Consider the following 57671-nt stretch of genomic DNA (forward strand, 5'->3'; position numbering starts at 1 on the left):
CCGGTCAATGAATGCCATCATATCCTGCTGCAGCTGGATGCTGTGATCGCTGTGCTCCGTATGAAAGAGACGGGTCAGCTTTTCATACAACCGCTTGGTCTCAGCCTGCATTTCATCGCTTGTGGCACAACCGAATATATGCTTTACAGGGTCAAAGTTCGGGCCCAGCAGGCTTTCATGATCCGTGTTCGTCAAATTCAGTATTTTCAGAAATGTGCTTATGATATTGAAGAACAGGCATCTGCCCAGTTCAGGGGTCATGCCCGCCGAATTAAAATTCATCGTATAAATATTGTCCAGCAGCTTAGCGACGTTTTCCTTATCTCCGCCTCTCACATGATTGACAAGCTGCGTCTCGAATTCGATCGGATAGTAATAATGATGCTTAATGTCCCGCACATGACCGAAGTGAATGATGGAATTTCTTCCGCTGAACATGCGGTAATCCAGAGCGGCCATGGCTTCGAGATAAGCACTGCCGATGGTTCCGTTTCCTGTGTGTATGCTGCTAACGGCAATGGTCACGGAAATGTGGAAACGGTCCTCCAGTATACGGAGCAATCGCTCTGCAATCTCATGAAGGAAGAGCTCGGCATCCGCCTCCTCAACCGGATGGAAATTGACCAGGAACGCTACCCGGTCGCGTTCCATATCGACGGCGAATCCCTGGTGACCCGAATTCGCAATGTCCGTGCCGATATTGGAGACAATAAAGCGGATTTGCGTCCAATCTTGCTCCGATGGTTCCGGCGACAGCCTTGTAATATCCACTGCCTGAACGATGATGACTGCAAACATATCGGACCTGAAGTGGATGCCCATGCCCACTAATGACGGCCCTCCTTGATTCTCCGCATGATCCGGATCGATGTACCCCCGAATGAGCCTTGACAGAAAATCAGCGCGGATGACGGGCGTTTGCCTGAACAGTCGCTCTCTCAGATGCCGCTGCTCAACAAGCGAGCCTTCGATCGTTTGCAAAATGAAATCATATTCGTTCGCGGCCGGCTTATCCTGAATCGGCTTTCCTTGAAGAATGGCATCAACCACCCGTTTGACGGGACTGTATTGTCGGTATGCAAACCAACAAGCAACGGCTGCTCCTGCGACAAGCGAAACGACAAACACCGTCAGCGCCATTCTCTTCAGTTGTGCTACTCGTTCCATGACACTGTCCATCGGCATGACGGATACATACTGCCAGCCGGACTCCTTGGATTCCGTAAAAGTGATCATGCTGTCCGTGCCATTTAATGCTGTCTTGAACAATCCCGATGGTCCGGCTAGTCTTTCCGTCACCTGCACGGACAGCTCCGAGTCCGAGGAACTTGCGATCACGCCCCGTTCCTTATCGAGGATATAAATCTCGCTGTCGTTGGCGTACTCGATTTGCCGGAACATTTCTTGAAGCTGCTGCCCATCGATCATGATAACCAGCGTTCCGCGGATATTAGACACTTCATGAAGCGGAAGGGATTGCGCATAAGTGATCACATTCGCCGGGTTGCCATTTCCTTGGTTCGGGTCCTGAAGCAGCACATCGGAGGGCAGAAATGCCTTGTTATGATAGCTGCCAAGCAACGTCCGCTTCCATGTATCAAAGTCCATATGCCCAAACCGGTAATACTTGTCGTAAAAGGTTCTTGCATCCGTCCGCAATCCAGGCTTCAAAATGACGTCTCCGGCCTGCAGATGAACATAGTAGTCCTTCACGAATCCGCTTACAAAAGATTGATAACGATTTAAGTAATCGCGGACGAATTCTACCTGGCGGTACGCCCCCCCTTGATCATGCCGATCAAGATTCAGCAAATAAGCCAGTTTGGGGTTAAACATAATTTGCTTGGCCAAAATATCCACTTCTTTAAGCTTGCTGTCCATGGAAAGCCGCAGCTGCTCCAGCATCGCCGAATTTGAACGCTCCGCATTGTTTTCCATCACGTTTTCCACCCGTCCATATAGAAAAAGCCCTACGGTCATAGGCAATAAAAGGATGAGCAAATACGAAACGATCATGGTTTTCAAGACGCGTCCCCGACTGCTCTTTCGCTTGCCGGGAAGAAGGCCGGGTATCGAGATCATGACGCATTCCTCCAAGAAAATGTATGGAAAAACCTATTTCTTGAATCCTTCGCCAAACGGACTAGCAAACCCTTTAATAATTTCGGTCACCCCAAGAGAGACGCCACCCCCCGTTAAAAGGGATGCTTAAATTTTGGGTACGGGGTATTAAAACACCTGAACTAATCGTACCGAACGAAGCTTCACGGCAGCCGCCTGCCAAATTTCCGGTCCGAAAGGTTTCGGCTTCGCAAGCTTGGTCGATAAGGTCAATGCATACGTACCTGGATTGTCAATGACGATTCGCCCGATCGATGACAGAACCTCGGTATACGGATGCTGGCAGGATATGGAGTCGCTGACGACCTTATCCTCTTGAGGAACACACGCAATCGTCTGCTCTGCTGCCTGTACGGTGACTTCATGATCATATTCCTTTTCCCAAACGGCATCGGATCTTTTAAAGTTGACGAGTTTGACTTCATATATGCCGGACGACGACGCCTTAAAGGTCCACCGGGCCTCGTTCATCCCGTTGCCTGTCGTTATGTCCGACAGTACAAGATCCAAATGAATGGCGCCCTCCGCCTGTTGGATAAAACTCCGATCTACATCGATCCTGCCCTCGACTTCCAATGCAATAACTGATACGTGATCTTCCGGAGGAAGCTCCGGCAATCGGATCCGCATCGCGTGATGGTCCGTTTCGGGCCGATAGCTCTGTTGCACGGGAAGACTGCCTGTACTCGGGTCTGTGAGCAGATAAGCTTTTTTAACTGTATTTCTCACCCCGTTCAATAACAGTTCTTCCGTTGGCCAATAGCGATTGTACACATGGAGGAAGAGCGTATTTCCTTTCACCGTAATCGCCCCCCATTCCAGCTCGTAAGGGAACGGGCTTGCGCTTGTGCCGTAGACCGCCTCTCCATTTCGCGCCAGCCAACCGCCAACTTCCTCCAGGCGTAGAGCGGATTTTTCCGGAATTATTCCTGTTTCCGTAGGGCCGACATTGAGCAGCAGATTTCCGCCCTTACTTACGATGTGCACCAATTTTCGGACCAAAGCATCCGTCGATTTCCATACTTGATCCTTCGTGCTGTACCCCCACGATTGATTTAGGGTCATCGGCGTCTCCCATTCCCTTGTTTCCTCGCCATGCATCGGGATTTCGTTATCACCCTTGGATTGGTAGTCTCCGAAATCAGGCCAATGGCTTACCCTGCTGTTAATCAGGCATTCGGGCTGAAGCTCTCGGATCATGTTCACCATCGTTTCGCTCTCCTTCTTCGACAATCCGCCGGATGTGTCGAACCAGAGCAGGCCGACCGGACCGTATTCCGTCAGCAGCTCGCGTACTTGTCCCTTCGCTTTATGGTTCCAGTAACTGAAGAACGCCTTCTTCTCCAGCTCGTAGTCCCACAGATTGTTAAACGTATCATGGAGCGCATGCGGATGGTGCCAATCAATGACATGCGAATAGTAAAAGCAGAGGCGGATTCCTTCCTCCCTGCAGGCCTCGGACAATTCCTTCAACGCATCCCGGCCAAATGGAGAAGCATCCACGATATTGAACGGGTCCGTCCGTGAATGGTACATGGCGAAGCCATCGTGATGTTTGGCTGTAATGACGATATATTTCATGCCTGCCCTTTTGGCGCAATTCACCCAAGCTTTGGCATCAAACTGTGTCGGATTGAATTCCTCGGCAAGTTTCTCATATTCCTTTACCGGTATTTTGTTGGCATACATGACCCACTCCCCTTTGCCGAGCAGCGAATATACCCCCCAGTGGATGAACATGCCGAATTTGGCATCCTTCCACCACTGCATCCGGTTCTTCCTTTCCGTTACGATCTCTAATGAGTCAGCCATCGTTCTCCTCCTATTCCTTAATGGCGCCGATCAAAACGCCTTTGACGAAATATTTTTGCAAAAACGGATACAGAAGCAGGATCGGCAATGTGGATACGATAATCGTTGCATATTTAATGGTGTCCGCGATCGCCATCCGGTCTCCCGAGGCTTCCGTCATCATGCTGTCCGTTGTATTGGTTATGAGAATTTCCCGTAGCACGAGTTGGAGCGGGAATAGCTCCCGGTCCCTCAGATAGATGAGCGCCCCGAAGTATGAATTCCAGTGCCCCACGGCATACCATAGAATCATGACAGCGATAACGGGCATGGACAGCGGAATAATGATCCGGAACAGAATGATCAGATCGTTCGCACCGTCGATTTTCGCCGACTCCTCAAGACTAATCGGGACGGACTGAAAGGCGGTCCGCATAATGATCATATTGAACGTGCCAATCATCCCGGGGATCAGCATCGCCCAGATCGTGTTCAGCATCCCCAGGTTATTGATCAGCAGATAAGTCGGAATCAGGCCGCCGCCGAAAAACATGGTGATGACGATCAGCATCATCAAGAGATTTTTGAAGTACAGGTTTCTGCGGGACAGCACGTAAGCACCGATCGCCGTGGCCACCAGATTGATGGCTGTACCCGCCGCGACGTAGATCAGCGTGTTCCGATATCCCGTCGTAATCATCGGATTGTTAAACACCGCCTTATAGGCTTCGAAGTTAATGTCAAGCGGAGCGAACAGCAGCCCCCGGTGTTGGGCCAATGAAGCGGGATCGCTGAACGAAGCGAAGGCAACATACACGAACGGATATAAGGTGACGAAGCAGAGGCCCGTCAGGATCAACGCGTTCAAACAGACGAAGGTTAACTCTCCTGCGGATCGTTTGTTAGCCATGAACGCCCTCCTCTCTACCACAGTTTATGTTCGCTGACCCGCTTGCTGATCGAGTTCGCGAGTACAAGCAGGATGAAGCTGACGACCGAATTAAATAATCCAACGGCGGTCGTGAAACCGTAATCCGTCTCCAGAACCCCTCTACGGTAGACAAAGGTCGAGATCACGTCTGCCGTTTCATAAGTAAGCGGGCTGTACATCAGCAATACTTTTTCGCTGCCAACACTAAGCATGGAGCCCATATTGAGAATAAAAATGATGATGATCGTTGGCAGCATGCCCGGCAGCGTGATGTGCAGCATTTGTTTCCACCGGCCTGCCCCGTCCATCTTGGCAGCTTCGTAAAGGGTCGGGTCAATGGTGGCGATGGCGGCAAGATAAATGATCGAACCCCAGCCTACGCCTTGCCAAATGCCGGAGCCGACATATATCGTACGGAACCAGCTGGCCTCGCTCATGAACGGAATCGATTCGATACCGAAAAAGCCCAGAATCTGATTCACCAAGCCATCTCTTGCAAGAAAATCGAACATGATCCCTGTCACCACGACGATGGATACGAAATGCGGCAAATATGATATCGTCTGAACCGTACGCTTAAAAAGCCGGCTGCGGATTTCGTTCAGCAGCAGGGCAAGAATAATCGGTGCCGGAAACGCGAAGATAAGCTCATAGACATTGATCAGCATCGTATTGCGCAGAAGGCGTTCGAAATAATAGCTGTTAAAGAAATTGCGGAAATGCTCAAATCCGATCCACTCGCTTCCCCAGATGCCATCGGCAATGCTGAAATCTTTGAAAGCCATCAAGAGACCGTACATGGGTCCGTAGTGGAAGACGGCATAGTATAGAATAACGGGAAGCGCCAGTATATAAACGAATTTATTCCTTCTCAAATCGTTCGCAATCGTTGTCCATTTCCCTTTGTGCTCGAAGGGATTATCCTGGGTTGCAGACAAACGAATCCCTCCCTCCAAATCAATTTATATTGCAGCGCCAAGAGCGGCGGAGACTGCAGATTTCCGCCGCTTCAGGACGTTTAACCGTTTACCGTTTACCGTAACGCTCCAAGGCTTTTTGCTGTATTTCCAGAGCTTCGGCAAGCCCCATGGATTCAATGGTTTTCACATACTTGTCAAACTGATCCAAAGGCTCGGCGCCCATGACGAACTTCAAGTACATCTCGTCCTTGTATGTGTTGATGTCCGTCATGATTGAAGCATAGCGGCTGCTCTCGGATTGGGTCGGCGTTGTGCGCGGCATTTTCTTTTCCATGGTCGGCTCTGCCCAGATGATCTTGGACTCCAACTGATCCGGCTCGGTCGTGTATTGTTGATCGAATCGTATATCAAGCATGAACGGTCCGCTGAAGGTTGCGCGGTTATGCTTGGACATGGACTGGATCAATGGCAGTCCGGAAGGATCTTTCAATACTTCGGGCTTAAATATCGGCTTGCCGTCCTCCATCGCGTAGCTGACGCCCTCTTTTCCGAAATTAAACAACAGGGCGCCTTCCTCGGAATAGCCGTAATCCAGCCACTTAACCGTTTCAATCGGATTTTTGTTGCTGGTGGTAACGGCTGCCCCGATTCCGTTAAATGCATAGTCCTTATATCCCCAAATCTGCTTATCGCCTTGGTTCATTACAGGATAGGGGGCTGCCACCAATCTGAAGTTCGGATCTTTATCCTTCATCAACGTTCCATACTTGCCAATCCCGCTGCCGGTGTATAGAATCGCTGATCCGATTTGCCCGCCCGTAATCTTGGCCTCCAGCATTTTCTCATCGGTCGTCGCAAAGTCCTGATCAAGTAAGCCTTCTTTGTACCACTGGTTCATGAGCGTCAGGAATTCCTTGAACCTCGGGTCCGTCGGGCCGTATTTAACCTGTCCTTCCTCTTGGTAAAATCCGGCATTAATTCCCCATGCCCCGAGAAAAGCGGTCGTTGTATCGACATCTCCTTTCGTCAGATACAAGGGAATCTCATCCGCCTTGCCATTGCCATTCGGATCTTGTTCCTTAAAAGCCTTCAACACGTTGTACCATTCATCAATCGTTGTCGGCATCGAAAGCCCCAGCTTATCTAACCAATCCTGCCGGACCGTCGGTCCGAGAAATACCTTAAGCTTGTCGTCGGTGCGCAGGAACGGGAACACATATATGCTGCCGTCATCGGTCGTAATTTCCTTCTTCCACTCCGGATGCTCCTCAAGCACCTTTTTAAAGTTCGGGGCGTATTGGTCGATCAAATCATTGAGTTTGATGATTTTGCCGTCCTTGATCGCCTTCTCCGGTCCCCCCGGGTAACCGGCCCATGAATACTCGATCACGTCCGGGAGCTTATCCGAGGTCATCATGAGGTTGAACTGCTCCGTAGCCTGCTGGCCCTGCGGAGGATGCTGAAAATCCACTTTCACCCCGGTTATCCTCTCCAGTTCCTTATAAGCCTCGATTTCGTTATAACTCTTCATCGTAGCGGACACTTGGCTAACGATTTGCACCCAATACGTCAGTTCCGATAGAACCGGAGGGGATTCCGGGTCCAACGCTGCCTCCGGTTGTTCCTTGGCAGAGCCGCCGCAGCCTGCTGTTATGGCGATGGTGGCGGCAAGCAAAACCATCCAGAATACTTTAAACCTGTTGACCTTCATTATCATTTGCCTCCCTTTTCATTAGCATGTTGTATGAACTTCTGGTTTGTTAAGCACCACCTTACTGAACATTCTGGCGATTGAACACTGCCGTGTTTTCTAATTGTGCAGTATATTTTTAAGGCAGTACATTGTCTATATTTAATCTTGGACTGATTTATTTAACGATAGATGGTCATTAAAGAGTTCAAGGGCGGCCGAAACGGCCGCCCTTTTCATCAATATAAGCTGCTAGGAAGCCGAGCTGCGGCTTCGGATGTAGTCTATGTCTCCAAGAAGAAGCTCCGCGAAGCCGGAATCGATATGCTTGCCTTGCTGCGCTTTGATGGCGTGCTCCAGCGAAGTCAACGCATCTTCGGCGGCTTCGCTTCCGGCCGGGTACTGCTGGAGATCCGCGATTTTGGCCAATAAGCTTTGGGAGATGCCATGATTATCGATCCAGCCCTTCTCTTCCCCTGCTCTCACGATATCGTCGAGCTGTTCCTGATCGACAACGACTTCGAATGGGTATTCGCGAGCCGTGATATTCCCGGCTGCATCTTCGGCCGTAATCCGAAGGGTGTGCGGTCCGGCCGTTAGCGTTAACGCTTCTACAACCAGCGTATCAGGAGCTTCCTTACCATCCAGCTCCAAGGCGATATTGGATACACCGCTTAATGTGTCCGAGATTTGAGGCGAAATGGTGATATGCTCGGTTTGGTATACGGACTGGGTCACGTTTGCCGTGATTTCCGGCCCGGTCCGGTCGATCTTCACCGTCTTGGAAGCCTCGTCGCTGGTCACGCCCGACATAGCGGCCGCTCGGGCATGTATCGTTGTCTGGCCTTCCGCTTCGACAAGTATGGGAGCCGTGTAATCCGTCCATTTGCCTTCGGATCCGATCTTGTACTGGCTTCGCATACCCGCCGCTTCAGCTTCCGCTGTCATGGCAACGGTGACCTTCACCGATCCACGGTTCCATTCGCCGTCCGTGTCGGCCTTGATCTCGGGAGGAGCGTTCAGCGTATGCGTCTCCCGCAGCCGCCACACCTCCTGCGAAGGCATCGGCAGATTGAGGGCGTCAAGGCGGGAACGAACTTCTTCTTTGGAATACGGCAGCGCCCATTTGTCAAAGAACTCCGTCAGATTCTCGCCTGCGATTGTGGATGCCATGACCACAAACGTATCGATTTCCTCTTGGTTCGTCGCAGGCAGCTGCGATGCTGGCAGCTCCCGGTACGCCTTATGAAGCTCAGCGTAGAAATCCCATCCGTAAGCTAGCGACAGCTGACGGAACATCACAAGATAACCGAAGAGATCCAGCTGGCCCGAACTGCCGAACGACTTGTTTGGTATGTCGCTTTCGATATAATCAAATGCGCGGTCGTAGAAGTCCTTTCCTTCCGCGTTCCGAATCAATAAGTTGCTGCTGTTGCCGAATTTTTCTTGGACATATAAAGAATAAATATTAACGGTAATTTCGCCCGTTACGTTCCAGTTCCAAGCTCCTTGCTGATATTCGTGGCCGGTCTCGTGCCAGAAGCCCCATCCTCCCTGAGTAACTCGGGATATGTCCACGGCATGGCCCGCTGAAGGATCGATGTGGAACATGATGGGATAGCCGGCATGCATATAACCCGCGCTAATCTGTCGATCCGCAACATAACGGTACGGAAGGTCTATACTCTTATGCGGCAGCGGTTGATTCGGGGAAAGCCCTGCGACTTCCTCTGTGTAATCCACGATCGCGTCCCACTTCTCCAATAATTGCTGCGGATCTCCAAGCTGCCTGATATACTCGGACGGAAGCGTCAAGATCACTCTGCGTCCTTGAAGTTCTGACCATGGGGAAGGATAATATCGAATCGCGTCTTCCCATTCGTCAGAAGAGGTCTCACCAAGGATATAATACGGAGCACGAACTCCCCCGCTGATTTCAATATTCTTCTCAACGCCAGGCTGCGGCTTGGTCGGAATCAGGTAAATCAGGCCGCCATACGGGCTGCGAATCCGATTTTCACCCGGAAGAAGCGGCTTTCGCTGCGTTATGACCGGAGGTCTTTCCCATTCCGTTTTACTTGTCAAATTGTCCGTGTGTGCCCCAACCTGCACATCCAGATGCTGCGTGCCTTCAGGGACCTGTACCGTCACCCATTCCCCGGCCGGCGCGTATATCCCCGTGCTGATCCAATTCTTTGGAACCGTCCCTTGACGTAAATAGTCAAAGGTTGAATAATCAAAATCCACGTGAACGGATTGTCCCGTCACTCGCGGGGCGTCCGCCGGAACGGCTCCAGGAAATTGATCGGCATAAGGGGATTTGGGGGCCGTCAGATCATTGCCGATCCGCCCTAATTGAAAAGCTAACAAAGCACTGGTATAGGGCGCCTTGGAACGGTCCAGCGGAAACGTAAGCTGGGACTCCAAATCGCTGGCATCCTGCTCGATCACGGCATACAGCGGACTTTGAGGGGTGATGCTGCTGACGGTTCCACCAGTCACTGAAGCGATGACCTGCAGCTTCTTATCCGCGCCGGCACCAGGCCGCCCGACGTTCACCTGATCCGGTGACAGCGTTCCTGCCTCAATCGCTTCGGCCTGCTCCAGCAGCTTTAGCGAGTGGTAATTGGCGGATTGCTCCGTCGTCAGTTTAGGCAGGGTTTCCGTTCGAGTCGATGCCGTATTGTTCATTAAGCCGAGGCCCATCCGGTTCAAAAGACGCTGTACCGGGAAGTCCTCACTGAGCCTACCCGACCGGCCTTCATATGCATTCCCGAGAAAGACATGCGGATACTGCTCCATCACCCAGCCCTTTAAGGGAACAACGACATGACCGCCTTGCGCGACGTAGTCCTCGAGGACGTCGACCTCACTATCCTTCAAGGTGCCGTCAACATAAGCTACGGGGTAGCGGGACGGATCCAAGTGCTCAGGCGTGAATTGCTCCAACCGGACCAGATCGATCGGCACATCGGTTTCGATGGTATAATTCTTCCACGTTGCCGACAACATGGGCAATCGGCCCTTGCCTTCCAATGCCTCCTGATAGGTCAACGTCTCGGAATCCTCGGTCAGCCACAGGAGGATGTTACGGGCCACCGTCTTCCGCTCATCGGTAATATCGGAGGTAAACTTGAAATAGGAATCGTCACCTGCAACAACGACTTTGCCTTTTCCGTAACGGGCAGCCGCGAGAATCGGCGTCGTATCGGGGTTCACCGCCAGGACGAAGGCTTGATCTCCGATGGCAGCTACTCCCCCGTTATACGTGGCCGACACCGTCGGATAACCGGACAAACCCTTGTAAATAACATCAAGATCCTGTTGAGTCGCCATATTCGCGGCGGTGTTCGAGTCTAATAAATGAACATCAGCCTGCTCTGTCATACCATCGGCCGCCATCAGTGTCTTTCCTGCTGGCGGAACGGCCACAAGCGCGCACGTAACTGCCAATAACAGCTTCAACCACTTTTTGGTGTGGAAACCCATAGTCAACCGTTCAACTCCTTTGTCGATGATTTCGTAATTAGCAATGAGAAACGAATAACTTCGATTCCACCTCCCCTGCGATCCCTTTCTCCCCACGTCCTAAATATAAAACGGCCGCCCGGAACACCATACAGTCGATTTTTAAGATCGGACTGTATTTTTTCCGGACGGCTCTGCCTTTTTTTAATATTCGGTTGACGGTAATCAAGCGGTGTGCCTGTTTCTGATAATCAGCCCCTGGCTGCGGCATCCGCATAGAAGATAATCGTGTAAAATTTCGTTGTTTCATTACCAGGATTCACGTACCGATGGGGCCGGTTAGCCGAGAAATGCACGGAGCTTCCGGCAGGTACGGTGTAGCTTTCGTCTTCGCGCCAAAGCTCCAGCTCCCCCTGATGCACAAAAATATACTCCTCCACGCCATCATTATGAGCTTCAGATCCGTGATCGCAGCCCGGATCCATCATAACCATGTAGGACTCAAATTTGGTGCGCAGGTTGTAGGAGAACAAAGGGTATACCCGGTACGCGCCTTCAGCCTCGTGAAAAGGCTCCACGTCCTCCGGTGATACCACGGTTACTTCGGTTTCCGCCTCTTCGATGAGCGTGGTGAATGAAATGCCGAGGCCGCTAACGATGCGCCACAATACGGAGATCGTCGGATTGGAATCCCCCCGCTCGATCTGTCCCAGCATGGCTTTGCTTACACCGGTCAACTCGGCTACGTTATCGAGGCTGAGGCCCCGTGATTTGCGGATGGCTTGCAGATTTCTCCCTACCTTTTTATGAATGGGTTCCAAGTGTAACCATATCCTCCTTCTGAAACTAAGCCGTTAACTGATCTTGCTCTGATCCGCTTGCGGCTTCTCCATAAGCTTTGACACCATATCATCGGTCATATGGTTCAAATCATATTGTACATCAAATCCCCATTCTTCGCGTGCTGCAGTTGCATCGATGGAATCCGGCCATTCGTTCGCAATCGCCTGACGGACAGGATCCACGTCATAGTCGAGGCTGAAATCCGGTATATGCCGGCGGATGCTAGCCGCAATCCCCTCAGGATCGACACTCATCGCCGTGACATTAAAGGCGTTACGGTGCTTCAGCTTGGACGGATCAGCTTCCATCAATGTCATGATGGCGGAAATCGCATCCGGCATGTACATCATGTCAAGGTAGGTCCCTTTATCAATATAGGAAGTGTAGCTTCCATTGCGGATGGCCTCTACATACATCTCAACCGCATAATCCGTCGTTCCCCCGCCCGGAGGAGCGGAGTGGGAGATCAGCCCTGGAAAGCGCAATCCGCGGGTATCCACTCCGAATTTATGGTAATAGTAGTCACATAACAGCTCGCCCGAGACCTTGCTGACTCCATACATCGTTAACGGGCGCTGCACCGTGTCTTGCGGCGTTGCTTTTTTCGGGGTATCCGCCCCGAATGCCGCGATGGAGCTCGGCGTAAAGAACTGGCAGGATAATGCCCGTGCCGTCTCGAGGGCACTTAACAAACCGCCCATGTTCAGGTTCCACGCCAGTGCCGGATTGGATTCTGCCTTGGCGGACAACAGGGCTGCAAGGTGGATAATCGCATCCGCCCGGTGTTCTTTAGCCGCTTCGTGGAATGCGTGGTGGTCGGTTACATCCAGTATTCTGAATGGTCCTGATTGGACCGTTTCATGATGAATTTGGCGAATGTCCGTTGCGAGAACAGCTTCTTCACCGTATATTTGCCGCAATTTCGCCACCAGGTCTGAGCCAATCTGACCGAGCGCACCGGTTACCATAATTCGTTTCATCACTTGTGCCCCCTTATTAGATCAGACCCAACTCGCGTCCGATGGTTTCATATGCGGAAAGTGCGCGATCCAGCATCTCCTTCGTATGAATGGCGGTTGGCATATTCCGAACTCTTCCCGTGCCTTTTGGTACCGTCGGGAACACGATCGATTTGACATACACGCCTTCTTCGTACAATCTGGTGCTGAATTTCTGGGTGGTTGTTTCATCTCCAATAATGCACGGCGTAATCGGAGTTTCGGTACGACCGACAGAATAGCCAAGACGCTTAAGTCCTTCCTGCAGATAACGGGTGTTCTCCCACAGCTTCATTTGCAGATCTTTGCTGTTCTGCAGGATATCGATAGCGGTAATACAAGCGGCTACGGTGCCTGGAGGCAGCGCCGTGGAGAACAGGAACGGCCGGCTGCGGACCTTGAGCCAATCCACCAGATCCCGTGATCCAGCAACATACCCGCCGACAACGCCAACCGCCTTGGACAGCGTGCCGATCTGAATATCTACCCGCTCCGACAACCCGAAATGCTTCACCGTACCTGCACCGCCGCCAAGAACGCCAGATCCATGAGCGTCATCCACATAAGTAATCAGATCATAGGTTTCGGCGATCTCCACGATTTCGGGGAGCTTCGCAATATCGCCATCCATCGAGAACACGCCATCGGTAATGACCATAATTTTGTTATATAAACCGGATTCTCTCGCTTCTTGTGCTTTGGAACGCAAATCGTCCATGTCCGAATGGTTAAAACGAATAACCTTCGCCTTGGTCAATCGGCAGCCATCAATAATGGACGCATGGTTGAGCTCATCCGACAAAATCGCATCCCCGGCACCCATCACCGCCGAGATTGCCGCCATATTGCAATTGAAACCGGATTGATACGTCAGCACCGCCTCGGTTCCCTTGAACTGGGCAAGCTTCTCCTCAAGCTCTACATGAAGTGCAAGCGTTCCGTTAATGGAGCGAACAGCGCCGCTTCCAGTCCCGAAATCGGTCGTAGCCCGGATTGCCGCTTGTTTCAATCGCTCATCATTCGCCAGTCCGAGATAGTTGTTGGAAGATAAATTCACGAATTCACGACCCTGAATGGTAATGAGCGGACCATTCGGACTTTCAAGAGGCTGGATCGTATTATAGAGTCCTTGCTCCTTGAGTTCTGTTAGATTATCCTGTAAGAAAGCGCTTAACGATTGACTGGACATTTGAAATTCCTCCCGTGGATCCGAAGTATCTTAACGTACATATCATTTACCATTCCATTGTATGCAAAAAGTCACACGCATGCAATATCCTGTACAAAAATATGTTATATTGCATAATAGATATAAAGAAGCCCTGCTTCCTCAACTGGGACAGCCCCGAACCTTATCCAATAATATTAAAGAGCCATGATTTTCGCGGCGATAAATGAATTAAGGCTCTTGTCACCCGACAGAAGCTGATGATGATGATGTCGGATGACGGACACTCAGCCGATTCCTTCCTCTTCATTTCCTTCTTTAATCTCATTATTCTTCAATTCTAAAATCCCATCATAGGATGATGGGATTTTAGAATTGAATTTTGATACGCATTTATTATTTACGAACGTTTTCCGCGTTTTGGTGGCGAGATCCCTAATTCTGTCAGTGAACTGCTGAACAGTTTGAATATTTTTTCTTCTGTTCGTTTGCAAATTTCCCGAACTGTGATGATGATATCACAGTGATCGCTACCAGGCCCGATAGTTAATTACTCGTTGATTAGATAACCTGCATTGAGCGATGGCCTTCTCTGCAGTGTTTAGGTCATTTCCCCAATAAACCGAATATCGAAACTCATAAAAACCTCCCAACGTCGCTTTGAAATTCGTCTCCCAGAAATTGTTCAATATCCATGAGTAAATCGCTCTAACTTCGTTACGGTTCTGTTGACCTTGTAGCAACCGGTCCCCAAAAACAAGCGGGCCGAGCTGGACTAAAGGGGTATCCGGCATAGCGATAGCCAAGCCTTGCTCTTGGCCGATCCATCCCAATCCGTTTTGAATGCAATAGAAGTCAAGTCCTGTACCGGGAATTTGGTCAATCCCCGGCCGCATGAGCGCACCCGCTTTCTCTAGCCAAAGCTGGGCGTGTGGAAGGGAGAACGGCAGCGGAATATACACATTCTCCGGTTCCCAAACACTGTCTTTATGCAAGCGTATCGCCACATCCACTCTTGGCTCATGGGCATACACCGTCAGCCGCACCACGTAATGGCTCATCCCGACCGATTCGTACTCCTGCTCTATTGTGATCCACAGCGGACCGCGTTCCACTTCAAGTGCATGAACAAGACGGCCTACGTGCCTCTGCACGTTCATTCCTTTCCGGTTCCGTCCCATTCTCGTACGTGTCTTGCGGATCAGACCATGGTCTTTCACCGGCGTCACTTCGTAGACAGGAGCAAAAGCTGAGTGCGGAGCCGTGATATCGATTAGATTGATCCCTGACCGTTTGTCAATCCATGAGACGATGCCTTTCCCCGCTTCCCAGGAGATCAAGACATGTGCGCTCTCAACGGAGTTTTGGGTCACGCAGAAAGATTCATCTTCTGAGCGAAAATCGCGAATATCCTTCACTCGATCCGAGCCGGTTAAGGCAAAGCTTGAGGTCGTCTTCCCATTCTCGGCGGAATGGGGAACCAATCGGAACGTTCTTTCTTCCGCTGCCATCAGCGTGATCAGAATGGACACCTCTGTTCCCCGGCTGACCTGGCTTACTTGATGGACTATGACGACGTCAGTCCGACCTTCCTCCCTAACCTCAAAGCCGTTCCGAATCAACGGAAGCTCCCAATAATCCAAGTACATCCTTGCGATGACCCGGATATCGTGCTGGAACGGATTGATTACCTTGTAGCGCATTGACCGCCCGGGTGCGAGCATGGCTTCGCCCTTGGATTCCAATACGGCGTCAATAGCGGTATGGACAAGCCGGCTGGCATTGGCCGCATAGGCCTCCTTGCGGGCACCGAGCGATTGCACCATAGGATTCCAAGGCTCGGTAATAGAATGAGAATATCCCCAAGTATGCTCTGCATACAGAGTAAGCTGTTCCTCCATCTCCCTAACAGCTGCTTCGGGAATGATGCTGTTCACCGGATCAAGTTGAACGAGAAGTTGGAAATTGCGCTGTGCATCCCGGAATAGTTGAGTGTGTGCGGCAGTCGACGCAACACCGTCCGACCACCAATCTGGCCAGTCGCCGCGGTAGACGGGAATTTCAATATCCGTCTGCTGCCTAAGCTTTGCAAACAGGTCCGACAGAGTCGTCATTTGAATCGTAACCACATCACCGTGGACCTCATTCCATTGATGGAACAAATCCATAATGGAGCCGTTAGGGGGAGCGTTGTCTACAATGATTCCGGAAAGTGCAACCGGAGCGAAATCGAAAGGATACCCTTCTTTCTCCAACTGGCTCAAATAGCGCATGATTCGAGCCTCCATCACCTCCCAGTGATTGTTCACGATAGGCGGAGTATGAAACTCGTCACGAATGATATAGGAATGAAGCGCATTCAGGGCTAACCCCAGGTCATTGCCAAGGTTATAATGGTCGCCGTTCCACACAAGCAGCCGCTGGCCAGAAGGGGCTTCCCACCAAAACGGCGTCTGCTTTTGTCCAAGCGGAAACATGCCATGATGCGTATGGATGCAGGACAGTAGGTTATGTATGCCTGCATCTAATAAGCATTGCACAAACCCCCAACTGTATCCATTAATATCGGCCGTCATAGCTGAGTCCAGCGTAACGCCGATAGAATTGGCGTAATTCGTGGAGCGCTTGATCATTCTGGCAAGCAGGTCTGCATCAATAAGTTCGGTCATATTCAAGTAAGTGCCGGACAATGAAATGTCCCCGGACCGGACGTAAGCTTGAAACACCTGCGCCTCATCGTCGGTTGCCTGCGCCAAAAACCGTTCCACGGGCCAAAACGTTTCACAAGTCCATTTAAAGCCTTTCCAATTGCTCTTCTCGCCTGACTTGATGCTGCTTAGGATTTGTAGGGCTTGCTTAATAAAATGAACGTGAAACCGTTCGATCTTCTCTTGACGTTCGGTGTAACCGATATCCGTATGGGAATGATGGATAATGTCTAATGTCCACTTTCGGGTTGGCTTCTTCATATGCGGTTTCGAGCTCCCTCCCTATTCCTTCACGCTTCCCATTACCAGGCCGGTCATGAAATATTTTTGCAAAAACGGATAGACAGCCATGATCGGCAATGCGCCTATAAAGATTTGCGCCGCACGTGTAGTCCGATCCGAAATCTCCGACAAGGTTTTAACATCCTCTGCGCGCATGTTAGCGAAATCCTGTTGAATGATAGCAGTCTGCAAATACGTGGCGAGTGGGTAATCACTTGGCGAGTTCACGAGCATAAGACCATCGAACCAGGAATTCCAGTGCCCGACGATTGTAAACAGCGAGACCGTCGCAATGGCGGGCATGGACAGCGGGAGATATATTTTCCACAGCGTTATCCAATGACTTCCTCCATCCATGAAGCTCGATTCCTCTAGCTCCTTGGGCAGTCCCCGAAAAAAATTGAGCAGCAGAATGACGTTAAACACGGTCACCGCCCCCGGAATGACTAGTGCCCAAATTGTATCCATTAAATGGGTGTATTTGATCGTCAAGTACCATGGAATTAAACCGCCGCTGAATAAGATCGTTATTACAAAATACCAGGCATAAAAGGTCCTCATCCGAAAATCCTTCGCTTCTTTGGAAAGCGCGTAACCCAGCGTTACGGTTAAAAACATACTAATACCAGTACCCAATATTACCCGCTGAATGGAAATCAGGAATGACCCCAGAAAATCTTTCTTCTTCAAAATAAATTCATAAGATTTCAGTGAGAATTCGACCGGCCATAGCTTGACTAGCCCTGCCGCTGCAGCGCTGCTGGAGCTGAATGAGACGGCAATGACCTGGATGACTGGAAGGATGCAGAGCAATGAGAGCGCGATCAAAAATATAAGATTGCAAATATTGAATAGGCTCCGCGTTACGGAGGCGTGTTGAATCATTGTGTTCCCCCCCTATTCCAGTTAAAAAATTCGGTAATTCGCAAACCGGTACGCCAGCCAATAAGACACCGAGATCAGCAAAAAAGAAACGAACGATTTCAGTAATCCAATAGCAGTTGCCGGACCATATTGGGCATCTGAGACACCGATGCGGTAAATCAATGTATCCAGAATATCTCCGCTTTCGTAGACTTGAGGACTGTATAAGTTAAACACTTGGTCGAAGCCTGCATTCAACACGTTGCCTAGGCTTAGCGTGGCCATTAGCACAACAATCGGGATCATCCCCGGCAGCGTAATATAGAGGGTTTGCTTCCAGCGGTTTGCGCCATCTATAGTGGCCGCTTCATAAAGAGATGGATTAATGCTTGTCAGCGCGGCCAGGTATACGATTGTGTTGAAACCGAATTCCTTCCACGTATCCGTCAGCACGAGCGTGATGGGAAACCATCGGTTATCACCGAGGAAGTATATAGGTTGGATGCCGAACCATCCAAGAACTTGATTGACGATGCCGTGCTGTAGAGAGAGGACATCGATGAGGATGCCGGCAAGAATGACCCACGATAGGAAATAAGGAAAATAGATTAAAGTTTGAATGCTGCGCTTCACAATCGTCTTACGGATTTCATTCAAAAGCAGAGCGATGATGATCGGTACGATATTGCCCATTATAATTTTCATCGTAGCAATGTAGACGGTATTCCAGATAATGCGGTATGTGTTCGGCATTTCCAGGACGTATTCCAGATTAGAGAGCCCTGTCCACTCCGAGCCCATAAATCCTTTGATCGGTTTGAAATCCTGAAATGCAATAACGTTGCCAAACATAGGAATATAGCAATAGATCAATACAATAACTAAGCTGGGAAATACCAGTATATGCAAAGGTAACTCGCGGCGCCATTTGCCCGTTTTCATCTGTCATCCCACCGTCCGGTTGTATAATAAAGATAAGGGAAGAGAAGTTGAAGATCATCTTTTCCCTTTCTTTTTTGGTCCTTTAATTATTTGGAGGTTGAAGCCCACTCGTTTACTTCTTTCGTAATTTGGTCGCCGCCGGATTTTTTCCAGTTTTCCACGAATTTATCGAATTCGTCCAACGGTGCGCCAACGATAATCTTGGTGATCATTTCTTTCTCCAGATTTAAGAGCGTCAACCATTTCAGCGTCATCGTCTGCGTCTGTAGGCTAGAGCGATATTCATTGGTATACAACAGATCTTTCTCTTTGTAATAATTCAGAACGGCGAATGAAGAGTCTGTCGGACCTGCTTGCCGAACCGTCGACCACTTCGTCTGATCTCCGTTCTTGAACGCTTGATAAGCTTCGTAGTCCGCTTTTTGCTCACCGTTTAGTGCTGACGGATCATTGGATGCTACTGCTTTTTTTAATGCCTCGTAACGTCCGGGAACATCCTTATCGGGTGGGAAGCCATAGACGAACGGCCACTTGAACGCTTCCAGCCGTTCCTTCGTCACCGGGTCCTTCGTCACGCTCCATTTGTCCCAATCGCCCGTTTTTCCGTAAAACTTCTCGAAGTTCGCGTTAAACATCTTGACTATAACTTCAGGATGCTTGAAATTTTTCTTCACAACATAGTAGGTACCGATAGGGAAGCCTACGGTTGGCCGAGCCGGTTTATTATCGATAGAAGGGATCGGATACGCTTTCCAGTCCATATTCGGATTCAGCTTGCGCGCATCATCGAATGGATAAAAAGGATTGGAGTTCGCCCCGAACGTAATGCCTAATTTATTCTGTCCGAGCAGTTCCGCCTCCTTGGCCGCGTCCTTCGCTCCGAATTCCTTATCGATTAATCCGGATTCGTACAGCTCCTGCAGCTTCGCAAGGGCCGGCTTCATCTCTTTCTGGATGCCCCCGTATGTCAGTTGGCCGGCAGCGTCCTTGATCCACATACCGTTCGGATAAGCGTGATACCCGTTAAAGAAGCTCAGCAGATCGGCGAAGCTGTCATAGATGTTTTTGTTCGCGGCCAATCCGACTACGCCTTCGCCGCCATCGCCATTCGGATCCTTGGTAGCAAAGGCTTCCATGATGGCGAACAAATCCTGCATCGTTTTGGGCTCAGGCAGATTGAGCTTCTTCATCCAGTCCGAACGAATCCATAGTACATTGGCGTTGGTAATGTTTCCGTTAAACCCGGGAATCGCCAGAAGTTTTCCATTGATCGTAGCCGAATTCATCGCCATACCGCCATCCTGCTTGGCCACATCCTTCAAGTAGGGGGATGCGTAATTCTCGAACACTTCTGTAAGATCGGCTAACTGTCCGTCCTCCGCCAGCTGCTTAAACTGCTTGGAGTTCACGGCCACAATATCCGGCAGCTCTCCGGAAGCGATCATGAGGTTCAACTTCTTGTTGTATGCGCTTTCATTTCCGCCAGAGCTGTCTGCAACCCAATCATAGATCAGGTTGATGCCGAACTCGTCCTTGTAAGTCCTTGTCCAGAGGTTATTACCGATATCCTCTCCCTGCGGGAATTTATAACTTCCATTAATCCCACGTACCGCATGGACATCAATAGGTGTCTCGTATTTCCCCAATGGACCACCAGCATCTACCGTCGTCTGTGTGTTCTTGCCGCCGGCAGGGGACGGACTGTTTGCTCCTTGATTGCCTGAATTGCTGCATCCCGTAGTTAGCAGGGCGGCACTCATGAAGCAAGCCATAGCCGTAGATACAACCTTTCGTCTGTTCAAACCAACTTCCCCCTCATCGTATAGTGTTGTATTACTCCCTTCCTCTGTATTATAGAAGGATGGTTTGTGCGCTATCTACTGACGCATCTATACTTGTTGTGACCAAAATTTACTTCTGCAGTTCGCGATATTCCTGCGGAGTCAGGTTAGTGATCGATTTAAAGAACCGGTAAAAGGATCGTTCGGACAAGAACCCGACACGTTCCGAAATATCGCTCATCCGAATGCCGGGATTTCTAAGGAGCTCCTTTGACTTCTGCAGCCTGACTTGTTTGATCGTCTCTGTAAGCGACTCCCCTGTATGATGCTTGTATAATCTTGATAAGTACGATGGGTTGAGCGATACAATATCGCTTAAACGAGTTAAGGAAAGGTCTCCGTTCAAATACTCGTGTATATATTTCTTAATCTTCGTGATGACGTCGTTCTCGGAGTTCGTATGTCCCTCAGATCGATGATTAATAATCAATTCCGCTAATTCTCGTAAATAATCAAACGCCGAGCGCCATGTCTTATGGGCTTGCATCTTCGTCAGCTTATCCAGGTCCATCTGTTCGGCTGCCAGGCGGAGGACAGAGCTGTAATTCAAAATGGACATGTAGATCACGACTAACGTATAGTACCACTCCGTTCTGGCTTTCTCGGTCTGCTCATCCTCTGCAGCAAGCAGCGCGGTTATCCCATCAAATGCAGCCAAGTAGGCTTCACGCCGTCCGGCTTCCAAATCATTTTTTAAATCGATCCACAAATGGGTCTGTAAGGGACTTTTTACTGATTCGAGTCGGCCGTGATCCGTACCATAGGCTTGGTCGGTCAATAATAGCTCTTGACCCAAGCCAAGCCCATATCCGAATAAGCGTTTAATCGCTATAAAGCGGAGAGGCAGTTCCTCCCACTCGCAAGGCTTGCTGGCTACTATAATGGAGAGTTTGATCTTGAGTAATTGCCTGCTCGTATGTTGGATTTGCTCCAATGTACCTTGGACTAACCTAAGGACTTGATCCCACGAATCTTCAGCATCCGATTTCAGTTGAATGAACCAAACCATGCGGAAGCGTTCGTAATCTGTGAAAGCGACACGCGCCGAAACACCTAGCAATTCTTCTGAAATATTTTGCACCGCATATAGGATCAAGGCCCGGTCGAATGTGCTTAGGCCCTCCTGCCATTCATCTACGCGGCCTACAACTAAAAGAACGGGTTTGGTAGAGTGGAGTGAAATGGACAGCTGAGTAAACTGATTGTGAAGGTTGCCGAGCGCATAAGATTCTCCTTGAAGGATATCGCGGAGGTATTCTTTCTGAATATAAGGCAGCGCCCGCTGCAGCAAAAGCGTTGTTTTCTGAAGCGTGCTATGCATGTCCATCTCTTCGTCCAGCTTCGCGATTGCTTTCTTGATGGATCTGATAATGGTTTCGTCGGTCTCCGTTTTAAGCACGTAATCGAACGATCCGTTTCGCATCGCTTCGTGGATATAGGTAAATTCGTTATAGCCTGTCAGGAAAATGATCTTGCAACGTGGCCAAAGCTCTATAATTTGCTGCTGCAGTTGGAGTCCGGTTAATCCAGGCATCTGAATATCAGACAGCACAATGTCAATCTTCCTTCGCTCGAGCCAATCGATCGCCTCTAACACATTGTAGGCACAATACACCTCCAGCTCCATGTCTGTTTGCTCTTGAAACAGATCGGCCATCCCGTCCACAATCACATCTTCGTCGTCAATGATCAACAATCGATACATTCGGCACCTCCCTGATCGGAATGCATATCTCGGTTCGCAACCCGCCAAGGGAGCTGCGCTTAACAAGGACGCCGGCATCGGTCCCGAACTTCAATTGCAGACGCCGGTGCACATTGATTAATCCCGTCGTTTCCATATGTTCATTATGAGAATTCAGTTTGGCTTCAAGCATACTCAATTGCTCGTCAGTCAATTCTTCTCCGTTGTCCTCAACGGCAATACAAATCAGTTCCATCTTTACTTCAAAAGAAACTCGGATGATTCCGTCCGTAATCTTGTTCTGCAGTCCGTACTGGTAGGCGTTCTCCAGAAGGGGCTGAATGATAAGCCTTGGTACATTCAAAGAAGCATACGTGCACGGCTTATCGAAAAAATCGGTCCGCAGTCTCTTGCGGAAACGGACCATCTGAATTTCCGCATAGTTACGGGCGTGCAGCCACTCCGCTTCCAGCGTTACCTCATCATCCGCATTTCTCGTAATATATTGAAAATAATTTCCCAGGTGTTCAACAAAGCTAATTGCGCTTTTATTGTCACCCGCCGCTATCATGCGCTTCAGGACAAAAAAGCTGTTGTATAAGAAGTGCGGATTGATTTGCGACTGCAGCTGCTTCAGCTCCGCGCGCTGGCTATGAATTTTTTGTTCGTACACTTCCTGAATCAACGTATTCAGTCGGCTGATCATAGCATTGAACTGCCGATACAGGTAACCGAATTCAAAGGCCGTCTTGTAGGGGATCGAAATGTCCATATTACCGCTCTCCACGCGGCGAAAAGCGGATACAAGGGAACGCAGAGGTTTATGGATCATCCGATAAATCCAATAAGAGAAGAAGATGATTACTGTTATTGATAATACGGACAGCACTAACAGCATCACGAAATAATGACTAAGGGGATCGAGAATTTGTTTCTCCGGCACATACACGAGCAGGGTTGCATCCAGCATCTCGGATGGTTCGTACGTGACAAGGTAGAACCGATTGTCAATCTTGAGACGTTCGCTTCCCGCTTTATGATCGCCCGATTTATTCTCCCATTGTTTCTTCAAGGTTTGAATAAGCGCAGCCTCTCGGGCTTCTTGGGAGGAAGCGATATGCCAATCTTGCTCTCTCGCAAATAACACGGCCCCCCCTTCCGCTGTATTGGGGATTTGCTTAAGTACGTCTCTCAGGCTTTTTAAAGAAATCTCAACCTTAATGACCGAAGTCGGCGCTTGCGCAGCGGTAAGTCCTAAGGGGAATAAGCTGCCCATGAAGAGACGGTCGTTCAGCATGGTAAAAGGCGACAGTGTTTTATATTGCACAGAGCGAATTTCGCTTATTTCCTTAGCCGTCATGGCTGCCTCGTCATAGCCGCTCCCATGAATCGTAATTTCCATCGAGGGGATGTACAACTTCGAACTTGAAATATACTGGCTAGAATTATTCAAGAGAAAAAGCTTGCTCTCCAACCTATTCAACATATTAAACCGTTCAAAGGTGGGAATGTTCGGGTACAAATTGCTTAAAGTGGATAAGTCGCCGTCATTAATGAAATCCCGCATGGATTTGGTCACCCGGCTCAACTCGGCTTCATACGAGGATAGGTAGAAATGAACCCGGGATTGCATCGAATTCGTAATTTCCTGGCGAACGCTTGCCGCACCTGACATGTTGATGTATAGACTTAAGGTATACATTGGAATAATCGACAATAAAAAGGTTAATACCAAGTTGAGATATATAGATGATTTCCGCAGCCGCACTTGTTTCCCTACCCCCTAGTATCCCATGAAAGAAATAAAGCAACCGACGGAATTCCGTAAGCTGCTTTATTAACCCATTATAAGTCTAACTGACACATCTCCCGCTTATTTCCCATTTTTGATTACTGACAGGTTCTTTCTTTACTCTGTTTTAATTTTATATTTGGTTTTCACATAAGGATTGAGAATGTATTCCGCCCACAAATCTTCAACCGATTGCCCTGTTATTTCTTCAAAATCATGAATATGGAAAGTATTCTGTTGCATTTGTTTGTTTAATATATCTACTACTTTATTATTCTTGTTTTGTTCGATCCATAATAAAAAGCGTGCAGTCTCTCCATAACCGCTATTATAATTATCAGTTTCTTTGGGTTCCCTAAATTTCCAACCTTCATGATGAGGTCCGTATTCATATCGAATATAATCTGCTATTCCTTCTGTAATCCACCATGTCTGATCGTCATACCTTGGATACGCTTGAACAATGTGAGATAATTCATGTGTAAATAGCCCTAAATCCCATGGACGATTAAGGATCCATTTAGAGCTTACAACAATCATTCCAGCATCTGCATCAGCATATGCTACCCCATCGTACGTAGGATCAAATTTTAATATCACTTTTTGGGTTGCAGTTTTTGGGTCAGCAGCATACTTTGTTACTAATTTTGGATAGACATCAAAATATAGTTGAACAAATTCACTAATAATAGGATCGATTGCTGGATCATCCACCTCATTAATCACTTCTAGGATATATCCACGTTTTTCATATTGTCCCCCAGATTCAGCAACATGAGATTTAATAGCGCTTTCATTTGCTAAAACATTTTGGGTGCTTAAAGGACTTAAAAGTATACCCACACAGACTACACTGCTCAACAGCCTTTTCATGAAATATCGCTCCTCCTAAATCTATTATACAGATTTGATAGATAGAATATATGATTCTAGAAGACTCTATCTTTAAGCAGTATGACCTTTATTCAGCATGAAATCATGTTGATTTGCTAAAAACTATTTCCCTCCTTTCCTTGTATGTTAATTTCTCATGACTCATCGATCACTTCGTTTTGTCAATCCTATCATCCTGTAATAAAGCAACCAACGGATCCTGTAAGCTGCTTTATTACACAGATTATAAGTCTCACCGATACAATCCTCCACTGACTATTCTTGATTTTGTTATGACCAATTTTTACATGAACCTGCTGCCGATTCATGCAGCCGACAGCCGGTTTTTACAAGCCTTTATCCCGATGATTCCTTCTACCTGGTACTCGATTGACATTCTAAGCTTTTCATCCCCGAACAACACGGATTCCATGCCGCTTCTTTCCCGTGCCGAACGCTGGAAAGCATTAAGTTTTCCTCTAGGACAATCGAAACGCTCCAGCGCCGTTCGCAACTGCGCATGGTTGGATTCTTCTCTCCCTCACCAAAAAAAATTTCTCTGTAAGAGAGGTATATCATTCTGCTGTCGCTATTCAGTAACTCTAATAAACTATAGCCAGCTATAGTCTATTGATGCTATATCGAAAAAATCAGGTGGCAATCGCTTCATGCAGCGCCTCGACATAAGCTGCGGCAAGCTTGGACAGGGTCGCATTCTTATGACTGATCCATCCGACGTTGATCGTCTCATCGCATGCGAGTGGAACCGGAATAATCTCGTTCCCGTTCAGGTCGGCGCTCAGCACCCCGGTCGAAATGGTGTAACCGTTCAGACCAATCAGCAGATTAAACAGGGTTGCACGGTCATTGACCCGAATGCTTTTTTTATGGGATAACGTGCTGAGGATTTCCTCGGAGAAGTGGAACGAGTTGTATTCCCCCTGCTCAAAGGATAAATACGGATAATTCTGAAGCTCGTCAATGGTCACGATGGACTGCTTCGCCAGCGGATTTTTGATGCTGATAAAAATATGCGGTCTCGCCGTAAACAAGCTGGTAAACTGAAGCCCTGCATCCTTCAATAGCTTGTTGATCACTTTGGCATTGAATTCATTGAGGTATAGAATGCCGATCTCGCTGCGCAGAGTTTTGACATCCTGGATGATTTCGTAAGTCTTCGTCTCCCGCAGTGCCAACTCATATTCGTCCTGTCCGTATTCCTGAACCAGATTCACGAAGGCATTGACCGCAAAAGCATAGTGCTGTGTAGATACCGAAAAATGCTGCGGAGAAGGCTTCGCATTCAGATAACGCCCCTCCAGTAGCTCGGCCTGCTCTACCACCTGCCGTGCATAGCCAAGAAACTCCGCGCCCTCTTTGGACAATGATATGCCTTTGTTGGTGCGCTCGAATATCGTAATGCGAAGCTCCTCTTCCAGATCCTTGATTGCATTGGACAGACTGGGTTGGGAAATGAACAAGCGTTTAGCCGCCTCATTCATCGAGCCTCGATTGGCTACCTCAATGGCGTACTTTAATTGTTGTAAGGTCAAAGACGAGCCCCCCTTTTATATTTCATGTTCAAAAAACACTTGTGCATCATATCTACTGCTATTCATGCTTCAGAGGCAGAAATACGGAAACACCGACCCTGCCAAGGTTCGCTTTGTACTTGGATGGATCACCGTGAGCAGATGGAATCCGGCTAGCAATCGAAAGCACCAATCGGTTTGGAAACTGCTGTATCAACTTTAGAACCATTATAACCCGTTTCCATCATAAGAAGTGATCTGGTGGAACATCTATATCAGATCCAACAAACGCGGCTGGACTGTCGATGTTTCTCATACATGAGGGGGGTTACGCATTACGAAATCGGGAGTGCCACCGTCAATAGACACGATGAACAAAAAACAAGCGCCAATCACCAGGCTTCTTCGAAGTTATTGGTAATTAAGCGCTTGTTTGCATTCGTAAAAACTAACTAAGTCTCTAAATATTCACCTTATAACCCAGAGCCAGTTCATCCCCCGGAAGCCCCCGGATTCCCCAGTTATGCTGCGGTGTCTCAAATAACGTAATCTCCACATCCTGTGGTGCGATATGCAGCGTATTCTGAATCCGTTCGAATAACAATCGAATCAGATGTTTCTTGGCCTCCACAGTACGACCTTCAAATACGCTGATCTCGATCACGGTATAGCGATCCGTTCTCCCGTCAGGGAAGTGGAAATCCTCCCTGTTCATGGGAAAAAACCGATGGAATTTCTTATCCGCCGGAAGTTCAAACGCTTCGACCACGCATGCGTGTATCACTTCCGATAATTGCTCTTTGACTTGGTTCAACTTATCCCGGACGCCGTAAATTTTGATCTGCGCCATGCTCTGCTCATCTCCTCTATTCTCATCTAAGCTCAGGCTATGTTACCTAATATTTCTATTCGACTCGAGCAGTATAAAAACCTTCCTGTATGGTCCTACTCCCCGGTCTGGAACTGCTTCTTCGCCCATTCTACATAGGATGGATGGTTCCGGATCAATTCCTCATGCGTCCCGCTTCCCGTAATATGGCCCTTCTCCAGAACAATAATCTGGTCAGCCTCGACGACAGTCGATAAACGGTGGGCAATGACCACGGTCGTACGCTCGACCATCAGATTGTTCAGCGCCTTCTGCACTTCATGCTCGGAGTCGCTGTCCAGGCTTGCTGTCGCTTCATCCAGAAGCAGGATGTCCGGCTTCCGAAGCAGCGCCCTTGCAATCGCCACCCGTTGACGCTGACCTCCGGATAACTGGATGCCTCGCTCCCCAACCTCCGTGTCATATCCTTTCGGCAAAGCCTCGATAAATCCCTCCGCATAGGCCAATTTCGCCGCTTCAGCAATTTCCTCGTCGGAGACCGGCTCTTCCCGTCCATAGACGATATTGTCCCGAATCGTTCCGGTCATCAGCGGGCTGTCCTGGGACACATACCCGAGCTTTCGCCGCCAGGACTCCAAAGTATAATCACGGATCGCTTCCGAGCCAAAGTAAATCCCCCCGCCGGATGGCGCGTAGAATCGCTCAATCAAGGAGAACACCGTGGTTTTGCCGCTGCCGCTCGGCCCTACCAATGCGGTGACCTTCTTGGCAGGAATCGCAAAGGATACCTCGGACAGAATGGTCTCGCCTTCATGATAAGCAAACGTCACCTCTTTAAATTCAACATCCCGATGCCCTTCCGGTGCCATGCGCACCGCACGATCGTCGCTCTCCGGCTCATATTCGAGGATAAGTCGCAATCTCTCGGTTGCCGCCATCACTTTTTGGAGCTGGGAATAGAAAGTGGCAAACTGGCTGAAAGGAAACATGATCTGGAACAGCAGCAGAATAAACGATACCAGTTCGCCTGCACTGAGTGCCCCTGAAGAGACGCGAACGCCGCCGTATCCGATGATGACCACCAGCAGCACAACCATGACCATCGACATCAACGGAATCAGGACTGAATTGATCTTGGCTTCCTTCATGCCGAATCGGTACAGACTGTCCATATCGTCATACCCGCTTTTCTCCTCCCTCCGCTCTGCATTGGAGGCTTTCACCAGGCGAATCTCGCCGATCACCTGGGTCAGCATGGCGGACAGCTGTGCCAGCTGTCCATACATACTGATGGAGATTTTGTACATCTTCCCGCCAATGGGCATTAATATGCCGAACCCTACCGGAACGGCAATCAGGATGATGAGGGTCATCCGCCAATCCAAGTAAAACAAGATTGCAACGGCCCCCAAAACGGTCAATAGATTCGAGCAAAAAGCAATCAAATGATCCGTGATCAGCGTCTTCACTTCGTTTGTATCGTTGGTCACCCGGCTCATCGTTTCTGCCGAGCGATGCTTGTCAAAGAACGGAACCGGCAAGGCCAGCACCTTGGTCCAGAGCCGTTTCCTAATTTTGTTGACCGTCTGGTTCCCGACATAGGCAAGCATATAATAGGAAAGTCCGCTCGCCACGGCTTCCAGCAGGAACAGAACGGCCAAAAAGCCGACCATGCGAATATTGAACGAATCTGCCGCAAAATTATCGATGAATTGGCCGGTGATGAGCGGGACGACCAGTCCCGTCACCGCACCAACCAAACTGAGCACGATGGCCAGAAAGAGCACCAGCTTCGGGATACCCGAAGAACGCAGAAGCTTCAAAAAATATCGAATCGTGGTTTTTGTAACTTTACCCTTTTCTTCTACGGTTTGCTCCACATGGAATTCCTCCCTTTTCGCATCCATCCGTCACATATAGATTTCTTTGATAAAACGGCCGGTAAACGAGGCTTCCACAGCCGCCACGTCTTCAGGCGTTCCTGTCGCCACCACAGACCCGCCGGCAGCTCCTCCGCCAGGTCCGATATCGATGATCCAATCCGATTTCCAGATCAAGTCCAGATTGTGTTCAACCAAAATCACAGTGTTCCCCGCGTCCACCAAGCGGTTGAGCAGAACGAGCAGCTGCCGGACATCTCCTGGGTGAAGCCCGGTTGAAGGTTCATCCAGCAAATACAGCGTGTGATTCTTCGTTTTTTTGCTCAGTTCCTTGGCCAATTTAATCCGCTGCCCCTCACCGCCGGATAAGGTACTCACCGATTGCCCCCACTTTAAATACCCAAGTCCGACATCGCAGAGCAGCTTTGTCAATTCCATTATTTTCGGTCGATCCTCCAGAATCGACAGACTTTCCTCAATGGTCATATCTAAAATGTCGGAGATGGTGTAACCGTTATAGGTCACGCGCAGAACCTGTTCCTTAAACCGCTTGCCCTTGCAATCCGGACAACGTACTTCCAGCTCCGGAAGGAAGTGCATATGCACGGACACCACGCCAAGGCCTTGGCATGTCTCGCATCGCCCACCTTGCGTGTTAAAGGAAAAGTGCTTGGCCGTCAATTGACTTTCCTTGGCTTCCGGCAAGCTAGCGTACCAGTTTCTGATATGGGTGTAAACATCGGTATACGTAGCAATGTTGGAGCGCTGCATTCGGGATACCGGTGATTGGTCAACCGTAATCAGTTGCCCTACCGATTCCCAACCCGTGATGGCCTTGCAGCCGATTGGAGTTGATTGATCGCTTCCGGATTCCGCCAGAAGATCAAACAAAAGCGTGGATTTACCGGATCCCGATACACCTGTCACCGATATGAGACAGCCGAGCGGGAAAGAGGTCGTGATATGTTTCAGATTTCTTAAATGTGCATCCTCGATCGTCAGCAGCCTTCCGTTTCCAGCCCTGCGCTGACTCGGCGCGTTAAGCATCGTGTTATCCCGGAAGTAGGATCCGGTCACAGACTTGGGATTTTGGATCAATTCCTCCAGCGTTCCTTGACCGACAACCGTACCGCCCATCGTTCCCGCACCCGGTCCGATATCAATGATATGGTCAGCGGCCCGCATTACTTCTTCGTCATGCTCGATGACGAGGACCGTGTTGCCGAGATCCCTCAGTTGTTTCAGAACCTGGATGAGTCCCCTGGTATCTTTGGGATGCAGTCCCGTTGTCGGTTCGTCCAAAATGTAAAGCACCCCTGTGAGGCCTGATCCCAGAATCGATGCGAGCCGAAGCCTCTGGGCTTCTCCGCCCGACATGGTGACAACCTGCCTCTCCATGGACATGTAACCCAGCCCCACATCCAAAATGCGCTTTAGTCTCACGACGGAATCATGAATGAGCGGTTCCACAATCGTTAATTGGTCCTCCGTCAGCTTCTTCAGCAGTGCCTCCATCCAATTCAAGGCTTCCCCGATCGACCAGGCGTTGACTTCGTTAATGGAGACTCCTTCTACCCGGACGCGGCGGCTGTTCTCCTTGAGCTTCGTTCCGTGACAATCCGGACAGACATGCTCATGATACAGGGAGGCTTCACCGGACTCGCTCCCCTTCTCCCGGTACCTTCTCCATATCCCGGTGACTACACCCTCGTACTTGCCTTGTCCTACGGACTTCGGCGGCTTCATCTCAGGAAAATGCCGGCTGAACTGCTCGCTCTCTACACCGAAATACAGGAGATCACGCTGAACATCGTCATAATCCCGAAGCGGCATGAACTCATCGAATGCGAACCCGTAATACTTGGCTGCCGCTTTCAGAATGCTGGTGTTATAATCGGTAAGAGCGCTGTACCACGTTGCCACCCCACCGTCTCTTAGGCTTAATTCCGGACGGAACACGGCATCCATGTTCAGACTCACCGTTTGACCGAGTCCGCTGCATGTTTCGCATGCGCCTTCCGGCTTGTTAAAGGAAAAATGCGACATCGTCAATTTTTCGAGACCATGGCCGCATCGCCTACAATGAACCGTCTCGTGAGAATCGCTGATCTCTTCCTCATCCGCCAGTCCGTGATAGGCTTCTCCATCCACATGAGGCATCACCGTATCGCCACAGGACGGACAAGTACGTTCACCAAGCTTGGCAAACAGAATTCGAAGCAGCGTGTAGATATCCGTCACCGTTCCGATGGTGGATCTTGGATTCCGGTTCGTAATGTGCTGTCCCACGCTGATCGACGGGGAAAGTCCTTCAATCGAATCCACCTTCGGCTTGCTGACCGAGTCCGACACCATGCCCATGGATTCCATGTACTGCCGCTGGCATTCCCGCTGCAGTGTATCCATTGCGAGCGTGGACTTCCCGGAGCCGGACGGCCCTGTCATGACAACCAGTTTGTACTTCGGGATTTCAAGCGAAACATTCTTCAGGTTGTTCTCCCGGGCACCGCGAATCTTAATCGTTCCTTCCATTTCCAAACCTCCTAAAGTTTTGTGGAGCTGAGCTTCATTGAGAACCTTCGCCATAAAACTCGCTTCGGATACTCTTTCATTTTGGAACCTTAGCTCCAATACTTCATTTTACAAACCCATCTTACAACATTGATGCAAGTACAAAATTCCAAACAGAAAAAGGTTGATCTATCGCCGTTTTGGAAATCAAAAGCCGTCACGGAGCTTTAAGGTTTATGTATAATGTTTGGTGCCGTTTCATTTGTGTAAACACAGCATGGACTATATAATGGGCTACAAATAAGTACTTATCGTGTGTTCTGAGGAGAGCGGTACCTATGCCGAAAAAAATCGCACCCGAATTTTATTTTATTGGCAACCATCCCGTACTGGATTTCGTCAATACCAAGATTGCTGTCAACGGTCAGCCGCTGGATTTGCTGCATGACTTCGAGGCTTTACTGGATTGGCAGGTCAAGGCTAACCTGCTGACCGAGGTAGAGCGAAACTTGCGCAAGGCGGTATGGACTGGCTCCGAGGAGGAAGCCGGGATCGTGGAAGCCGCCAGATTGCTCCGCGATCACCTCTTTATTCTGATTCAGCCGGGCAGTGTGAACGAAACCTCAACGGAGGCAAGTCTACAGTTTGTCAATGGGCTGCTGCAGGAGCAAATCACTCGCACAACGCTTGTGGCAGAAGGCAGCACGTACAGCCGCAAAAGCCGGATGCTGTTTCGCAAGCCGCTGGATCTGTTAACCCCGATCGCCGCATCTGCCGTTGATTTTTTAACTACCCATGACTTGAAACTGGTGAAAACATGCGAAAATCCGGCGTGCGTGCTTCGCTTTTACGACAATAGCAAAAAAGGCGAAAAGCGCTGGTGCAGCCCCAAAACATGCGGAAACCGCATGAAGGTCGCGGCTTATCTGGAGCGTCAGAAACAGCAGCAAACGAAGGAATCTTAGATAAACCATCTAAGATTCCTTTTTTAATACCCAAAATAATACTTTACAGGTTAAAACATTTTTGGAACGGCACTCATCATGACATAGATCAAGACGAGGATCCGCAATTTTCCCGGCAGGCTTTTCATTGAGCCATGCTTCATGATACAATCCCCCAGAAAAAGGATTCAGGCAGATCCGCATGAGGCAAGGGGGACCGTCATGGGTATCAGACCGATTGATATCGCCAAGAAACTGGGGGTTACCACAAGTGCGCTCAAGCACTATGAAAAATGGGGAATTGTCCCTCCTGCGAAGCGTGCTCCGAACGGTTACCGGATATATACCGAGGAGCATGCCGCTTACTTTGAATGCATCAGAGCCATGTTTCCCGGTTTCGGCGTAGACGTTACAAAGCAAGTGATGATCAAACTGCAGGAGAACGAGTTGGATGAAGCGCTGTGGATCGTAAGCGAGGTCCAGGCCAATCTGCAGCAGGATAAAATCCTCGCGGAGCGGACCATCCGCATTCTGGAAACCGAGCAGCTTGACGTTGTCGATGCCCGTGGCCGGAAAAGAGAGTTGACTATCGGGGAGGTTGCGGAAGAGACCGGCGTTCCTACCTCGGCCATCCGCCACTGGGAGAAGGAAGGCGTCCTTAATCTGCCTCGGGATCAGGATAACGGCTACCGGAAGTTCGATGGCGCGCAGATCCGGCAGATCATGATCATTCGGATTCTTCGCTCAGCCAATTATCCGCTTGAAGTCATTAAGGATGTACTGCATGAGCTCGAGCATCATCAAGTTCATAACGCCAGACGGGTGCTCAAGGACACGCTGGTTTACCTCAATTACCGCAACCATAACCAAATACGCGGCGTGCACTATCTATATCAGCTGTGCCAAGTATTGAAGTTAATGTAAGCCCCACTTCCAATTCGCGCTATGGTTTACACATACAAAAAAAAACAAACACGAAAGCTCCATCCGTGTTTGTTTTTTTGTATATTTATTGATCCTTGATAACCTTATGTACTAGGGGGATTTGAAGAGTTTTCCCCGATTATTCCTAGAGATTAGCTCGTTATGGAGTCTGGCATGTTCTTAGCTATCATGTGCCGCTTATGGATTAACTTTGATGGAACCAAGGGCGGTCGTCAGGGATATTTTCGCTCCGCCGCCGTTTATGTCACTCTGACCCCGGCTTGCTCCAGTAATCTGTCCAAGCTCGGTTTCGGTATCCAGCGTGTATTTCATGGACGGCGCAAACATGGCCGTGATGCTGCCTGCCGATGTATTGGCCGTCAGCGTGCTGTCCTTATCGATCTGCTCAAGGTCCAGCTTAACACTGCCCGCTTCGGATACGATCTTGGAATTGCCCGTGATTTCCGTTTTGGCGAGCTGAATTTCCCCGGCTCCCAACTGAAGGTCAAAATCCCCCTTCAATTCGTTCACCCGAATCTTCCCAACATCATTCTTGATGCGGATATGCTGCAGGTCTTCCGGTACTTCGATCACATAATCTATCATGAATCCGGAGTCGCCAAATTGCTTCTGCGACCAATCCCATAAACTCTTGCTGGAGTCCTCCATAGGGTGCGTTCTTAATTCCAGGATGTCGTCCTTGAGCGTAAAGGAAGTAGCGGCCTGCTCCGTAACCTGGGTACGAATGTTGTCATTCTTGAAGAAGCCTTCGTTAAACCACACGGTCGTTTTCACTTTGATCTCATCACCGGGTGCAGCGATGAGCTCCACATTGCCTACGGCATGGTCGATGGCCAGTCCCTCGGCTGTGCCGACTTCCTGAGCCGTCGTCAACTCGAACTCTTTCCCTTCCCGCTTTACATGATCACTGATAGCAAGTGCTGAATCGCCGGCTATATTCCCGACTTGCGCTAATTTATCAAGCTCCCGATTTACCGCTTCATCCGCATTTTGGGCGGCGTCACATCCGACCAGCACGGCAAATATCAACAGCGATGAAATTTTCACTGCCATCATGCTATGTTTTCTCATAAAATCCTCCACGTCCATTCCTGTGTATGTATATGTCCATTATATCGTGAAGGAAAAAGTTAACACGCTGCCACGGACCAGTTTCTTCCTGGACCTTAGTCTGGGACGCCCCCTCCGTCTTTTGTATGACGCTGCGCGTACGAATCATTCCTCCATCGCTATCCGCAGCACGACCTTCCCCCGAACATGGCCGGACTCCACGGCGCGATGTGCTTCTGCCGCTTCGCTCAGCGAAAATGTCCGGGACACATGGATCTTCAATTTCCCTTGTTCATATAATTGAACCAGTTCGGCCAATCGATCCTTGGATCGCTGACTGCGGATCGCGCAAACTCCCAGTTCTTCTACCTGATCAAAGGCTACAATCGTGCCGATGCGGCTCCGGTCTCCGACAAGCTCCACCGAGGCTCGCAGCGCTTCTTCGCCAGCTGCATCAAGTGCAGCACTCACTCCCTCGGGGGCTGCCGCCTTAACCCGGTCTACAAGACCTGGGCCATAAACAACAGGAACAGCGCCCAGTGAACGAAGATAATCATGATTTCGCTCGCTCGCCGTTCCGATGACCCGGGCTCCCCAGGCACGAGCGATCTGGACGGCAAAAGAACCGACGCCACCTGCTGCCGCATGAATCAAGACCGTATCCCCGTGACCAACCCCTAACGTCCCAAGTGCCGTATGAGCGGTTTGCCCCGATGCGGTCAAGACTCCGGCTTCTTCCCAAGGCATGGAATCCGGTTTGCGTACAACTTGATCTGTGCTGACCACCACATACTCAGCGTAGCAGGCGAGTAAAGACCAGCCAATGACGTCCTCTCCAACCTCAAAGCCGGTGACCCCCTCACCTACCTGATCTATCGTTCCAGCGAACTCGTTACCAAGGATTTGCGGCATCCGCAATGTCACGCCGGGCGGCGCCCAGCCGCTCCCCCTGATCCCGCAGTCGGCCGGTTGCACGCCTGCAGCCTTGACTTTAACCCTTATCTGGCCGTTACCGGCCTGAGGATCTTCAAATTCCAAGACACGCAGGACATCCGGCGGTCCAATCGTACTAAACGCAGCGGCTTTCATATCGATCATCCTTTCATGAATTCCTTGATCTTGTTTCTGAGATCATTCTATAATCATCAATAGATAATAAAAAATACAAAATTGGCTATGTATATATATACTGCAGTATATAAGCAAGGGGGGGGGAACCGTAATGGAAATGTTACAGCTGAAGTATTTTGTAACCGTAGCAAGACTTGAACATATGACCAAAGCCGCAGAGGAGCTCCATATTGCTCAGCCGGCGCTCAGCAAGACCATTTCCAGACTCGAAGAGAATCTCGGCGCTCCGTTATTTGAACGCCAAGGCCGGCAAATCCGTCTCAATCCGTATGGCAAAGCATTTTTGGCAAAAGCCAAAGCAGCCCTGCAGCTGCTGGAAGAAGGACGGAGGGAAGTCGAGGATCTGGCGGGACTGGAGCATGGGCGCATTCATATGGCCTTATCCAACATGGAGCAACTCAGAGAGCCTTTAAGATTGTTTCTAAGCAAACATCCGAAAGTCAACTTTCATATCATCCAGTCTTCGATGGAGGATATGGTTCAGACCATTGAACATAATGAGGTTGATTTCTTTCTCACTTCCATGCCCATCCGGCACCCGGATATACGCAGCTTGCCTTTGCTCGTCGAAGAGGTGTTCTTGGCCGTTCCCCCCACCCACCGTTTAGCCGAAAAAAATCAAATTCACTTAAGTGAGGCTGCAGGAGAATCATATGTCGGTTATAAAGAAGGCCATCCGTATCAGAAGATGAATAATGAGTTTTGCAAACAAGCCGGTTTTCAGCCGAAGGTCGTCTGCGAGGTGGAAGACCCCGGAACCATAGCCGATCTGGTCCGTTCTGGATTTGGCGTAGCTTTAATCGGTGAATGCAGAAGCGGCGAGGAGTTAAAGCTGACGAAGCTAAGCATTCGAGAGCCTCAGACTCGTCGCATATTCCAAATTGCATGGCTGGAATCCAGGTACTTGTCCAAGGCCGCGATTGCCTTCCGTGATTTCCTCGTGGAATATTACGCGGAATCACGGTAAGCCGACCACAAGGGGCTGTCCCAAAAGATCTTAGATCTTGCGGGAGGCCCCCTTCTTGCTGTTAGAAGAACACTCCGTGTACGAATCGTTCCTACCATCGCTGCTGCCCCCACATTTCTTGGAATGGTTCTGGGTAAAGACGAAATGTGGGGGCAAAGGCGAGCGCTGACGCTTGTCCGGAATCGTTTCGTCCTCTCCGCTACGCCATGCAGATTTCTTACTTTTTTAGACGCAAAGAAACCGTTTTTCGGTAAAATGGAGGTGCTATCCAAACCATTAATGGATTTGGAGGAAGATATCCCTTAGGCACCATCTGGTTTGCATCGTCAATGAAGCCATCAACCCGTTTGGACGAATCTTTGCAAGTGCCTATCCCGGCGGCGGTCAATTGATGAAAAGACAGCAAAATAAAGAAATGGCGGTTCCAGGGAGATCAGCCCTGTACCGCCATTTCTCTCTTTGACGTAATTCTAGATCCGTTGTGTGTAAGCGAAGACGATGACTTTGGTGAGCATCTTGGGATGGTAGCTGTCTCGACGCCGTGTGCCAAAGCAACAGGATTGTCAATCAAATCCTATACTCGAATTCCATCATGCCCGCCTCTAATCGTCATCTTATTCAAGCCAACTTGCTACCGCATTTTAACGTCATCGCCATATTGCGCGCTGTACGCTCCATATTGGCGGCGGCTTGTCTTATCGCATCGTCCAGGCTGCATACGCCGGGCACAATCGTGAACACGATATCGATGCCATGCTCAAGCACCGCTTCATGCCCGTCCGCAAGCGAGCCCGCGATGCCGATGACCGGCACTCCGTACCGCTTGGCCGTCTTGGCCACGCCCATCGGCGTTTTGCCGTAAATCGTCTGGCCGTCGATGCGGCCTTCTCCCGTAATGACGAGATCCGCATCCTTCACTTGCGAAGCCAGCCCCGTCGCTTCGATAACGATATCCACGCCCCGCTTCAACTCAGCGGCGAAAAAAGCGAGCATACCGGCGCCAAGCCCTCCGGCTGCGCCAGCGCCGGGAATCTGGGCCACGTCGCGGCCCAAGCATGCCTTAATCATCGCCGCATAATGGTCGAGATTGCCGTCAAGCTGCTGTACCATGGCTGGATCGGCGCCTTTTTGGGGGCCAAATACGGCCGAGGCGCCGCGCTCTCCGGTCAGCGGGTTGTCCACATCGCACGCGGCCACGAAGGCAACCTGCTTCAGCCGCGGATCGGCTCCGCCCGTATCGATGCGGGCAATGCGATGCAACTCTCCACCGCCATGGCCTATTTCCGAGCCATCGGCGTCAAGCAGCCGCACCCCGATCGCCTGCGCCATGCCGGCGCCGCCGTCGTTGGTGGCGCTGCCGCCCAAGCCGAGAATAATCGTGCTGACGCCTTCGTTCAGCGCCGACGTAATAAGCTCGCCGGTGCCGCGCGTCGTCGTCGCGAGCGGATTGCGCTGCTCCGGCGGCACAAGCGCTAGTCCCGAGGCGGCCGCCATTTCGATAATCGCGGTCTTCCCGTCACCAAGTATGCCGTAGAACGCGGTCACGGGGGTGCCAAGCGGTCCCGTCACTTCGCGGTGAACCAATCGTCCACCTGTCGCATCCACCAAAGACTGCACCGTGCCCTCCCCGCCGTCAGCCATCGGCACATTGACGATATCCGCTTCGGGATACACGGCGCGTATTCCCTTCTCTATGGCATGACATGCCTCTAATGCGGATAAACTCTCTTTAAATGAGTCTGGAGCAATTACAACCTTCATTCTCTCCACTCCCTCTCCATCAGTCTTAACCAACTGCCTGAACAATCATTTTGCCGCAGATTACAAGAACCAGCCGAACACGCCGAACACCAATGTCGATACGACGGCCAGGACGAGACCGATTGCGGTCTCATACGGAATAAGGCGCAGCCGCTCCTTCATCGCCATATTGACGCTTCCGCCCGTTGCATGGAAGAAGCTGCCGTGCGGCATATGGTCGAAGACGGTCGCCCCGGCGTGAATCATCGCCGCAGCGCCCAGGGAAGCAACGCCAAGCCCCATAATCGTCGAGCCGAACACCGAGCTGGCGACTGCGGTACCTGCTGTTGTCGAAGCGGTGGCTAAGGACATGAACGCGCCGCTTATCGGCGCAAGCAAGTAAGCCGGCAAGCCGGAGGAGGCCAGACTGTCGATGATGACATCCTTCAATTGCGAATTCGATATAATGCCGGCCAACGTCCCTGTGCCGAGCAGCATGACAGCCACGCCCGACATTTTGCCCAAGCCCGATACCGCAAATTGATTGATCTGCTTGATGCGGCCCATGCACAAGGCGCCAACAAGCCCGCCGACCGGCAGCGCGATAACCGGATCGATGACGATGCCGGCAATCGGGCGCAGCGCCAACAGCACAATCGCCGTGATCGGAGCCATCATCGCTGCCAGGAAGCCCGGAAGCTGCTGAGCGCCGTCGTCTACGCTTTCCTGGCCCGTGATCTTCGTTCCCTTTTTGGACAGGCGCTTCGCGATCAGATAAGTGGCAAAAAGCCCAAGGACTGCCGGTATGATTCCTGCCATCATCATCGATGTCAGTGGAATGTTGAATGCCTCTGCCGCCGAGATGGCGTTCGGATTCGGCGACATAATGTTGCCGGCCTTCCCGCCGCCGATCATGGCAAGCAATATCGCCATGCGGGACAAGTCGGCGCGCTGCGCAATCGCGATCGCAATCGGCGCCACCGTAATGACCGCGACGTCGATAAATACGCCGACCGCCGTAAGTACCATCGTCGCGAACGCCAGCGCAAACAGCGCACGCGTCTCGCCGACCTTGCGGATCAACGTTTCGGCAATCGTCTTCGCGCCGCCCGATTCAATCAAGACGCCGGCAAGCACGCCGGCTGCCAGGATGCGCAGCACGGCCGGAATCATGCCCTTCGCGCCATCCATCATCAAATTCACCGAATCAACCAGCCCGATTCCGCCGACAACCCCTCCGGCAAGTGCCCCAATCATCATGCCATAGGCAGGAGGGACTTTACGCAATATAAGCACAATCGCCACAACCAATGCCGTCAAAGCACCAAGTACAGTTACAGATACGTCCATAGTCAAGACCCCCTAATGTGTTGTCTCAATTCGTTATACTATTACTGTACCTGTAATGTGAAAGCGCTTCATCATGCATAAAAATGAAATAAAGCGCTTTATTGAGCGTGTTTTTTGTTCAAATGCACAAATCATGCATGTTCCTTCCAGACACCGTCACTCTCCAACTTCCTCTCTTTCAGCGCGCTTAGCCAGCGGGCCGTCATTAGCGTATATAAATCGCGAAAATGCTTCGGGTCTTTGCCGGTCGCCTCATGAATGCGCTGCAGTCGGTAGCGAAGCGTATTCCGGTGAATCGACAGCCGCTCGGCGATGCGCTGCTGCTCGCCGTTCTCATCATAATAGGCCTCCAGCGTCTGCTGAAGTTCCCCGCTCTTATCCTCCTGCGCAAACCGCCACCATAGCCGCTGCAGCTCTTCCGCCACCCACGAGGGCGTAACGTTCGCTGCCACGGTCTCATTCGGCATATCTTCGCCGTAGTATACCGTCTGCTCCGGGAATATCGCCTGGCCCGCCCGCATCGTATCTTGCGCGGAACGATAAGACGCGATTAAGCCGTCGATGCCGGAATACGCCTTGCCAACCGCAATGCGGAGCGGCGCAATCCGCTTCTCCTCCAGCAGCCTGCGAATGTGACGGATGCCTTCGCATATATCGGCGTTCGGCTCCCGCGGGTGGAGATGGGGCTTATACAACACGATTTGGCGCGTATTGTGAATGGCGATCAGGTCGATGGCGGGCCGACCCTCCAATATTTCAACCACCTGCTTGAGCGTAGACAATGAATTCGCGTCCTGCGCACCGATCAGCTCCATAATGCATGCAACCCGCGCTTTATCCGGATGGAAGCCAATCCGTTCCGCCTGGAGGCGCAGCATGGCGTTATCCTTGCCGTCCGCATGAATGATGGACTGAAGGAAATCCTCCTTCATCCGCTTATCCCATTGGGCTTTTTCCAGCAGATCTGCTTGCTCCAAGTACATTTCCGCCGTCATTTTCACCAGCTCGCCGTACTTGGTCACCTCATTCGGATCGCCGGTAATACCGATGACCCCAACAACTTCGCCCTGGAAGTGAATGGCCAGATTCGTTCCGGGCAGCACCCCTTGCAGCTTGCGTGCGCTTTCCTCGTCAATCTCGAAGCGACCCTTCCTCTCAATCGCAATGAGCGCCCCTTCATGCTTCTGATATAAGCGCGAGCGGTCGCCAGAACCGATAATCCGCCCCCGTTCATCCATGACGTTCACATTATAATGAATCACTTGCATCGTCCGCGTTACAATTTCTTGCGCCAATTCCTTAGTCAATCTGCTCATGTCTATCCCCTGTCTATGTCCGCCATGATATGAAAAAACGCCCTCCATCCGATAAGCGCGATTAATCGCATTCTTCCGGGATAGGGGCATTCAGCTTCGAATAACGTTATTATACGCCCTAAATGTGAGTGTTAACACGAGGAAGGGAATTTCCTCCCGAAGTGGCTGTTATTCGGTGAGTGACTATAATTAACAATTATTTTGTCTGAGTATACGCTTTCGCGTTTCTTTTGTAAACTCAAACACCACCAGTATAGCCTCAAGAGAACGCAGGTACTCATGATTCCGTCGCTTGCGGTTGAGGTGGATTTCTTTCTAAGAATGTATCGCTTAAGCGAAACTTCCCGGTGAATCGTTTATTGGCTGCATTCATGCCACGAACCAACAAGCCGATTCTGATGGATCGGCTTGTTACTCCCTGTCTCTCCTGAGTTTGAGGCTCCCCTCTATGCTACTTTACGGTACGGTTATAATCCTGAATCTTGGTCGTAATTTCTTTCGCTGCGTCGTCCAGTGCCTGCTGCGGTGACTTTTTATTGTTCAGCACCTCTTCAATCGCCCCTTCCACAATCTGTCTTGCCTCGGGGAATACGCCCATCACGGCACCCTGGGTCGCTTTAACCAGCTTCGTCTGGTGCAGCTGATCAATGGCTGTCTGGAATTGCGGGAATTTCTTCAGATTCTCCTTCACGCTTTCTTCCTCATACGCCTTCGTGGTAATCGGGAAGTACCCGGTATTGATATGCCAGTATGCCTGCTCCGATGGAGAGGTCAGGAATTTAATGAACTCCCATGCGGCTTTTTGCTCTGCTTCAGGACGACTGTTCATCATCCACAGGCTTGCTCCGCCCACGATAACACCGCCTTCTTCCGCTCCTTCCGGCTTCGGAAGAAAGCCTGTGCCTACTTCAAACTTGCCTTCCGAGCTATCCACAAGTCCCTTCAAAGCTGCGGTTGAGTCCAGAATCATGGCGACCTGACCGGCCGAGAATGCCTTCTTGGAATCATCGGTTTTACGTCCCAGGTTATTGGCTGCCTTGGAATCGATCAGATCCTTCCACCAAGTCAGCACCTTTACGCCAGGCTCGGTATTGACTAGTGACTCGGTCGCCAGATCGTCTCGGCCGTTGCCGTTGTTCACATACTCCGCACCCTGATTGGCAAACAACTGCTCCATAAACCAGCCGTATATAGCAAAATTCGCTCCAACCGCCTTCCCTTTTTTCGATATCGTGTCTGCCGCGATTTTCAGTTCTTCAAACGTCTTAGGCGGACTTTCCGGATCGAGCCCTGCATCCTTGAACAAGTCTTTATTGTAATACAGTATCGGATTAGAGGAGTTGAAAGGCATGGAATACAGCTTATCCTCAAATGTATAATACCCGCTGATGTTAGGCTCTAGCTGCGACACATCCCACTGATCCGCATCAATGAACTCCTGCATGGGTGTAATTAGTTTGGAATCGATCATAAACCGGCTGCCGATCTCGTACATCTGGACCACGGAGGGCCCCTCGTTTGTTCCCATCGACGCCTTCAGTTTACTTAACAGGTCATCATAGGTTCCCTGATACACCGCTTCTACCTGCACCTTGTCCTGTGAAGCGTTAAAGTTGGCGACTAATTGATCAACCACCTTGGTATTCGCTCCTCCCATCGCATGCCAGAATACCACTTTTTGAACACCAACATCGGTTTTTGGTACGGAATCCGTCCCCTTATCAGGCTCCTCACCCATGTTAATGTTACACGCGCTAAGCAGCAGCATGATCGCAGCTAACACGATACTTACCAATCTCGTTCTTCTTTTCATCCGTGATTCTCCCCCTTCGTTCGTAAAATGCTTCCTATGATAAACCTGCATATGACAGGCCAACCACCACACTAACCTTTCAACGCACCAGCGGTAATTCCGCGCACCAATTGTTTGACGCCAAAAGCCAGCAGTACAAAGGAAGGAACCAGCACGATGGTCACGCCGGCCAGAATCAGGTTCCATGACATCACTTCAGCATGCTGCAGCATAGCCACCCCGATCTGTACGGTTCGCATCGAGGCCTGGTTTGTGATCAAAAGCGGCCACAAGAAGTGATTCCAGTGCGTGAGGAAGGTATACACCGCCAAGGTAGCAATGGAAGACCGGGACAACGGCAGCACCATGGACAGAAAACTGCGGATATGACCGCACCCGTCGATTTTGGCCGCATCAAACAGCTCACGCGGGAGCTGCAGAAAAAACTGGCGCAGCAGAAACACGCCAAAGGCCCCTGCCATAAACGGCACGATCAATCCCTGGTAGCTGTCCATCCAGCCCCAATCCTTAATGGTCAGATAATTCGGAATAATCGTGACTTCCCAAGGAATCATCATCGTTGACAAGAAGAGTCCGAACAGCAGTGCCTTACCCTTAAAATTAAGAAATGCAAACGCATATGCGGCCAGACTTGATGTAATGACCTGACTGATCATGATGGCCGACGAGACAATGAAGCTGTTCAGAATAAAGCGAATAATCGGGAAGCCGGAGATGGCCTCCGTAAAATTGCCCAGATAGAAGCTCGACGGGAACAGCGGTGGTGGGAAATTAGCTACCTCCTTCTCGGTCATAAAGGCTGAGAACACCGTAAAGATGAGCGGATATAACACAATTAAAGACAGGAGGATGAGCAGCAGATAGGTAAACAGGGACGTAATTCCGCGCAGGGTCATTGGTAATGCACCTTCTTTTCCAGAACTTTAAACTGCAGCAGCGTAAGGAGCAGAATAATCGCAAACAGGATCAGAGCCTGTGCGCTGCCGATGCCAAACCGGAAATTGACGAAGGCATCCTGATAAATGGAGTAAACCATGACATTGGTGGAGTTGATCGGACCTCCCTTGGTCAGAATGTGAATTTGCCCGAATGCTTGAAATGCACCGATAACCGATACAATCAAAGCAAAGAAAATCGTAGGTGACAGCAGTGGCAGTACGATTTGGATAAAGGTCCGGATCGGCCCGGAGCCGTCCATTTTGGCGCTCTCGTATATCTCCTCCGGAACTCCCTGTAAACCGCTTGACAGCACAATAAACAGAAACCCCATGTTCATCCAGATCGTCATGATCGAGATCGAGATCAGAGCCCAGGAAGGATCGGTTAACCAAGGGATCGGCCCGAGATGAACGAAGCTTAGAAAATAGTTAAGCATGCCCGCCGTAGGATGAAACAACAAAAACCATATAATCGAGCCGGTCCCGACGGAAATGACAATCGGCAATGAGAAAACAAACTGAAACACCTTCATCCCTCGCAGCTTGTTGTGGGTAATGGCGGCAAGAAACAGCGACCATATCAAGGAGGTGGGCACGGTAAACAAAATAAACATCAGCGTTACGCCAAGATTCTTATAGAATGATCCTGATGATAAAAGCCGGATAAAATTCTCCAACCATACAAATTCAACAACCTGACCCCGCGGATCCGTTATCGTCATGCTGAGATAAACCGATTTCAGCATCGGGTAGAACAAGAACATCATAAACAAGATGATGGAGGGTGCCAGAAATCCATAGGCTAAAGCATGCTCACCCCAGAGCCTTTTTCTTGTCGCTGCACTTTTAGGTTTCTTGCCGTGTAAAACGCTTTCATTACTAGACAACCGACATTCCCCTTTCTTCGAAAATTTCTCTCTGCCATTCGAAAAGATGCAAGGATTCGCAAAAAAAGAGAACAAAAAAACACATAAACTGCATGCCGAAAAACAGACAAGCAATTCATGTGATTCTCCTCTTCTCCATCACATATGCAGCATGCTCTAAACAATCCTCCCTTCATTATTATCAATAACATTGAAAATTTAGAACATTCCATGCCTTGATATTTCGAGCCTTGACAATAGCTGGAAATGACAATATTCTTGAGTAAACACTCAGTATATGGGATTCGTCATTTAATCAAAAAAGGAAGCCATCTGCCTATGCCTACAACAAACAATCGAAATGCCAAGAAGGAACAGATATTGAACGTCGCTCTGAAGCTGTTCTCGCAGCAGGGATTTCATGCGACGACAACCAAAGAGATTGCCGCCGAAAGCGGCGTTGCCGAAGGGCTGATCTTCTACCACTTCGGAGATAAGCGGAAGCTGCTGCTCTACCTTGTGGACAATTTTTCCTTTGTTACACAGCTCCAAGAGGATGCGGATGAACTGTCGAAGCTGCCTGCGGAGGAAGCCCTGTTTCAATACGGCTTGGCGTACCTTGGGTTCCTCAGGACGAACATGGATTATCTGATGCTCATTTGGTCACCTGAACTCATAAGGGATGCCGAGGTATCCAATGAGGTGTCCCGGCTGATCGAAGGTTTTGGGACAGCAGGCAGCGGCATACTCAAACAGGCCGCGGGATCGAAGCATCAACCGGAACATACGGTTCAGGTCGCGATGACGATGATGACCTCCTCCATACTGGTCTACTGCATGCTCCATTCCCGCTTCAGACAGGAAGCCCTCCCGCTCGGGGACGAATCCTATATTCGTGAGCTCGTCCGGCTGCTGATGCATGGTTTTTATGAAGGATCCTAAGGCGCCGATGCTCATCCCAGTAAGGATAGAATAGTAAAGCTGATAGCAGAACAGAAATAACCTCTCTGCATCAGCTTCTTTTATCGGCTCAATTTGAGTGTACACTCAGTTTCTATAAATATCGCTAATAGTGTTAGAAGGAAGGGAGAAATGAGGATCATGCTGTCAATCATGCCAGATTGGAGTTTCGCCATGATGTTGTGGCTGCTGCCGGTTGTATTTTTCATTCACGATGGAGAAGAGATTGCCACGATGGAATGGTGGCTTAGGAAGAACAAGAATAACCCTGTGCTATCCAAAATCTCGCCTGTCTCCACTCCGTGGGATAAAAATATCACCCTGCAATTTACATTTGCCGTCCTGCTGATCGGCTTCATTCTCACCAGCGTAACGGCCATTACGGCTCTTAACTTCGAGATCGGCAGCCCATTCAACGCGCTGTTCGCGGGCTTTGTCACGGTGTTCCTGCTGGATGGCGTGAAACATGTGGGAGCCTCGATCGCCCTGTGGGCATACACCCCAGGTGTCATTACAGCTGCCATCTTTGAAATTCCTTACGGGATTTATGCGCTCTATCGCCTCTTTCATGCAGACATCATAAATATAGCTTCATTCGCCCTCGGAACCATCATCGCCCTGCCGATCACCCTGCTGCTTGTATGGACGGGTCTGACGCTAGGAAAACGGATTGCCCCCTTCCGCCACGACATATAGGGCATTCCTATCATTGCGAAAACCATCTTTGACTGGCCTTGCATTCCCTTACATATTAGCCAAGCGATGGCTCATAACCATTATGGATAGCCGTTTAACAGGATATTTTACGGAAAAAGCCTAGAGAGGGAGATACAGATTAATGGAGGATCAGAACCGGAACAGAGGAAATCATGACCGTGTCCCACAGCCGATACGCAGCGACGGAGCAGGCGGGCCAGACTATGGTCCGCGGGATGTGATGAGGGATATCGAGAATCCCGACATGCTAGTGCCTCCGATTACGGATGCGGGCTTGATGCCCAATCTGAAAATGTCGTTCTCCGACACGCATATGCAGCTGAATCATGGCGGCTGGTCGCGGGAAATTACGGTACGGGACCTGCCGATTGCGACCACGCTGGCCGGCGTCAATATGAGCCTCACACCCGGCGGCGTTCGGGAGCTCCATTGGCATCAGCAGGCGGAGTGGGCCTATATGATCTGGGGCAGCGCAAGAATTACGGCAATGGATGCAAGCGGTAGAAATTTCATCGCGGATGTGGGGCCCGGCGATCTGTGGTATTTTCCTGCCGGTCTCCCCCACTCGATCCAGGGACTCGAGGAAGGCTGTGAATTCCTGCTGGTTTTTGACGACGGCCACTTCTCGGACCTGAATACCTTATCGATCTCCGACTGGTTTGCCCATACGCCAAAGGATGTGCTGTCCGCCAACTTCGGCGTTCCGGAGAACGCTCTTAACCATATCCCGAAGGAACAGGTTTATATTTTTCAGGATCAGGTGCCAGGTTCGCTCGAAAGCCAGGAGATCCAATCCCCTTACGGAACAGTACCGCTGAGTTTCAAGCACCGGCTGCTGGCGCAAGAACCGATCATAACCCCCGGCGGAAGCGTAAGAATCGTGGATTCCAGCAATTTTCCGATCTCCAAAACCGTTGCAGCCGCGCTCGTTGAGATCAAACCGGGCGCCATGAGGGAGCTTCATTGGCATCCGAATCAGGATGAATGGCAGTATTACCTGGCCGGACAAGGACGAATGACCGTGTTTGCTGGCAATGGAGCGGCGCGGACCTTTGATTACAGAGCCGGTGATGTGGGATATGTCCCCTTTGCCTTCGGCCACTACATACAGAACACGGGCACGGAATCCTTATGGTTTCTCGAAATGTTCAGAAGCGACCGGTTCGAGGATGTTTCCTTGAATCAATGGATGGCCTTGACCCCTCGGGACCTGGTCCAGGATAACCTGAGAGTCGGAACCGAAGTCACCGATGCTTTGCGCAAGGAAAAGTGGCCTGTCGTGAAATATCCGGGATATTCGTATTACCCGAGGTAAGTTCTAGCCTCCCCCTTTGATTGAGGACATTGCCTGTTCGATTAAAAATTCGTGCAGACCGGCCAAGAGGATTTTATTCCAAGGCCGTCTGCCTTTGCCGTCATGCGGACATTTGACTTTTCTTTCCTCCTGCCATATAGTTCATTAATGAAACTATTTCATACGTGAACTATTCGAAAGGAGAACTATTGTTGAACGACAAGGCAAAGCAATGGATCGACCGATATGTGGATGTCTACCTGCTGGTCACCCGGCGGATTAACGCCCAGATTCGGGAACATCTCGGTGAAGATCTGACCAATGACCAGTTTCAGGTTGTGCGCATCATCAACAGCATGGATCACTGTACTTCATCCCATCTGGCGGAAACGCTTGCCGTCGGCAAGAGCTCGATTACCGCTATCGTCAACCGTCTCGTGGATGCCGGCATTATCGACAGAACCCGGGACAAAGCAGATCGCAGACTAGTTTATCTGACTTTAACCGAATACGGACGTACGATTTTTGAATCTGCCCAGGAACAGATGAGGGAGATCGTCTCTCCTTATATGGAGCATTTTGAAGAAAAAGATATCGAAATGTTTATCTCAATGTTCGAGAAGCTGGGGCAATTGATGCTTGAATCAGGGGGGAGAAAGAATTGAAAGCCATACTGAAAGCAAGATGGGCCATTATCATTCTGTGGCTGGCAGCCGCAGTCGTGCTGTTTTTGTTCGCGCCATCCATGTCGGACCTGGTGCGGGAGAAAGGGCAATTATCCGTACCGGATGGTTATACCTCTTCGCGCGCGGCGGAAATTCTCAAGGAGGCCTCCGGCGGCGAGGGCGCGGAAACCCTGCACCAGGTTGCGCTCGTCTTCAATAAACCCGATGGGTTAAGCGAAACGGATAAGGAGAGTATCCGGGAGGGCGTTCAAGCTTTAAACAACAATAAAGAAAGCCTCCATATTGATTCCATCAATGAACCGTTCACGCAAACGGAGCTGGAAGACACGCTGATTGCCAAAGACGGCAAGACCATCATGGTCGCGCTTCAGGTCAGCGGCGGCCAGGAAGCCGTGAAAGCTCTACCCCAGAAGGTTGATCAGGTGCTGGAAGGCGTTCAAGCCGATCATTACCTGACAAGCGAAGGTCTCATCAATGAAGATACCATCGTCAGCTCGGAGGAAGGCCTGAAGAAAACGGAATATATTACGGTTGTCTTTATTCTCCTCATTCTATTCGTTGTATTCCGTTCCTTCGTAGCACCATTCGTACCGCTGTTGACCGTAGGTCTCAGTTATATCGTGTCACAGTCTGTCGTTTCTTTTCTCGTTGACCAATTCAACTTCCCGATATCTACCTTCACCCAGATCTTTATGGTGGCCGTCATGTTCGGGATCGGAACCGACTACTGCATCCTGCTGATCAGCCGGTTTAAGGAAGAACTCACCACGTCGGAGGATACCAAATCGGCCATCATTGAGACTTACCGAAAAGCCGGCGGCACCGTGCTTTATTCCGGGCTTGCCGTATTTGTAGGTTTTGCAGCCATCGGGTTATCCAAATTCATTCTGTACAAATCCGCAGTTGCGGTTGCAATTGGCATTGCCGTTATGCTTCTAGCATTGGTTACAGTCGTTCCATTCTTCATGGCGGTGCTGGGCAAGAAGCTCTTCTGGCCATCACGCGGCAAGCTGGAGCATAGCGAGAATAAGCTTTGGGGAGCGGCAGGTTCCTTCTCTCTTAAGCGCCCTTGGGCGGCATTGCTTGTCGTCGCTGTGATCGTGGCCCCTTTCTTGGCTACATACAGCGGCAAACTGTCATTTAACAGCCTGGAGGAAATCGGGCCAAGTTACGCTTCAGTCAAGGGCTTTAACATTATTTCGGACAGCTTCGGTCCCGGACAATCGCTGCCTTCCACCATCGTGATCAAGAACGATGACCGGATGGATACGGCAGAATACATGGGACTCGCGGAAAAAATCAGCCGGGAAGTGGAAAAGGTTGATGGCGTATCCAGCGTACGCGGGCTCTCCCGTCCAACCGGTGAGCAGATCAACGATTTCCTCATTCCAACGCAAGTGAAAACGTTAAATGAAGGATTGGGAGAGTCCAAAGACGGACTGACCCAAATCCAGAATGGACTATCCGAAGCAGGCAAGCAGCTCAGCGAGAATACGCCGAAACTGAATGAAGCCGCAGCGGGAGCCAAAGAGCTGACCAAGGGAACCGCCGACCTCAAGGACGGCATTACGGAGCTTGGCCAAGGCCTCAGCGCCATTCAAAAAGGAATCCAAAGCGGAAGCGCAGGCGCAGGCGAACTCAAAACCGGGCTTGCCCAAGCTGCGAAAAGCGCGAAAGAGTTAGCTGCAGCCCATGCCCAGCTTCTTCAAGGTTATAAACAGCTTGATACCGGATTAGCAGCTCTTGACGGCGGCGTTGCCGAACTTAAAGAGCAACTGGGCGGCGTGGCGACCGCACTGAGTGGACTTGAAGGCTCCTTCACGGGATTGGAGAGCAATTACCCGGAACTCATTCAAGATACCGACTATCAAACCATTAAGGGTACCGTTACGCAAACAGCTGCAGGCACAGCCGAACTGGCAGCAGGGTTAGGACAAATCTCCGAGCAGCTTAAAGGTGCGTCTGCCGGCTTATCGGAAGCAAACGCCGGCTACGCTAAGGCAGCCGCCGGGCAAACGGCGCTTGCCGACGGTCTTCAGCAGCTTGTGACCGGTATCGCCGAGCTTCAATCCGGTCTTTCGCAGGCAGCTAACGGGCAAGGACAGATCGTAAGCCAAATTCCTTCCATTACGGGCGGTCTGGACCAGCTGCAGGGCGGACAGAAACAGCTTGCCGACGGCTTTGGCGATCTAACCGGCCAGATCGGAGAGCTGACGGCAGGACTGAACTCCAGCGCGGACGGATTGAAGCAAATTTCGGACGGACTGCATTCCGCTCAGGATTATCTGCAGCAGATCCAGGACGTTCAGGATGAAGAGCTCAGTGGTTTCTTCATTCCACAGGAAGCCCTGGAGAATAAAGAATTCCAGACGGTATTCGATACCTATCTCAGCAAGGACCGCAAAGTGATGACGCTGGATGTGGTTCTGGCAACCAATCCGTACAGCGAAGAAGCTCTGGGCAGTGTTGAACAAATTCAAGCTGCGGTAGACCGTGCAGTAAAAGACACGAAATTGGAGAACGCCGAAGCTGCCATCAGCGGCATTACCAGCACGAATAACGATTTGCAAAACATATCGAATGAAGACTACGCGCGTACCGTGATTCTCATGCTGAGCGGAATCTTCATTATCCTGGTCGTGCTGCTGCGCTCCATCGTGATGCCGATCTATCTAATTGTCTCTCTGGTCATCACATACTTTACGGCTGTCGGCGTTACGGAGATGATCTTCGTGCACGGCTTCGGGTATTCCGGCATCACCTGGGCCACGCCGTTCTTCAGCTTTGTCATGTTGATCGCGCTTGGGGTCGATTACAGCATCTTCCTCATGGCGCGCTTCAACGAGAACAAGTCCTGGAATGTTCAGGATGCCATTCTGCATGCCATGCGCAACATGGGAACCGTGATCCTGTCCGCGGTGGTCATTCTTGGCGGTACCTTTGCCGCGATGTATCCATCCGGCGTACTGTCCATGATGCAGATTGCAACGGTTGTCCTGGTTGGACTTGTGCTCTATGCACTCCTGTTCCTGCCATTCTTCGTACCGGTGATGGTCCGTATCTTTGGCCGGGCTAACTGGTGGCCGTTCACTCCCAAGGAGCAGGACACAAAGAGCAGCCCGTCCGGACATGACGTAGGAATGTAACCATTATAAAGATGACCCAAACCTAACAATATTCACAATAACCGCCTTTTTCCTGATTGATGACAGGTAAAAAGGCGGTTTTTTATACGCCATATCATTAAAAATGAACGGAAACCTTGTTCGTAATTGGAACTGCCTCCAAAGAACTGAACAAATGCTTTTTGCAGGGGAATAACTATACGACCGTCACATTTTCTCGTATATTAAGAAGAAGAATCTCGAATTTTACAACAACCCATATAAAACCTAGAAGGAACGTGAACCGTGCCGACGCGATCTGCAAAAAATACATATCACATTGGAAGTAAAAAGATTGTTCAGTATATATTGGCAATTACTGTTTTTCTGTCCGTGCTCCTCAGCATTCGCTGGTATTGGATCGAAGCCTTCGTTCCTCCCCACCACCCGAAAGCCTCCCAAGGGGTGCTCGACTTGCGCAGTTGGGACCTCATTCATTCCAAATCCATAACATTGGACGGGGAATGGGCGTTCTACCCTGACAAACTCGCCACAAAACAGGAGCTGGAGCAAACCCATCCGCAGCATCGCTATGTGCAGGTTCCGGGAAATTGGCGGGGAAGCCAAACGAAGGAATCCGAATCCGCCTATGGTACCGGCACCTATCGGCTTCGTATTCTGATTGATCCAGCCTTAACCGCTCCCCTTTCCTTCTGGATCCAACAAATTCAGGCTTCGGCCAGCGTGGAGATAAACGGCATTAAAGTAGGGGAGATGGGCAAGACCGGAGAAGATGGCAATAACACCTATTCACCGGCTCGAAGTCCCTTCGTAGTCGATTACACTCCCGCTGAACATACGCAAGAAATCGACTTGCTTGTACGCGTGGCCAACTTTGAGCATCCACTCAAAGGCGGAATTGTAAATTCCATCAAGCTGGGATCCAGCGAAGCCATCCACGATGAACGCGGACTTTCCATCGATCTTCAACTCATTACATTCGTCGTGCTCATCCTTCACGGTCTGTATTCCTGCATCCTGTTTTTATTCAATCCGAAGGAATGGACGCTGCTTGATTTTTTCCTGCTGCTTCTCACCGCATCCGTGACGATTGTAGTGTCAGATGACGATTTACTGCTGAAATGGCTGTCCATCAATTACACTTGGGATCTTAAAATCTCCATTTTGTCTTATTCTTGGCTATCTTTTTTCATATTGAAAATGACCAGAAGTTTCACCATAAAGACTCGCAGCCGATGGTTTATCGGTTATGGCATTTCCCTGCTTCTATATTCCGGATTTATTGCAATCGCACCTGCTTCCCTTGTTTTCTGGACGGTGGAATATAAAGTTTTTAGCATTTATTATATATTGCCGGTTGTCATCTCTATCTATATGTTCGGGAGAATGGTGGCTGCAAGCCGGGATGACGCGATCTTTCTGCTCCTGGCAGCCAGCGGCATTTTCTCCAGCGTGATCTGGGGAGCGCTTAACAAATATCAGGAGCTTCCAACCGTATACTACCCCGTTGATGTCATCTCGGCCATCATCGGTTTCTCGGCCTATTGGTTTAAGCGTTATTTCCGCAATGCCGATAAAATCAGCAAGCTCAACCGCCAATTACAGAAAGCGGACAAAATGAAAGACCGGTTTCTAGCCCAGACGTCACATGAGCTGCGAACGCCGCTGCACGGGATCATGAATATCGCCCAGAGTGTGACGGACAGGGAGCAGCATCATATGGACAGTCGAAGTGCAGAGGATATGAATCTCCTTATTAAGGTTGGACGTCAGATGTCGCATTTGCTGAATGATCTCCTGGACGCAGTAAGGCTGAGGGAAAAGCGAATCGTACTGCATGCCGAGCCCCTGTCCCTTCCCTCTGTCGTAAATGGCGTTATCGATATCTTAAAGTATTTGGTCGAAGGAAAAGCCGTAGAGTTGAAAATGAATATAGACATATCCGAAGCCCTCCCTCTCGTTATGGCCGATGAAAAGAGGCTTGTGCAAATCCTCATGAATGTACTGCATAATGCCATCAAACATACCGAGGAAGGAATCATTGCCGTAACGGCCATCGCCAAGAACGGGCAAATGATCATCGAGGTAACGGACACGGGAACAGGAATGGATCAGGAAACACAGCAGCGCGTATTTCTGCCATACGAACAAGGCGATCCCGGATACGGCGACACCAACGGCATCGGTTTGGGCCTTAGCATCAGTAGAGAGCTGGTAGAGCTTCATGGCGGCAGCATGACGGTTCACTCCGAAGTCGGAAAGGGTTCAACGTTTACCTTCACGCTTCCTTTGGCTGATTCAACGGATGTAGAGATTTCCCCGAGCATATTGGCCGAGCGGCTCGGAGCCTATGAAGAAATGGCAGCAAGCCGGAACAACCTCAACGGCCAGCCGATCCTAACCGTAGAAGCGCCGTCCATAAAAGATCAGATGAATATCCTGGCCGTTGACGACAACCTTGTAAATTTAAGAGTGCTTGCAAACATACTGATGACTGAACCTTACCACCTGCAATTAGCAACTTCGGCCGGGGAGGCGCTGGAATTGCTCGGAACGAAACCATGGGATTTGGTTATCGCAGACGTGATGATGCCGCAGATTTCAGGCTACGAGCTGACACGGATGATAAGAGAACGTTATTCCCCTTCCGAACTCCCTGTGCTTCTGCTGACAGCGCGCAGCGAGCCCTCCGACATGTATGCGGGATTTCGGGCAGGTGCTAACGATTATGTCACGAAACCGGTAGACCCAATGGAGCTTAAATACCGTATCCAGTCATTAATTACATTAAAACAGTCCGTAAACGAGCGTCTTCGTATGGAGGCCGCTTATCTGCAAGCGCAAATCCATCCGCATTTTTTGTTTAACACCTTGAATTCCATCCACGCTTTGAGTGAAATTGATGTGGAAAGAATGCGAAAACTTAATGAGGCTTTTAGTTCATACCTGCAAATCAGTTTTCAATATCAAAACTCCGGCAAATTTGTCTCACTATCGGAAGAACTCGAACTCGTACGCGCTTACTTGTATGTTGAGAAGGAGCGACATGGTAACCGGCTCCATGTCATATGGAACCTGGATCAGGACGCAAACCTCCTGCTTCCTCCCTTAACGATTCAGCCTCTGGTCGAGAATGCGGTACAGCACGGTATTATCCCAATAGCTAAAGGCGGCACCGTCGAAATCCATATAATCCGTCAGGAGCAGTCCACGCTAATTCAGGTCAAGGATAACGGCATGGGAATGAATAAAGAAAAAGTACAGGAGTTGCTGGATGCTCCGCGCAAGGACAAAAGAGGGATCGGTCTGTATAACACAAATCGCAGACTGATTCAGACGTATGGGAGCGGTCTTTCCATTCAAAGCGAGGTCCGTGAGGGGACAAGCGTATCTTTTGTCATCCCTGATCCGGAGGAATAGCATCTCTTAACAGAAAAAGGAGGGGGGCCCGTCAGATCTAAGATCGATCTAAAATCTTTGGGACACCCTCCTTTTTTTTCAAATATAGACGGATCCGATTGCTTCGGGTTCTTGTTCCTTCTGCCATTAACTTGATCAGGATCGCCGCAAACGAAAAAGATGCTCCAGTCTAGCAGCTCACGATACAACTCCGATATAAAACCCGTCATACCCCTTACTTCCCACCGTTTGAATAGCTGTGCCGGAAATGGCGGAGTGGGCGGACAGCATATCCATGAATTTGCGGATACCGTGCACCCGAGGGTCTGTGCTGTGATGATCGATAACTTCTCCATCACGGATCACATTATCGCTAATAATGACGGTGCCTGGCCGTGAGAACTGTAACGCCCACTTCAAATAATTTGGATTGTTGGGTTTATCGGCATCGATAAAGATCAGGTCAAACGGCTTCACCTTCTCTTTGGCCAACTGCTCCAACTGCAGCAGGGCATCGCCTACCCGGATTTCCACTCTATCCTGTAGTCCGGCCAATACCACGTTGGATTTGGCAACCTCGGCATGATGCGGATCGAGCTCCAGTGAAATTAGTTGCCCCTCAGCCCCAATCGCCCTAGCCATCCAGATCGTACTGTAACCTCCCAGCGTACCGATCTCCAAAATTCGTTTCGCGCCTTTGATCTGAACGATGACGTTCAGCAGCTTACCTTGAGCCTTGGATACATCAATTTCCGGCAATCCGGCCTCTCGATTTGCAGCTAACACCTTCTCCAGCACCTCATCATAAGGAATCAAATGTTCTGCGATGTAATCATCCACTTTTTCCCAAGTTGCAGCTGCAGCATCCTTCTTTTTCATGTCCGTTTCCTCCCTTATTCTCCATCTGGATCTTACAAAATCATTGTATGTGATTTAATGTTATAGATATAATATATATTTAAAAGACTTATATAACTTAAATATATGATTGGATAGGAGTGCGGCTCTCATGAATTTACACGCATTACGTCTCTTTCACGTCATCGCCACAACGGGCAGTGTTACCCGTGCTGCTGAATTGTTAAATATAAGCCAACCCGCCATAACAGCCCAGATTAAAAAATTCGAGAAGGAACTCTCCCTTACTCTCTTTAAATCGCAAGGCAGGGGCATCGGATTGACGGAGGCCGGAGCCGAGCTCGTCCCGCTTGCCAAAAGACTCTTCTCTGTCGAACAGCAGATTGAACAATTCTGTCTGGATTACCGCAGCGGTTCGAGGGGACAGATCCGCTTGGCGGCAACCTATCTACCTCCCATTTTCTCCTGCCGGCATGGCTTGCAAAATACAAGCAGCGGTACGAAGAAGTAGAAATGAGCATAACCACCACGAATTCAAGCGATGCGCTTAAGCAGCTGTTAAATATGGATGTCGAGCTTGCGATATACGGCGGCCTGCCAGAGGAATCTCCGAATACGATACAGACCGAGGAGCTGTTCCGGGATGAGTTATGGTTTGTCGTATCCCCCGATCACCGTTATGCCAATCAGCGTATCACCCTGGAAGAGATGATGAGAGAGCCTTTTGTTATGCGGGAGGAAGGCAGTTCAACGCGGGAACGGTTATTTGCCTTATGCCGTACCCATAGCGCACCTTCCCCGCGGATCACGCTGCAATTCAATGGTCTGCACGAAGCAATCACAGCCGTCATTGCCGGATACGGTGCAAACTTTGTGTCTTCACTCGTCGTGCGGGAGTATGTGGAACGCGGCGAGCTGAGCCGGGTCTATGTTGATGGAATCGAGCTGCAAAATATCATAGCAGTTTGCACCCGCAAGCATGAACCGTTATCCGCTGCCGCCATGAACTTCGTGGATATGATCCGGAATCAGTAAGTTACCGTTACATTTCCCCTATACATATTTCCTGCCGGGCTTCTCGTATTCTGATATGCCGTTGCTGATGTATTGTTATAAGCCCCGATCACATACGCGGAAGGGTCTGTCAGGTAAAGCGTATTGTTGGAGAACTCGTTATCGATTCCCCACCCCGGCACGATCTCGTGGAGCTGAAACGCATCCACAATGGTGCTGTTCCCGTTCTGATATGCCGTATTATTCCGTATGATAGCCCCATTGCCTTTCACATCGATAAAGCTGTCAGCATAATTCGCACCGCTAATTCCCTCACCATAGAAGATGCAGTTCTCAACGAGCGTTCCCATCGACCGTTCCTTGATATCGATGTGCTCTGCCGTTATATTCGGACCAAAAATAACATTACGTATCGTATTGTAGTGGGTATTCTGGTTGTAGCTCGCTCCCTCTGCAGAACCTACATAGACCCCTTCCCCAAAGCCCGCTCCCGTCTTGCCGGTATTATGAATACGGGAGTTCTCAATGGAGCTATAGGAAGTGCCGTCCCGGAAATGCACCGCTTCGTAACCGATATGGTAAACCTCGACATCCGTGATGCGGGTAAAGTTGGAATTGTCCAGGATGATTCCCTTTTGGGCATTGGTAAACTTTAGATTGCGTATGATCCAGTAGTCGCCCCGAACGCGTAAACTGTAACCAGAACCTGCGGAATACCCGGAAATAATGGCTGGTTCAGCCGGGTTCTGACTCTCGATGACGATAGGCTTCAGGGCAGTTCCCTCGACATCCGTGGAGAAACTTCCCGTGTATGTCCCGGGTGCCAGGACAATTCGCTTCCCGGGTACCACGTTCTTCAATGCGCTCTGCAAGCATGACGTTGTGGAACA

The 57671-nt window shown here is 50.1% G+C and carries 39 protein-coding genes and 1 pseudogene (2 of these 40 only partly in view); 10 read left to right on the forward strand and 30 right to left on the reverse strand.

Annotation, left to right across the window (positions count from 1 at the left end; genetic code table 11):
• From MKY48_RS24475 to uvrA, 20 genes are all read right to left on the reverse strand, one after another.
• Window positions 1-2082, reverse strand: the 5' portion of a protein-coding gene (locus tag MKY48_RS24475) for a helix-turn-helix domain-containing protein (protein WP_339266919.1). It extends 288 nt beyond the left edge of the window; the window shows 2082 of its 2370 coding nt (coding positions 1-2082); the start codon lies at window positions 2080-2082; the stop codon falls past the left edge of the window.
• 147 nt (window positions 2083-2229) lie between these two features.
• The gene (locus MKY48_RS24480) at window positions 2230-3933 is read right to left on the reverse strand and encodes an alpha-L-fucosidase (RefSeq protein WP_339291359.1); all 1704 of its coding nucleotides are present in this window, start codon (window positions 3931-3933) and stop codon (window positions 2230-2232) included.
• A 10-nt stretch (window positions 3934-3943) separates the two neighbouring features.
• Window positions 3944-4822, reverse strand: coding sequence for a carbohydrate ABC transporter permease (locus MKY48_RS24485; RefSeq protein ID WP_076324101.1), 879 nt, complete (start codon window positions 4820-4822; stop codon window positions 3944-3946).
• Between the two features lie 14 nt (window positions 4823-4836).
• A complete protein-coding gene (locus MKY48_RS24490) occupies window positions 4837-5781 on the reverse strand; it encodes an ABC transporter permease subunit (RefSeq protein WP_339291361.1) in 945 nt (314 codons plus the stop codon).
• 88 nt (window positions 5782-5869) lie between these two features.
• Window positions 5870-7474 (reverse strand): extracellular solute-binding protein, encoded by a 1605-nt coding sequence (locus MKY48_RS24495; RefSeq protein ID WP_076324103.1) that lies wholly within the window; start codon window positions 7472-7474, stop codon window positions 5870-5872.
• Window positions 7475-7705: 231 nt separating this feature from the next.
• Window positions 7706-10942 (reverse strand): M60 family metallopeptidase, encoded by a 3237-nt coding sequence (locus MKY48_RS24500; RefSeq protein WP_339293552.1) that lies wholly within the window; start codon window positions 10940-10942, stop codon window positions 7706-7708.
• Between the two features lie 230 nt (window positions 10943-11172).
• Entirely contained in the window at window positions 11173-11742 is a 570-nt protein-coding gene (locus MKY48_RS24505) for an XRE family transcriptional regulator (protein ID WP_100538557.1), read from the reverse strand.
• A 33-nt stretch (window positions 11743-11775) separates the two neighbouring features.
• Entirely contained in the window at window positions 11776-12744 is a 969-nt protein-coding gene (locus MKY48_RS24510) for an NAD-dependent epimerase/dehydratase family protein (RefSeq protein ID WP_339291364.1), read from the reverse strand.
• Between the two features lie 16 nt (window positions 12745-12760).
• A complete protein-coding gene (locus tag MKY48_RS24515; RefSeq protein ID WP_339291366.1) occupies window positions 12761-13951 on the reverse strand; it encodes a glycine C-acetyltransferase in 1191 nt (396 codons plus the stop codon).
• A gap of 509 nt (window positions 13952-14460) precedes the next feature.
• On the reverse strand, window positions 14461-16899 hold the full coding sequence (locus MKY48_RS24520; protein ID WP_339291368.1) for a glycoside hydrolase: 2439 nt from the start codon (window positions 16897-16899) through the stop codon (window positions 14461-14463).
• A gap of 21 nt (window positions 16900-16920) precedes the next feature.
• Window positions 16921-17805: a carbohydrate ABC transporter permease gene (locus tag MKY48_RS24525; protein ID WP_096776097.1), complete on the reverse strand. Its 885-nt coding sequence runs from the start codon at window positions 17803-17805 to the stop codon at window positions 16921-16923.
• A gap of 21 nt (window positions 17806-17826) precedes the next feature.
• Entirely contained in the window at window positions 17827-18726 is a 900-nt protein-coding gene (locus tag MKY48_RS24530) for an ABC transporter permease subunit (RefSeq protein ID WP_216530264.1), read from the reverse strand.
• Between the two features lie 86 nt (window positions 18727-18812).
• Window positions 18813-20528, reverse strand: coding sequence for an extracellular solute-binding protein (locus MKY48_RS24535; RefSeq protein WP_339291369.1), 1716 nt, complete (start codon window positions 20526-20528; stop codon window positions 18813-18815).
• Window positions 20529-20637: 109 nt separating this feature from the next.
• Window positions 20638-22272, reverse strand: a complete 1635-nt coding sequence (locus MKY48_RS24540; RefSeq protein ID WP_339291371.1) for a response regulator — start codon at window positions 22270-22272, stop codon at window positions 20638-20640.
• On the reverse strand, window positions 22250-24019 hold the full coding sequence (locus MKY48_RS24545) for a histidine kinase (RefSeq protein ID WP_339266938.1): 1770 nt from the start codon (window positions 24017-24019) through the stop codon (window positions 22250-22252). The genes MKY48_RS24540 and MKY48_RS24545 overlap by 23 nt, the downstream gene beginning before the upstream one ends.
• A gap of 141 nt (window positions 24020-24160) precedes the next feature.
• Window positions 24161-24916 carry a basic secretory protein-like protein gene (locus MKY48_RS24550; protein ID WP_339266940.1) on the reverse strand — a complete coding sequence of 252 codons (756 nt, stop codon included), beginning with the start codon at window positions 24914-24916 and terminating at the stop codon, window positions 24161-24163.
• Between the two features lie 650 nt (window positions 24917-25566).
• Window positions 25567-26469 carry a LysR family transcriptional regulator gene (locus MKY48_RS24555; protein WP_339266942.1) on the reverse strand — a complete coding sequence of 301 codons (903 nt, stop codon included), beginning with the start codon at window positions 26467-26469 and terminating at the stop codon, window positions 25567-25569.
• 439 nt (window positions 26470-26908) lie between these two features.
• Window positions 26909-27298: a tautomerase family protein gene (locus MKY48_RS24560; RefSeq protein WP_339266944.1), complete on the reverse strand. Its 390-nt coding sequence runs from the start codon at window positions 27296-27298 to the stop codon at window positions 26909-26911.
• A gap of 95 nt (window positions 27299-27393) precedes the next feature.
• Complete coding sequence (locus tag MKY48_RS24565) at window positions 27394-29157, reverse strand: ABC transporter ATP-binding protein (protein ID WP_339291373.1); 1764 nt, start codon at window positions 29155-29157, stop codon at window positions 27394-27396.
• A gap of 30 nt (window positions 29158-29187) precedes the next feature.
• Complete coding sequence (gene uvrA / locus MKY48_RS24570; RefSeq protein ID WP_339266947.1) at window positions 29188-31689, reverse strand: excinuclease ABC subunit UvrA; 2502 nt, start codon at window positions 31687-31689, stop codon at window positions 29188-29190.
• A 317-nt stretch (window positions 31690-32006) separates the two neighbouring features.
• Here uvrA and MKY48_RS24575 point away from each other — a divergent pair, with 317 nt between their 5' ends.
• Window positions 32007-32633 carry an ABATE domain-containing protein gene (locus MKY48_RS24575; RefSeq protein WP_339266949.1) on the forward strand — a complete coding sequence of 209 codons (627 nt, stop codon included), beginning with the start codon at window positions 32007-32009 and terminating at the stop codon, window positions 32631-32633.
• Window positions 32634-32834: 201 nt separating this feature from the next.
• The gene (locus MKY48_RS24580) at window positions 32835-33536 is read left to right on the forward strand and encodes a MerR family transcriptional regulator (protein WP_339266951.1); all 702 of its coding nucleotides are present in this window, start codon (window positions 32835-32837) and stop codon (window positions 33534-33536) included.
• Between the two features lie 198 nt (window positions 33537-33734).
• Here the strand turns inward: MKY48_RS24580 and MKY48_RS24585 are convergent, their stop codons facing one another.
• Window positions 33735-34628 carry a DUF4097 family beta strand repeat-containing protein gene (locus tag MKY48_RS24585; protein ID WP_339266953.1) on the reverse strand — a complete coding sequence of 298 codons (894 nt, stop codon included), beginning with the start codon at window positions 34626-34628 and terminating at the stop codon, window positions 33735-33737.
• Window positions 34629-34772: 144 nt separating this feature from the next.
• Window positions 34773-35696, reverse strand: coding sequence for an NADP-dependent oxidoreductase (locus MKY48_RS24590; protein ID WP_339273645.1), 924 nt, complete (start codon window positions 35694-35696; stop codon window positions 34773-34775).
• A gap of 133 nt (window positions 35697-35829) precedes the next feature.
• On the opposite strand from MKY48_RS24590, the gene MKY48_RS24595 reads away from it, so the two are divergent.
• Window positions 35830-36705 (forward strand): LysR family transcriptional regulator, encoded by an 876-nt coding sequence (locus tag MKY48_RS24595; protein WP_076324116.1) that lies wholly within the window; start codon window positions 35830-35832, stop codon window positions 36703-36705.
• Window positions 36706-37323: 618 nt separating this feature from the next.
• Here MKY48_RS24595 and MKY48_RS24600 read toward each other — a convergent pair.
• The 6 genes from MKY48_RS24600 to MKY48_RS24625 all read right to left on the reverse strand — a co-directional run bounded on the left by MKY48_RS24600 (window position 37324) and on the right by MKY48_RS24625 (window position 44749).
• Window positions 37324-38466, reverse strand: coding sequence for a glycerate kinase (locus MKY48_RS24600; RefSeq protein WP_339291376.1), 1143 nt, complete (start codon window positions 38464-38466; stop codon window positions 37324-37326).
• Between the two features lie 60 nt (window positions 38467-38526).
• Window positions 38527-39795, reverse strand: a complete 1269-nt coding sequence (locus tag MKY48_RS24605; protein WP_339291378.1) for an SLC13 family permease — start codon at window positions 39793-39795, stop codon at window positions 38527-38529.
• A 131-nt stretch (window positions 39796-39926) separates the two neighbouring features.
• Complete coding sequence (locus MKY48_RS24610) at window positions 39927-41111, reverse strand: sugar diacid recognition domain-containing protein (RefSeq protein ID WP_339291380.1); 1185 nt, start codon at window positions 41109-41111, stop codon at window positions 39927-39929.
• A gap of 451 nt (window positions 41112-41562) precedes the next feature.
• Window positions 41563-42924 carry an ABC transporter substrate-binding protein gene (locus MKY48_RS24615; protein WP_339291382.1) on the reverse strand — a complete coding sequence of 454 codons (1362 nt, stop codon included), beginning with the start codon at window positions 42922-42924 and terminating at the stop codon, window positions 41563-41565.
• Between the two features lie 71 nt (window positions 42925-42995).
• On the reverse strand, window positions 42996-43820 hold the full coding sequence (locus tag MKY48_RS24620) for a carbohydrate ABC transporter permease (RefSeq protein ID WP_339266962.1): 825 nt from the start codon (window positions 43818-43820) through the stop codon (window positions 42996-42998).
• Window positions 43817-44749, reverse strand: a complete 933-nt coding sequence (locus MKY48_RS24625; protein ID WP_339291384.1) for a sugar ABC transporter permease — start codon at window positions 44747-44749, stop codon at window positions 43817-43819. The genes MKY48_RS24620 and MKY48_RS24625 overlap by 4 nt, the downstream gene beginning before the upstream one ends.
• A 318-nt stretch (window positions 44750-45067) precedes the next feature.
• Here MKY48_RS24625 and MKY48_RS24630 point away from each other — a divergent pair, with 318 nt between their 5' ends.
• The 6 genes from MKY48_RS24630 to MKY48_RS24655 all read left to right on the forward strand — a co-directional run bounded on the left by MKY48_RS24630 (window position 45068) and on the right by MKY48_RS24655 (window position 54930).
• Window positions 45068-45670, forward strand: a complete 603-nt coding sequence (locus tag MKY48_RS24630) for a TetR/AcrR family transcriptional regulator (protein WP_339291386.1) — start codon at window positions 45068-45070, stop codon at window positions 45668-45670.
• 159 nt (window positions 45671-45829) lie between these two features.
• Window positions 45830-46384 (forward strand): HXXEE domain-containing protein, encoded by a 555-nt coding sequence (locus MKY48_RS24635; RefSeq protein ID WP_339266966.1) that lies wholly within the window; start codon window positions 45830-45832, stop codon window positions 46382-46384.
• A gap of 142 nt (window positions 46385-46526) precedes the next feature.
• The gene (locus tag MKY48_RS24640) at window positions 46527-47720 is read left to right on the forward strand and encodes an oxalate decarboxylase family bicupin (protein WP_339266968.1); all 1194 of its coding nucleotides are present in this window, start codon (window positions 46527-46529) and stop codon (window positions 47718-47720) included.
• A 191-nt stretch (window positions 47721-47911) separates the two neighbouring features.
• Window positions 47912-48364 carry a MarR family transcriptional regulator gene (locus tag MKY48_RS24645; protein ID WP_339291387.1) on the forward strand — a complete coding sequence of 151 codons (453 nt, stop codon included), beginning with the start codon at window positions 47912-47914 and terminating at the stop codon, window positions 48362-48364.
• Window positions 48361-51531, forward strand: a complete 3171-nt coding sequence (locus MKY48_RS24650; RefSeq protein WP_339291388.1) for an MMPL family transporter — start codon at window positions 48361-48363, stop codon at window positions 51529-51531. The genes MKY48_RS24645 and MKY48_RS24650 overlap by 4 nt, the downstream gene beginning before the upstream one ends.
• 264 nt (window positions 51532-51795) lie before the next feature.
• Window positions 51796-54930: an ATP-binding protein gene (locus MKY48_RS24655; protein WP_339291390.1), complete on the forward strand. Its 3135-nt coding sequence runs from the start codon at window positions 51796-51798 to the stop codon at window positions 54928-54930.
• A gap of 177 nt (window positions 54931-55107) precedes the next feature.
• Here the strand turns inward: MKY48_RS24655 and MKY48_RS24660 are convergent, their stop codons facing one another.
• Window positions 55108-55788, reverse strand: a complete 681-nt coding sequence (locus MKY48_RS24660; RefSeq protein WP_339291392.1) for an O-methyltransferase — start codon at window positions 55786-55788, stop codon at window positions 55108-55110.
• A 130-nt stretch (window positions 55789-55918) separates the two neighbouring features.
• On the opposite strand from MKY48_RS24660, the pseudogene MKY48_RS24665 reads away from it, so the two are divergent.
• Window positions 55919-56802: pseudogene (locus tag MKY48_RS24665) on the forward strand (LysR family transcriptional regulator).
• Here the strand turns inward: MKY48_RS24665 and MKY48_RS24670 are convergent.
• Window positions 56796-57671 carry the 3' portion of a carbohydrate-binding protein gene (locus MKY48_RS24670; RefSeq protein ID WP_339291394.1) on the reverse strand. 381 nt of this gene lie beyond the right edge of the window, so 876 of the gene's 1257 nt are visible here — the last part of the coding sequence; its start codon lies beyond the right edge, outside the window; it ends in the stop codon at window positions 56796-56798. The pseudogene MKY48_RS24665 and the gene MKY48_RS24670 sit on opposite strands and share 7 nt — an antisense overlap.

Origin of the sequence: Paenibacillus sp. FSL W8-0187, from assembly GCF_037969755.1 — a bacterium.
Taxonomy (GTDB): domain Bacteria; phylum Bacillota; class Bacilli; order Paenibacillales; family Paenibacillaceae; genus Paenibacillus_AQ.

What these genes read in the sequence shown, in the direction of transcription:
- MKY48_RS24480 (WP_339291359.1), bottom strand. Translation starts at nt 3,933, where the DNA reads ATGGCTGACTCATTAGAGATCGTAACGGAAAGGAAGAACCGGATGCAG.
- MKY48_RS24485 (WP_076324101.1), bottom strand. Translation starts at nt 4,822, where the DNA reads ATGGCTAACAAACGATCCGCAGGAGAGTTAACCTTCGTCTGTTTGAAC.
- MKY48_RS24495 (WP_076324103.1), bottom strand. Translation starts at nt 7,474, where the DNA reads ATGAAGGTCAACAGGTTTAAAGTATTCTGGATGGTTTTGCTTGCCGCC.
- MKY48_RS24500 (WP_339293552.1), bottom strand. Translation starts at nt 10,942, where the DNA reads ATGGGTTTCCACACCAAAAAGTGGTTGAAGCTGTTATTGGCAGTTACG.
- MKY48_RS24510 (WP_339291364.1), bottom strand. Translation starts at nt 12,744, where the DNA reads ATGAAACGAATTATGGTAACCGGTGCGCTCGGTCAGATTGGCTCAGAC.
- MKY48_RS24515 (WP_339291366.1), bottom strand. Translation starts at nt 13,951, where the DNA reads ATGTCCAGTCAATCGTTAAGCGCTTTCTTACAGGATAATCTAACAGAA.
- MKY48_RS24520 (WP_339291368.1), bottom strand. Translation starts at nt 16,899, where the DNA reads ATGAAGAAGCCAACCCGAAAGTGGACATTAGACATTATCCATCATTCC.
- MKY48_RS24525 (WP_096776097.1), bottom strand. Translation starts at nt 17,805, where the DNA reads ATGATTCAACACGCCTCCGTAACGCGGAGCCTATTCAATATTTGCAAT.
- MKY48_RS24530 (WP_216530264.1), bottom strand. Translation starts at nt 18,726, where the DNA reads ATGAAAACGGGCAAATGGCGCCGCGAGTTACCTTTGCATATACTGGTA.
- MKY48_RS24540 (WP_339291371.1), bottom strand. Translation starts at nt 22,272, where the DNA reads ATGTATCGATTGTTGATCATTGACGACGAAGATGTGATTGTGGACGGG.
- MKY48_RS24550 (WP_339266940.1), bottom strand. Translation starts at nt 24,916, where the DNA reads ATGAAAAGGCTGTTGAGCAGTGTAGTCTGTGTGGGTATACTTTTAAGT.
- MKY48_RS24560 (WP_339266944.1), bottom strand. Translation starts at nt 27,298, where the DNA reads ATGGCGCAGATCAAAATTTACGGCGTCCGGGATAAGTTGAACCAAGTC.
- uvrA (WP_339266947.1), bottom strand. Translation starts at nt 31,689, where the DNA reads ATGGAAGGAACGATTAAGATTCGCGGTGCCCGGGAGAACAACCTGAAG.
- MKY48_RS24575 (WP_339266949.1), top strand. Translation starts at nt 32,007, where the DNA reads ATGCCGAAAAAAATCGCACCCGAATTTTATTTTATTGGCAACCATCCC.
- MKY48_RS24580 (WP_339266951.1), top strand. Translation starts at nt 32,835, where the DNA reads ATGGGTATCAGACCGATTGATATCGCCAAGAAACTGGGGGTTACCACA.
- MKY48_RS24585 (WP_339266953.1), bottom strand. Translation starts at nt 34,628, where the DNA reads ATGAGAAAACATAGCATGATGGCAGTGAAAATTTCATCGCTGTTGATA.
- MKY48_RS24590 (WP_339273645.1), bottom strand. Translation starts at nt 35,696, where the DNA reads ATGAAAGCCGCTGCGTTTAGTACGATTGGACCGCCGGATGTCCTGCGT.
- MKY48_RS24595 (WP_076324116.1), top strand. Translation starts at nt 35,830, where the DNA reads ATGGAAATGTTACAGCTGAAGTATTTTGTAACCGTAGCAAGACTTGAA.
- MKY48_RS24600 (WP_339291376.1), bottom strand. Translation starts at nt 38,466, where the DNA reads ATGAAGGTTGTAATTGCTCCAGACTCATTTAAAGAGAGTTTATCCGCA.
- MKY48_RS24605 (WP_339291378.1), bottom strand. Translation starts at nt 39,795, where the DNA reads ATGGACGTATCTGTAACTGTACTTGGTGCTTTGACGGCATTGGTTGTG.
- MKY48_RS24610 (WP_339291380.1), bottom strand. Translation starts at nt 41,111, where the DNA reads ATGAGCAGATTGACTAAGGAATTGGCGCAAGAAATTGTAACGCGGACG.
- MKY48_RS24615 (WP_339291382.1), bottom strand. Translation starts at nt 42,924, where the DNA reads ATGAAAAGAAGAACGAGATTGGTAAGTATCGTGTTAGCTGCGATCATG.
- MKY48_RS24620 (WP_339266962.1), bottom strand. Translation starts at nt 43,820, where the DNA reads ATGACCCTGCGCGGAATTACGTCCCTGTTTACCTATCTGCTGCTCATC.
- MKY48_RS24630 (WP_339291386.1), top strand. Translation starts at nt 45,068, where the DNA reads ATGCCTACAACAAACAATCGAAATGCCAAGAAGGAACAGATATTGAAC.
- MKY48_RS24635 (WP_339266966.1), top strand. Translation starts at nt 45,830, where the DNA reads ATGCTGTCAATCATGCCAGATTGGAGTTTCGCCATGATGTTGTGGCTG.
- MKY48_RS24640 (WP_339266968.1), top strand. Translation starts at nt 46,527, where the DNA reads ATGGAGGATCAGAACCGGAACAGAGGAAATCATGACCGTGTCCCACAG.
- MKY48_RS24660 (WP_339291392.1), bottom strand. Translation starts at nt 55,788, where the DNA reads ATGAAAAAGAAGGATGCTGCAGCTGCAACTTGGGAAAAAGTGGATGAT.